General features: G+C 46.5%; 50 protein-coding genes and 1 riboswitch (2 of these 51 cut by a window edge). Of the genes, 8 read left to right on the forward strand and 42 right to left on the reverse strand.

The features are described 5' to 3' along the window. The 3 genes in view from OCV77_RS01230 to pseG are tightly spaced (at most 48 nt apart) and all read left to right on the forward strand, a layout consistent with a single transcriptional unit that may run on beyond the window. Nucleotides 1–727: the 3' portion of a type III PLP-dependent enzyme domain-containing protein gene (locus OCV77_RS01230; RefSeq protein WP_262572575.1), read on the forward strand. It extends 476 nt beyond the left edge of the window; 727 of the gene's 1,203 nt are visible here — the last part of the coding sequence; its start codon lies beyond the left edge, outside the window; its stop codon occupies nucleotides 725–727. Nucleotides 728–775: 48 nt separating this feature from the next. Further along, the gene (gene pseI, locus OCV77_RS01235) at nucleotides 776–1,828 is read left to right on the forward strand and encodes a pseudaminic acid synthase (RefSeq protein WP_262572577.1); all 1,053 of its coding nucleotides are present in this window, start codon (nucleotides 776–778) and stop codon (nucleotides 1,826–1,828) included. Further along, the gene (pseG, locus tag OCV77_RS01240; RefSeq protein WP_262572579.1) at nucleotides 1,810–2,961 is read left to right on the forward strand and encodes a UDP-2,4-diacetamido-2,4,6-trideoxy-beta-L-altropyranose hydrolase; all 1,152 of its coding nucleotides are present in this window, start codon (nucleotides 1,810–1,812) and stop codon (nucleotides 2,959–2,961) included. The genes pseI and pseG overlap by 19 nt, the downstream gene beginning before the upstream one ends. Here the strand turns inward: pseG and OCV77_RS01245 are convergent. Together OCV77_RS01245 and pap are read right to left on the reverse strand one after the other, a co-directional pair. Beyond that, nucleotides 2,923–4,194 carry an ATP-grasp domain-containing protein gene (locus OCV77_RS01245; protein ID WP_262572581.1) on the reverse strand — a complete coding sequence of 424 codons (1,272 nt, stop codon included), beginning with the start codon at nucleotides 4,192–4,194 and terminating at the stop codon, nucleotides 2,923–2,925. The two genes, pseG and OCV77_RS01245, sit on opposite strands and share 39 nt — an antisense overlap. Nucleotides 4,195–4,207: 13 nt before the next feature. After that, complete coding sequence (pap, locus tag OCV77_RS01250) at nucleotides 4,208–5,677, reverse strand: polyphosphate:AMP phosphotransferase (protein WP_262572582.1); 1,470 nt, start codon at nucleotides 5,675–5,677, stop codon at nucleotides 4,208–4,210. 334 nt (nucleotides 5,678–6,011) lie between these two features. On the opposite strand from pap, the gene OCV77_RS01255 reads away from it, so the two are divergent. After that, entirely contained in the window at nucleotides 6,012–7,049 is a 1,038-nt protein-coding gene (locus tag OCV77_RS01255; protein ID WP_262572583.1) for an Rpn family recombination-promoting nuclease/putative transposase, read from the forward strand. Nucleotides 7,050–7,108: 59 nt separating this feature from the next. Here the strand turns inward: OCV77_RS01255 and OCV77_RS01260 are convergent, their stop codons facing one another. The 5 genes from OCV77_RS01260 to OCV77_RS01280 are packed head-to-tail and all read right to left on the reverse strand — an operon-like array spanning nucleotide 7,109 to nucleotide 12,517. Next, a complete protein-coding gene (locus OCV77_RS01260) occupies nucleotides 7,109–8,227 on the reverse strand; it encodes a heparan-alpha-glucosaminide N-acetyltransferase domain-containing protein (protein ID WP_262572584.1) in 1,119 nt (372 codons plus the stop codon). A gap of 18 nt (nucleotides 8,228–8,245) precedes the next feature. After that, nucleotides 8,246–9,430 carry an aminotransferase class I/II-fold pyridoxal phosphate-dependent enzyme gene (locus OCV77_RS01265; RefSeq protein ID WP_118797232.1) on the reverse strand — a complete coding sequence of 395 codons (1,185 nt, stop codon included), beginning with the start codon at nucleotides 9,428–9,430 and terminating at the stop codon, nucleotides 8,246–8,248. After that, nucleotides 9,427–9,909 (reverse strand): Lrp/AsnC family transcriptional regulator, encoded by a 483-nt coding sequence (locus OCV77_RS01270; protein WP_262572586.1) that lies wholly within the window; start codon nucleotides 9,907–9,909, stop codon nucleotides 9,427–9,429. The genes OCV77_RS01265 and OCV77_RS01270 overlap by 4 nt, the downstream gene beginning before the upstream one ends. A 17-nt stretch (nucleotides 9,910–9,926) precedes the next feature. Beyond that, nucleotides 9,927–10,958, reverse strand: a complete 1,032-nt coding sequence (locus tag OCV77_RS01275; protein ID WP_262572588.1) for an AIR synthase-related protein — start codon at nucleotides 10,956–10,958, stop codon at nucleotides 9,927–9,929. A gap of 32 nt (nucleotides 10,959–10,990) precedes the next feature. Beyond that, nucleotides 10,991–12,517 (reverse strand): VanW family protein, encoded by a 1,527-nt coding sequence (locus OCV77_RS01280; protein ID WP_262572590.1) that lies wholly within the window; start codon nucleotides 12,515–12,517, stop codon nucleotides 10,991–10,993. A gap of 177 nt (nucleotides 12,518–12,694) precedes the next feature. Between OCV77_RS01280 and OCV77_RS01285 the strand changes: the two genes are divergently transcribed. Then, on the forward strand, nucleotides 12,695–13,318 hold the full coding sequence (locus tag OCV77_RS01285; RefSeq protein WP_262572591.1) for a hypothetical protein: 624 nt from the start codon (nucleotides 12,695–12,697) through the stop codon (nucleotides 13,316–13,318). Here OCV77_RS01285 and OCV77_RS01290 read toward each other — a convergent pair. The 18 genes from OCV77_RS01290 to OCV77_RS01375 form a co-directional block, all read right to left on the reverse strand. Continuing rightward, nucleotides 13,284–13,991, reverse strand: a complete 708-nt coding sequence (locus tag OCV77_RS01290) for a 3'-5' exonuclease (protein ID WP_262572592.1) — start codon at nucleotides 13,989–13,991, stop codon at nucleotides 13,284–13,286. The two genes, OCV77_RS01285 and OCV77_RS01290, sit on opposite strands and share 35 nt — an antisense overlap. 1 nt (nucleotide 13,992) lies before the next feature. Then, the gene (gene nth / locus OCV77_RS01295) at nucleotides 13,993–14,661 is read right to left on the reverse strand and encodes an endonuclease III (RefSeq protein ID WP_118797226.1); all 669 of its coding nucleotides are present in this window, start codon (nucleotides 14,659–14,661) and stop codon (nucleotides 13,993–13,995) included. A gap of 79 nt (nucleotides 14,662–14,740) precedes the next feature. After that, entirely contained in the window at nucleotides 14,741–15,910 is a 1,170-nt protein-coding gene (gene dnaJ, locus OCV77_RS01300) for a molecular chaperone DnaJ (protein WP_118797225.1), read from the reverse strand. Nucleotides 15,911–16,003: 93 nt separating this feature from the next. Beyond that, on the reverse strand, nucleotides 16,004–17,890 hold the full coding sequence (gene dnaK, locus OCV77_RS01305) for a molecular chaperone DnaK (RefSeq protein WP_262572595.1): 1,887 nt from the start codon (nucleotides 17,888–17,890) through the stop codon (nucleotides 16,004–16,006). A gap of 71 nt (nucleotides 17,891–17,961) precedes the next feature. Continuing rightward, entirely contained in the window at nucleotides 17,962–18,582 is a 621-nt protein-coding gene (gene grpE, locus OCV77_RS01310; RefSeq protein WP_262572597.1) for a nucleotide exchange factor GrpE, read from the reverse strand. A 20-nt stretch (nucleotides 18,583–18,602) separates the two neighbouring features. Then, entirely contained in the window at nucleotides 18,603–19,643 is a 1,041-nt protein-coding gene (gene hrcA, locus OCV77_RS01315) for a heat-inducible transcriptional repressor HrcA (RefSeq protein WP_331488682.1), read from the reverse strand. A 247-nt stretch (nucleotides 19,644–19,890) separates the two neighbouring features. Beyond that, nucleotides 19,891–20,349: a DUF6465 family protein gene (locus tag OCV77_RS01320; RefSeq protein WP_262572598.1), complete on the reverse strand. Its 459-nt coding sequence runs from the start codon at nucleotides 20,347–20,349 to the stop codon at nucleotides 19,891–19,893. Nucleotides 20,350–20,499: 150 nt separating this feature from the next. After that, a complete protein-coding gene (locus OCV77_RS01325; RefSeq protein ID WP_262572601.1) occupies nucleotides 20,500–21,411 on the reverse strand; it encodes an undecaprenyl-diphosphate phosphatase in 912 nt (303 codons plus the stop codon). Then, nucleotides 21,405–22,265 (reverse strand): patatin-like phospholipase family protein, encoded by an 861-nt coding sequence (locus tag OCV77_RS01330; protein ID WP_262572604.1) that lies wholly within the window; start codon nucleotides 22,263–22,265, stop codon nucleotides 21,405–21,407. Before OCV77_RS01330 ends, OCV77_RS01325 begins: the two co-directional genes overlap by 7 nt. Before the next feature lie 50 nt (nucleotides 22,266–22,315). Next, nucleotides 22,316–23,500 (reverse strand): pyridoxal phosphate-dependent aminotransferase, encoded by a 1,185-nt coding sequence (locus tag OCV77_RS01335; RefSeq protein ID WP_262572607.1) that lies wholly within the window; start codon nucleotides 23,498–23,500, stop codon nucleotides 22,316–22,318. 21 nt (nucleotides 23,501–23,521) lie between these two features. Further along, the gene (locus tag OCV77_RS01340) at nucleotides 23,522–25,828 is read right to left on the reverse strand and encodes a GH1 family beta-glucosidase (RefSeq protein WP_262572609.1); all 2,307 of its coding nucleotides are present in this window, start codon (nucleotides 25,826–25,828) and stop codon (nucleotides 23,522–23,524) included. 32 nt (nucleotides 25,829–25,860) lie between these two features. Further along, a complete protein-coding gene (locus OCV77_RS01345) occupies nucleotides 25,861–26,985 on the reverse strand; it encodes an SGNH/GDSL hydrolase family protein (RefSeq protein ID WP_262572611.1) in 1,125 nt (374 codons plus the stop codon). Between the two features lie 105 nt (nucleotides 26,986–27,090). After that, nucleotides 27,091–28,113, reverse strand: coding sequence for a glycoside hydrolase family 130 protein (locus OCV77_RS01350; RefSeq protein WP_262572613.1), 1,023 nt, complete (start codon nucleotides 28,111–28,113; stop codon nucleotides 27,091–27,093). 33 nt (nucleotides 28,114–28,146) lie between these two features. Then, nucleotides 28,147–29,319 (reverse strand): glycoside hydrolase family 130 protein, encoded by a 1,173-nt coding sequence (locus tag OCV77_RS01355; RefSeq protein ID WP_262572616.1) that lies wholly within the window; start codon nucleotides 29,317–29,319, stop codon nucleotides 28,147–28,149. Nucleotides 29,320–29,336: 17 nt separating this feature from the next. Beyond that, nucleotides 29,337–30,518, reverse strand: coding sequence for an AGE family epimerase/isomerase (locus OCV77_RS01360; protein WP_262572618.1), 1,182 nt, complete (start codon nucleotides 30,516–30,518; stop codon nucleotides 29,337–29,339). Between the two features lie 44 nt (nucleotides 30,519–30,562). Then, complete coding sequence (locus OCV77_RS01365) at nucleotides 30,563–31,408, reverse strand: carbohydrate ABC transporter permease (protein WP_118797214.1); 846 nt, start codon at nucleotides 31,406–31,408, stop codon at nucleotides 30,563–30,565. Nucleotides 31,409–31,410: 2 nt separating this feature from the next. Further along, nucleotides 31,411–32,409: a carbohydrate ABC transporter permease gene (locus OCV77_RS01370; protein ID WP_262572761.1), complete on the reverse strand. Its 999-nt coding sequence runs from the start codon at nucleotides 32,407–32,409 to the stop codon at nucleotides 31,411–31,413. Between the two features lie 112 nt (nucleotides 32,410–32,521). Further along, nucleotides 32,522–33,970: an ABC transporter substrate-binding protein gene (locus OCV77_RS01375; RefSeq protein ID WP_262572620.1), complete on the reverse strand. Its 1,449-nt coding sequence runs from the start codon at nucleotides 33,968–33,970 to the stop codon at nucleotides 32,522–32,524. Between the two features lie 425 nt (nucleotides 33,971–34,395). Between OCV77_RS01375 and OCV77_RS01380 the strand changes: the two genes are divergently transcribed. Next, on the forward strand, nucleotides 34,396–35,241 hold the full coding sequence (locus OCV77_RS01380) for a helix-turn-helix domain-containing protein (protein WP_262572622.1): 846 nt from the start codon (nucleotides 34,396–34,398) through the stop codon (nucleotides 35,239–35,241). Here OCV77_RS01380 and OCV77_RS01385 read toward each other — a convergent pair. From OCV77_RS01385 to OCV77_RS01450, 14 genes are all read right to left on the reverse strand, one after another. Further along, entirely contained in the window at nucleotides 35,238–36,260 is a 1,023-nt protein-coding gene (locus OCV77_RS01385; protein ID WP_262572623.1) for a substrate-binding domain-containing protein, read from the reverse strand. The two genes, OCV77_RS01380 and OCV77_RS01385, sit on opposite strands and share 4 nt — an antisense overlap. A gap of 45 nt (nucleotides 36,261–36,305) precedes the next feature. Then, nucleotides 36,306–38,477 carry a glycoside hydrolase family 36 protein gene (locus tag OCV77_RS01390; RefSeq protein WP_262572624.1) on the reverse strand — a complete coding sequence of 724 codons (2,172 nt, stop codon included), beginning with the start codon at nucleotides 38,475–38,477 and terminating at the stop codon, nucleotides 36,306–36,308. A 32-nt stretch (nucleotides 38,478–38,509) separates the two neighbouring features. Next, complete coding sequence (locus tag OCV77_RS01395) at nucleotides 38,510–40,699, reverse strand: alpha-galactosidase (RefSeq protein WP_262572626.1); 2,190 nt, start codon at nucleotides 40,697–40,699, stop codon at nucleotides 38,510–38,512. 203 nt (nucleotides 40,700–40,902) lie between these two features. Beyond that, nucleotides 40,903–41,529, reverse strand: a complete 627-nt coding sequence (locus OCV77_RS01400; protein ID WP_262572628.1) for an NUDIX hydrolase — start codon at nucleotides 41,527–41,529, stop codon at nucleotides 40,903–40,905. Nucleotides 41,530–41,567: 38 nt separating this feature from the next. Further along, nucleotides 41,568–42,950, reverse strand: a complete 1,383-nt coding sequence (locus tag OCV77_RS01405) for a hypothetical protein (protein WP_262572629.1) — start codon at nucleotides 42,948–42,950, stop codon at nucleotides 41,568–41,570. Between the two features lie 18 nt (nucleotides 42,951–42,968). Next, nucleotides 42,969–44,471: a glycerol kinase GlpK gene (glpK, locus tag OCV77_RS01410; protein ID WP_262572630.1), complete on the reverse strand. Its 1,503-nt coding sequence runs from the start codon at nucleotides 44,469–44,471 to the stop codon at nucleotides 42,969–42,971. Between the two features lie 16 nt (nucleotides 44,472–44,487). Beyond that, nucleotides 44,488–45,900 carry an FAD-dependent oxidoreductase gene (locus tag OCV77_RS01415; protein WP_262572632.1) on the reverse strand — a complete coding sequence of 471 codons (1,413 nt, stop codon included), beginning with the start codon at nucleotides 45,898–45,900 and terminating at the stop codon, nucleotides 44,488–44,490. Beyond that, a complete protein-coding gene (locus OCV77_RS01420) occupies nucleotides 45,897–47,369 on the reverse strand; it encodes an NAD(P)/FAD-dependent oxidoreductase (protein WP_262572634.1) in 1,473 nt (490 codons plus the stop codon). The genes OCV77_RS01415 and OCV77_RS01420 overlap by 4 nt, the downstream gene beginning before the upstream one ends. Nucleotides 47,370–47,400: 31 nt before the next feature. Then, on the reverse strand, nucleotides 47,401–48,579 hold the full coding sequence (locus OCV77_RS01425; RefSeq protein ID WP_262572636.1) for a phosphoribosylaminoimidazolecarboxamide formyltransferase: 1,179 nt from the start codon (nucleotides 48,577–48,579) through the stop codon (nucleotides 47,401–47,403). A gap of 26 nt (nucleotides 48,580–48,605) precedes the next feature. Continuing rightward, complete coding sequence (locus tag OCV77_RS01430) at nucleotides 48,606–49,319, reverse strand: IMP cyclohydrolase (protein WP_262572638.1); 714 nt, start codon at nucleotides 49,317–49,319, stop codon at nucleotides 48,606–48,608. A gap of 90 nt (nucleotides 49,320–49,409) precedes the next feature. After that, nucleotides 49,410–49,512: riboswitch (ZMP/ZTP riboswitch) on the reverse strand. A 50-nt stretch (nucleotides 49,513–49,562) separates the two neighbouring features. After that, nucleotides 49,563–50,435: a methionyl aminopeptidase gene (locus OCV77_RS01435; RefSeq protein WP_262572640.1), complete on the reverse strand. Its 873-nt coding sequence runs from the start codon at nucleotides 50,433–50,435 to the stop codon at nucleotides 49,563–49,565. Between the two features lie 31 nt (nucleotides 50,436–50,466). Further along, nucleotides 50,467–51,156, reverse strand: a complete 690-nt coding sequence (rpe, locus tag OCV77_RS01440) for a ribulose-phosphate 3-epimerase (protein ID WP_331488684.1) — start codon at nucleotides 51,154–51,156, stop codon at nucleotides 50,467–50,469. Nucleotides 51,157–51,186: 30 nt separating this feature from the next. Further along, on the reverse strand, nucleotides 51,187–52,128 hold the full coding sequence (locus OCV77_RS01445) for a transketolase family protein (RefSeq protein ID WP_118797199.1): 942 nt from the start codon (nucleotides 52,126–52,128) through the stop codon (nucleotides 51,187–51,189). Further along, a complete protein-coding gene (locus OCV77_RS01450; protein WP_118797198.1) occupies nucleotides 52,128–52,970 on the reverse strand; it encodes a transketolase in 843 nt (280 codons plus the stop codon). Before OCV77_RS01450 ends, OCV77_RS01445 begins: the two co-directional genes overlap by 1 nt. A 176-nt stretch (nucleotides 52,971–53,146) precedes the next feature. Between OCV77_RS01450 and OCV77_RS01455 the strand changes: the two genes are divergently transcribed. After that, entirely contained in the window at nucleotides 53,147–54,970 is a 1,824-nt protein-coding gene (locus OCV77_RS01455) for a DUF885 domain-containing protein (protein ID WP_262572646.1), read from the forward strand. Nucleotides 54,971–55,031: 61 nt separating this feature from the next. Here the strand turns inward: OCV77_RS01455 and OCV77_RS01460 are convergent, their stop codons facing one another. Next, entirely contained in the window at nucleotides 55,032–55,517 is a 486-nt protein-coding gene (locus tag OCV77_RS01460) for a restriction endonuclease (RefSeq protein WP_262572648.1), read from the reverse strand. 75 nt (nucleotides 55,518–55,592) lie between these two features. On the opposite strand from OCV77_RS01460, the gene OCV77_RS01465 reads away from it, so the two are divergent. Continuing rightward, on the forward strand, nucleotides 55,593–56,540 hold the full coding sequence (locus OCV77_RS01465; protein WP_262572649.1) for an AEC family transporter: 948 nt from the start codon (nucleotides 55,593–55,595) through the stop codon (nucleotides 56,538–56,540). 35 nt (nucleotides 56,541–56,575) lie between these two features. Here the strand turns inward: OCV77_RS01465 and OCV77_RS01470 are convergent, their stop codons facing one another. Together OCV77_RS01470 and OCV77_RS01475 are read right to left on the reverse strand one after the other, a co-directional pair. Then, nucleotides 56,576–56,917: a nucleotidyltransferase domain-containing protein gene (locus OCV77_RS01470; RefSeq protein ID WP_118797193.1), complete on the reverse strand. Its 342-nt coding sequence runs from the start codon at nucleotides 56,915–56,917 to the stop codon at nucleotides 56,576–56,578. A 287-nt stretch (nucleotides 56,918–57,204) separates the two neighbouring features. Next, a protein-coding gene (locus OCV77_RS01475) for a spore maturation protein (protein ID WP_118797192.1) crosses the window boundary here: on the reverse strand, nucleotides 57,205–57,671 show its 3' portion. The gene runs 67 nt beyond the window's last position; only the last 467 of its 534 coding nucleotides appear in the window; its start codon lies off the right edge, out of view — the gene reads right to left on this strand; its stop codon occupies nucleotides 57,205–57,207.

A 57,671-nucleotide genomic window follows, 5' to 3' on the forward strand; every position in this document is an offset into this window, starting at 1 on the left:
TGAAAACGGAGTTCTCGCTGATGCCATCAAAAGGCTTGACGTTCTCCCCAATGTCACGATCGCAGGACTTCATCTTCATTCTTCCACGAAATCAAGATCTGTAGAGGTATATGGTACGCTTGCTGCCATGGCCTGCAGACTGGCAAAGGAGTTTTCTCTTTCCCTTTCCTATGTGGATATGGGCGGCGGCTACTTTGGCGGAAGGGATGACAGACCCGGATATCCCCAGTACATGCAGGAAATCTGCCGGGTGCTTTCTTCCTGCTTTGACAGAGAAAAAACAACCCTGATCGTGGAGCCCGGTGTATCCCTGATCTCCCGTGCTACCACCTTTGAGACAGAAATACTGGATGTGAAGCAGATCCGCGGCATCACGTATCTTGTGACGGACGGCAGCCGGGTAAACTTAAATCCACAGGTAACACGACATGTATATCCTCACCATATCGTATATAAGCAGCGGATCTGCCGGGAAGCGCTTCCTGTGCAGTGGGTCTGCGGCTCTACCTGTATGGAATATGACCGTTTATTTGAGCTGACAGATGCACCGGCGCTTCTTCCGGGCGACCGGATCATTTATGATACTGCCGGCGGCTATACGATCTGTCTGACTCCACTGTTCATCCACTATTTTCCGGCTGTCTATATCGAAAAAACAGACGGGGAGATTTTTACCGCAAGGGAGCCATGGGGAAATGATGAATATCTCCAGAAATACCACTGGTAATACTTACTTTATTACAGCTGACAAAGATCATTCCGGAAAGGATTTTTTATGAATAAAAGCTTTCAGATTGGAACACGAAGGGTTGGAGAAGGTGCCCCGGTTTTTATCGTAGCCGAGCTTTCCGCCAACCACAACCAGAATTATAACCGGGCGCTTGAGATCGTCCATGCCGCCAAGGAAGCCGGTGCAGATGCGGTCAAGCTGCAGACCTATACAGCAGATACCATCACTCTTGACTGTGATGATGACTGCTTCCAGATCAAGGAAGGAACCATCTGGGACGGTACGACACTTTACAAACTCTATCAGCAGGCCTACACCCCCTGGGAATGGCAGCCAAAGCTGATGGAGGAAGCAAACCGCCTCGGTATGGAATGCTTTTCTTCTCCCTTTGATCTGACATCCGTGGATTTTCTGGAAGAAATGCACGTTCCTGCCTATAAGATCGCTTCCTACGAGATCAATGACATTCCCATGATCCGTAAGATCGCCCGGTTGAAAAAGCCCATTATATTTGCTACCGGCATTGCTTATCCGGAGGATATTGAGCGGGCACTTTCTGTCTGCAGGGAAGAAGGAAATGAGGATGTGATCCTGCTAAAATGCGTTTCCTCCTATCCAACTCCCTATGAAGCAGTAAATCTGCGGGTAATTCCTACCCTGCAGAAAACCTATGACTGTCTGACCGGCATTTCCGATCACACTATGGGCACTATCGTTTCTGCCGGAGCGGTTCCCCTTGGTGCCAAAATGGTCGAAAAGCATCTGACCTTAAAGAGAAGTGACGGCGGTCCCGACAGTGCTTTTTCCATGGAGCCTGCCGAGTTCAAACAGATGGTGGACGAGATCCGTATTCTGGAAAAGGCTCTTGGAAGCAGTGAATATGTCCTTACCGATACCCAGAAGCTGGAGCATGGCGGATCCCGTTCCCTCTTCGTGGTAAAGGATATTGCCGCAGGCGAAGCACTGACCAGTGAAAATATCCGCTCGATCCGGCCAGGCTGCGGACTTCACACGATGTACTATGAAGAAGTCCTTGGCAGAAAGGCAAAGCACTTTTTAAAGAAAGGAACCCCTCTTGCATGGGATCTCATCGACTGATCTATTTTCGAACAGATGGAAATTTACAGATTGCTACCGGACATCTGATGCGGTGTCTGTCCATAGCACAGGCATGTCAGGTTCTTTCTCTGCCTGTCTGTTTTCTGGTTTCCGATGAGGACAGTGCTTCTCTTTTAAAGCAGTTTGATCCTGCAGGCACTTTTCCTGTAAGGATCCTTTCTTCTGCTGTGTACAATGACATGGAAAAAGAACTGACGGAGCTTCTTTCCCTTCTTTCCGAGGCTCCTTCTTTACTTTTTGTCGATTCCTATTTTGTAACAGAGCCTTATCTGCAGGCCGTTTCCGGCATCTGCCCCGTAGCTTACCTGGATGATCTGCAGCTCTTTGATTATCCTGTAGATCTGGTCATTAATTATGATATCATCCCGGAAGATATGCTTCCTTCCTATCAGGCTGCCTACAAAAGAGCTGGTCAGACGCTGCTTGGTGCTTCCTATACACCACTGCGCAGACAGTTCCAGATGGAGGTTCCAGCTGTCCGGCCTTCGGTAAAGGATATTCTGATCACCACCGGCGGCAGTGATCCTTATCACTTCTGCCTGAATCTGCTCTCCTGTTTTCAGGAAAGACTTTCTGCCCTGATAGCAGAGCCGGATTTCCACCTTCATGTTCTGATCGGCAGCCTGAACGAGGATAAAAGGCTTCTAAAGGAGCTCGCAGAAGAGCTTCCCTTCCTGAAACTTCACGAAAATGTTACCGATATGGCTGCACTGATGGCTTCCTGTGATCTGGCCATTTCCGCTGCCGGAACAACACTTTATGAGCTGTGTGCCGTTGGCATACCTGCTGTCAACTACTCCTTTGCCGATAATCAGCTTCCCTCTTCCCTCGCCTTTGCAAACGTTGGAGCAGTTCCCTATGCAGGGGATCTCCGTATGGACACAGAATCCTGTTCTATTGTGCCTTCTCCGGATTCAAAAGGCACAGGCAGTGCATACGGACTTCCGGGTGTTCTTTCTGCTGTCTGCCATTTTGTAACAGATATGTCCGGCAATATGGCAAAAAGAAAGTCTGCACAGCAAAGCATGCACAGACTTATCGACGGCAAGGGTTCCTGCCGTATCGCAAGAGCCTTAGAAGAATGCGCTTTTCACAATTTCCGCAGCCCGTAGGAATTTCTCCTCCTGCATTCCCTCTTCTGTCTCTTTCCATATATTTTCCTTTACAGCTCCACCCCTGTTTTCCAGGATAAAATAACCACGTCCCATGACAGAATGGCCATCAGATACCGGCTGCAGCACATCTCCCTTATGGATATGGCAGACATATTCCTTCAGCAGAATATCCGCATCTTCCTGCTGCAGGATCTGTTCCATTTCTGTTCTGTCAGGAATCCGGTCCACCTTTCCTTCCATATCAAAATAATGGATCATCATGGCCTTTGTCTCTTTTGGGGCAAAGGAATAGGATCTTCCCATACGATACCGGATATATTCCTCTGCTTCATCGATCCCCGTACAGAGTGGGGTGAACAGATTGTGAAGATTATGTCCTGATGGCCGTGCCGAAAGCTCGATGACAAAGGGTCCGTTTTCTCCCTGTATCAGATCGGCATGCAGAAGGCATTCATCAAGCCCCATGGCTTCAATCACTGCTTCCATATATTCCCTTGCCTGTCCGTAAAAAGGATCCTCCGGCAGAATGGAAAAATAAGCAACTGCCTGTCTTGCAGGAAACGGAGTATTTTTCTTTTTACGGAGCAGGATCAGATGGAACTTTCCTCCGATCACAGCACCATCAATGCCATACTCTTCCCCTGCTATACATTCTTCCAGAATGTAATCTTCTTCTCCAATTTCAGAAAGTCCTCTCTCCAGATCTTCCTTTGAAAAAAGCATATGGATCCCCCGACTGCCGGAACCAAATCTTGGCTTTAAAATAGCAGGGAATGTCAACTTATCTTCCGGTATTTCCTCTCTGAAAGCCACACTTCCCGTATCCCGCTTCTCTTTAATCTTGCTGGCAGGGTAGCAATGGCAGTTTCTCAGGCCTTTTTGCACCAGTGTTTCATGAAACAGCCATTTGTCTGTACATTTCTCTGCCATTTCCCTGCTGATCCCAGGGAGCTGCAGCGTATCATTTACCATTCCAATAGTAGTCAGATATCTGCCGATCGGTACCGTCAGTACAAAATCCGGATCTTCTTTTCTTACCGCTTCTATAGTCACCCTTTCGTCTGAAATATCCACAACCAGCGCCTTATCTGCCGCCGCTAATCCACTGGCAGCCGGATTTCCGTCCAGTGCTGTCACAAAAAGTCCATTTTCATGAGCCTTTTCTATGGTATGCAGTGCTTCCTCGCTGGCTCCGATGATAATAGCCTTTTTCTGTGTTCCACCGTTCATTAGGAAAGCTCCTTTATTTCAATACTTTTTCCAATTCTTCAATAACAATCTTAAGTGCTTTGATCCTGGCATACTTCTTGTCCACAGACTCCAGAATATGCCAGGGTGCATAGGTAGTGCTGGTTTTTTGCAGCATCTCATTTACTGCCACCTCATAAGCATCCCATTTTTCACGGTTCCTCCAGTCTTCCTCTGTGATCTTCCACTGCTTGCCCGGTGTATTCTGCCTCTCTTCAAAGCGTGCAAGCTGGGTATCCTTGTCTATCTGTACCCAGAATTTGATGATAACCGTGCCAAAATCGTGCAGCTCCTTTTCAAACTCGTTCATTTCATTATAGGCACGTTTCCAGTCGTTTTCGCTGCAGAAGCCTTCCAGTCTCTCCACCATCACTCTTCCATACCAGCTTCTGTCAAATATGGCAATATGTCCTGTCTTTGGAAGCCTTGTCCAGAACCTCCAGAGATAATGTCTGGCCTTTTCATGCGGCTCCGGACTGGCAATAGGATGTACTTCAAAGCCTCTTGGATCCAGTGCCTGTGTGATCCGTTTGATATTACCACCTTTTCCGGCTGCATCCCAGCCCTCATATACGATAACTACAGGTACCTTTTTACGGTACAGTCTGTTATGAAGCTCCTTGAGCTGTGCCTGCAGGCGATCCAGCTCTTCTTTATATTTTTCATCCGTCAGTTCCTTATTCAAAGGAATTTCTGAAAGCTTTGGCAGCTTCTTCAGCGGAAAGGTATTCTGCAGGAGCGGCACTGCCAGCCTTGCATTCTGCATGGCAATTTCAATTCCCTGTGTCAGCGTTTCAAGTGCCTGCAGTTCTGCCCACCTCTTTGATTTACAGTCCAGAAGATACCAGGGGTCTGAGGGCGAATTGGTATCCTCCATATAGCGGTCAAATACAGAAAGACATTTCTCATAATGTTTGTTCTGCCATTTATCTTTATCACTGATCCTCCAGCTGGTATCTATATCAGAGCAAAGCTCTTCTATGCGTTTCTTCTGTTCCTTTTTGCTGATATGGCAGAAAAATTTCATAACCAGATAACCATTGTCTGTCAGCTGACGTTCAAAACGTCTGATACTGTCAATTTTCATCTGGTACTGTTTTTCATTCAGCTCTCCGTTCAGAACGCCTTCTGTAATCTCGTCCATCCAGCCTGAATCCAGAAATGCAAATTTACCAGCCTCCGGTATCTTCTCAAAGTACCGGCACAAAAACGGTTTTCTTTTTTCTTCCTCTGTAGGAACTGTCATGGATGCTACCTTAAAGAAACGGGGATCAATGTTTGTGATCAGTTCTCCGATCAGGCTGCCCTTTCCTGCCGTTCCCCAGCCTTCCACCAGAACAAGTACGGGTGTCTTATGTTCTTTTAGCCGGAGCTGCTGTGCCTGCAGCTTCTCTCTGGCTGCCTTCAGCCTTATCTTAAGTTCTTCTTCCTCCGGTCTCTCCGGAAACTGTACATCCTTCAGCATAAAATCCCTCCCGTTTTTCTTTCAGTTTATCATATTTTCTGACAGATTCCCATAGGGAATATCAGTGGAACAGATTTTTCTTGCATTGTCTGTATATCTGTGTTACACTCGTTTCATTCCTACCCGTTTCCGGGAGTTCAGGAAGATCATGTTGATTCTTTTATTTTTATCTTTTGGCATTTCGCCGGATGTTTTCAGAACAGGTCTGCATGATGTAACTATTCACTTTTTCATTTTTAGATGGTATGTCAGTCTTTTACTGCGGCACATCCTGCCAAATGCCGCAATCAAAATACTCACATCTATTCTATCTTTATTCAAAGGAGGTCTATCTATGGCCACTAATCTACTAAAATCTTATTTTCCTATGATCCAGAGCCGGGAGGAAATCCTTGCCAGGATCTATTCTAACCCAAAGCTACAGCAGCTTTTTGAAAGCTGGACTGTCCTGCAGCAGAAAGAATTCCTCGATTTCTGCTCTGGTGCCAAAGGCATCAAGGTTCTGTATGACTCCTTCTTCAAAGAGGTCATGAACCCTGAATATGACCCTGCCAGGCTGGAATCCTTCCTGACCACCCTGCTAAACCGTAAGGTCAGGATCAAAGAGGTACTTCCCAATGATTCCACCAGGCTTTCTGACGAAAGCTCCCTGCTGATCACAGACATTATCGTTGAACTGGAGGACGGCACCCTTGCCAACATTGAAGTCCAGAAGATCGGTTATGCTTTCCCCGGGGCAAGGTGTGCCTGCTATTCCTCGGACATGCTCCTACGTCAGTATAAACGGGCAAGGCAGCGCTCCATAGATCCAGTTACCGGCAAGGACACCTTCTCCTACCGCTGCATCAGCAAGGTCTATCTTATCGTTCTGTATGAAAATAGTCCGTCTGAATTAAAGCAGTGCCCTGACCACTGGATCCACCGTTCCAAAACTATTTTTGACACCGGACTTTCCATGGATCTTTTACAGGATTATATCTTTATCAGTCTTGACATTTTTCGTTCAAAAATGCACAATAAAAAGGTAACCACACTGTTGGAAGCATGGATGACTTTTTTCTCTACGGATGACCCGGAAGAGATTATCAAGCTTATCACAGACTTCCCACAGTTTAAACCGATGTACGAGACACTATACCAGATGTGTCAGAATGTGGAGAATGTTATGGGTTTTTTTTCTGAGGAATTACGGGAAATGGACAGGAATACTGTCAGATATATGATCGACGAACTGCAGAAGGAAGTGGACTCACAGAAAGCTCTGCTTCAGAAGAAGGATGCTGCTCTCGCAGAGAACGCTACTGCTCTTGCAGAGAAAGACGCTCTCATCGCTTCCCTGCAGGCTGAATTAGCCAATGTCAGATCAAAATAGCACCGTGAAAAAGCTGCCACATCAGTCTATCTGATTATGGCAGCCCTTTTGGACATAAATTATTTTCTGTTTTTAATCTTATCTTCAATGATAATGTACCCATGTACAAGCAGATCTGTTATGACCAGAACTGCCACTGACCATATCAGGCATTCCTTTACACTGAATTCATAGAAAGCAGCAAATCCGGCAATCGCAAAATATACCCCTATATGTACGGCATACATCTTGGAAATCTGTTTGGAATAATAGCACAATTTGTTATATCCAAATTTCCATTTTTCCACGACCGGCATGATAAAGAACGAAAGTGCAAATACAAACATTATCGTGCAGAAGCTGCCTATAACCTTCATAAGCCCTGGTGTTCTGTATTGCTCAAGCATATAATTAAAAAACTCTTCTATACCCGGGTGCATTATGATACAGCCTGCAAACCATACTGCCGCTGTCACTCCACATATTATCCCGCTCTTTTTATAAAAATTTCCCTTTTCGTTTTCAGGTATTCTCCGGATTACCTTTCCAAAAACATATCCCAGGAATACATAACTCAGATACGGGAAAAAGCAGAAGCTCGTTTCTCCTTTGCCGCCAAAGGTCATGTCCAGGATCCAGTTCAGTGCTGCATTATCAGTAACAAGCTGTTTCGTAAATGGTGACACGATTCCCACAATTACAGCACTGATGATATATCCGCTCAGCTTGACACCTAATTTTCTGTATAACGCAAGTACAAGATAACACATACCGGATATAAAGAAAATATTGACAAAGGTGAGCACAGCGTACAGGTTTTCATGGTATATTTCCCTGCTGCCTGCCACCTCTCCCGTGATCAGATTTCTGATGAAGAAGCTGACCACTATTGCTGCCGCATAGCATAAATTACTCAGTCCCTGATACAGCAGCAGCTTTACGCCATTTTTAACCATATCCCCGGGCTCAGAATGCCTTGTGAAAACACTTCCAAATCCCATTGTAAACAGATACAGACAGGCACCTGTCGGCATAAACAGCGCAAACATGATCTCATATACATTTGATGTTGCTGCTTCCATGCCTGCCAGCGTCTGAAAAGAATGTATAAATACGATCATGATCATCAGGAAGCCCTTTACCAGATCAAGCTCCCTCTGCCGCCCTACATTTACCTCTTTATCCCTCAATGAAAACATATTTATTGCCTCTCTGCTCTAATCCCTTTTCTCTTTTGACTCCTCTCGGAGCTTTCCTACGAAGTGAGCGATCTTTCCCATTGCGGTCTTCAGGCTGTCCAGTGAATAAGCATAGGAAATTCTGAGAAATCCCTCTCCACAGCCGCCAAATGCAGTTCCTGGCACTACAGCTACTTTTTCTTCCATAAGAAGCCTTGTTGCAAACTCATCGCTGGTCATGCCAAACTCCTTAATACAGGGAAATACATAAAAGGCTCCATAGGGTTCAAAGCACTGCAGCCCCATCTCATGAAAAGCATTCATCAGAAATCTTCTTCTCTGATTATAGGCCTCCCGCATCTGTGCAACATCTTCATCTCCATTCCGGAGTGCTTCTACCGCCGCATACTGACTTGTAGTAGGCGCACACATGATCGCAAACTGATGGATCTTTACCATCTGCTCCATAATCTGTGCTGGTGCACAGGCATAACCAAGCCTCCAGCCTGTCATCGCATATGCCTTGGAGAATCCATTGATATATACGGTTCTTTCTCTCATTCCCGGCAGACTGATGATAGAAACATGCTTTTCCTTGTAACTGAGCTCTGCATAGATCTCATCTGTGATCACAAAGATATCCTTTTCCCGGATAATTTCCGCAATCTCCTCCAGATCCTTCTTTTCCATGATCGCACCTGTCGGATTATTGGGAAATGGCAGGATCAGTATCTTCGTCTTGTCTGTGATCGCATCCCGCAGCTCCTGTGCTGTCAGGCGGAATTCATTTTCTTCCTTCAGTTCAATGATCACCGGCACTGCATCTGCAAGAACCGCACAGGGTTCATAGGATACATAGCTGGGCTGCGGGATCAGTACTTCCTCTCCCGGATTGATCATTGCCCTGAGTGCCAGATCGATCGCTTCAGAACCACCAACCGTTACCAGGACCTCATGCATTTCATCATAATGGACTCCCTGGCTTCTCTCTACATAATTGCTGATTTCCTTGCGCAGCTCCTTCAGGCCTGCATTGGAGGTATAAAAGGTTCTTCCCTTTTCCAGGGAGTAAATGCCCTCATCTCTGATATGCCATGGTGTATCGAAGTCGGGTTCTCCAACACCAAGGGAAATAGCGTCCTCCATTTCATTTACAATATCAAAAAATTTACGGATACCGGAGGGCTTGATATCCACAATTTTATCTGCTAACGGATTTCTCATGGTGTAACCTTCTCTCTTGTATCTTCATATTTTTTGGTAAGGATCGTTCCATGATCCTTGTATTTTTTCAGTATAAAATGGGTTGCTGTACTTAAAACCCCCTCTATGGTAGCCAGCTTTTCATTCACAAAGCTGGAAACGGATTTCAGTGTCTTGCCATCTACGGTAACAAGCAGATCATATCCGCCTGAGATCAGGTATACACTGTTTACGTCCGGATATTTGTAGATCCTCTCTGCTATATTGTCATATCCCTTTCCTCTCTGGGGTGTGATCCGTACTTCGATCAGTGCAGTCACCTTCTCAATAGAGGTTTTCTCCCAGTCGATCATGGTATGATAGCCACAGATGATCCCTTCTTCTTCCATTGCCTTCAGCTCATTGACTACATCAATTTCTTCCGCCCCCAGAATCACTGCCAGCTCCTTAATATCAATACGGCTGTTTTTTTCAATAATTGCTAAAATCTGCTCTCTCACTTTCAGAGTCCTCCTTGTTAAGCTATTACTTTTCCGATTTCATCCGGCCTTGCCGGTTCCAGAAAACGGATTTCTTCTCCGTTATGCAGTACTTTATCATTGTTATCCGTAGTTCTACCGATGACAGCTGCGGGAATCCCTGCCTCCTGCAACGCCTTCACCATACCATCTCCATCCTCTGCTACGATCAGAAGGCTTCCCCCAGATAACAGACCATAGGGATTCAGATCAAAAAACTCACAGATTTCTATAGTTTCCTGCTTAACCGGTATCTTTTTTAAGTCTATGGAAAGTCCAACGCCAAGCCTTCCAGCCAGTTCATACAGGCCGCCAAATACACCACCATTTCTCATATCGTGCATTGCTGTGGCGCCGGACTTAAGGGCGGTAGCAGCCTCCGGTAAGACCGGCAGATATTTTTCAAAGCCCTTCGCCGCTGTTGTAATAGAAAACGGGTATCTTTCCAGAAGCTCTGCTTCCCTCTCCTGTGCCAGTACCGCGGTTCCTTCCAGTCCCATCCACTTGGTCATCACGACCGCCTGTCCTGCTGCAGGTAATCCCCTTGATACTCTTTCTGCAGCCTCCAGCCGGTATCCAAAAGCCGTTACTGAGATCACTGGATACTTTACTGCACCTGTCACCTCGGTATGTCCACCGGCAATCTGCACCTTACATATACCGGCAGCTTCTTCTGTCAGCTGCATGATCCTCTTTAATTCTGATTCCTCTGTCCCCTCCGGCAGTGTCAGTGCCATCTGCATGGCAAAGGGGATTCCTCCTCCGGCTGCGACCGCATTTACCGCCGCATAAACAGCGTAACAGCCTGCTCGTATCACGGGAAGACTTACTGTCTGTGTGGCTGCACAGAATACTTTGTCCTGACAGTCAGGCACCTGTCCGCCAGTACCCCTTCCCTGCCTGTCAGGATATGTGAAAAAGGCACAGTCCACCCCTGGTGCTGCACCTTTTACTACTTCTTCTCTTTTTGTTTTACAATATTTCAAAACAGAACGCTTTAATATGCTTTCTGAAATCTTCCCTGTCTTCATAGCTGCCTCACTTTATCCCGAGGCTGCCGGACTTACTCCGCCGGAACCTCTGCCACTGGTGCTTCTGCTGCAGGAGCCGCTGCTCCCTCTCCTGCCGCTTCTGCAGGAGCCGCCGCTGCCTTAAGCGCCGCCGCTACACCCTTCACATGATCGATACTGCCTGTGGCAATCGCCGCCATGATTTCATTATATGCATTCGGATCCGCTGTTGCAACACCAACCGTTGCTGACCGTGGTGCCATCTTATAAGTACTGGAATTTACCATTTCCCTGCTGGTCTCTGTTCCGTTTTCGTAAACAACCTTCCAGAGGTTGGCTTTATACCCAATATGTGCTGACTGTACAGAAACCGTGCCAACCGGTGAGCCTCCATCCGGATAGATCACCTCTGTGTCCGGATAAGTCTTGCTGACTACTTCACTTTCGTAAACCACCTTATGACCACTGTCCCTTGTTTCATGTCCGTAAATCGTGAACCCGATCATCTTGTCTTCTGTGGTATAGCCTTCAATATAAATGGGCGCATCAGTATTGTTCACAAAACGGAAGTCCTTTCCTGCTGACTCAGAGATTGCTGCATCCGCAGAAGGATCCACGTAAGTTACGATCATGGAATGATTATGGCGCTCTGTTACCTCCAGCTCAGAAAGAAGCACTGCATTATAAAGGGTCGTAGATACCTGACAGATACCACCGCCAAGACTGTCTACCACCTGTCCATTCAGGTAAGAGCCTGCCATATAATAACCGTTTGCCGTAGAAAAGGGCGCTACTGCTTCATAAGTAGAAAATTCTTCTCCCGGATACAACGTAGTTCCATTGATCAGACTGGCCCCATTGCGTACATTCGCACTTCTGGATGCTCCGGAGGTTTTAAAGCTGGTCTGGAAGCTGCCAAGAACATCCTTTACTTTTGAAAGCTCCTCTGCAGATCCCTTAGGCTCCTCCACTTCCACTACAAGATCAATACTGGTTTCCTCTCCATTCCAGGTTCCATCTGTGAAAAAACTGCATAGCTGCTGAAAGGAAGCATCTTCATCCACAACCATGCCAGTCTGCCCCTGATGGATCACAAACTCTCCATTTTCTATGGACAGGGTTGCATTCTCTGCTTCTATATTATAGACAGCACACTGATCCTCCAGTACATGACGGATCAGATCCTGGTCTACTCCAAAAGAAAGTGGCAGAATCCTTCTCTCCGACTGCAGATCCTTTTTGACCTTATATCTTTCAATAATATTTCCTTTTCTTCCAATGGATGCCGCCTCTTCAATGACCTCCGGATTGCTCCAGTAAAACCCAATATCCCCCGGTGTAATAGTTACTGAATTATCATTCACCATATTCAGGGTAATATTTTTCTGCAAAAGACCCTCAACATAATCCTCTGCCACAGCCTCGGCCTCTTCCTCCGTTTTTCCGGAAAGATCCATATTCTGAAGATATATGCCGGGCAGGATAGTAGTTCCTTCCCTGGCTTCTGCATTTATTCCAAATATGCCCGTAAGAATCAGCATCCCACACAGGCTGAGTATATTCCTCACAAATTTTTTCATAACGGCTCCTCGTGTTGCGTTACTGAATTAAATATGCTAAAGTGGGAACTACCATAGCGACTATCAGCAAGATAATAATAATGGATGAAATAATACGCTTATTTTTACTGTTATTAAAATTAAACATGATATGCCTCTTCCAAAAAAATCATAGTCTCTGTTGAAAGGATATTATATATGAAGTTCCCCTTTTTTGCAAGTTTTATCGTTTTCTGTCTATGGCTCACCTATGAGATACACAAAAGCAGACGAAAGGAAGAGCAGTCTGCAGATGCCTTCTGGGAGAGAGAGTCAGAGGCCAACCGGACAAGACGAAAGCCCCTTGATGATCTTTCCTACATTACCATTCCCTTTGATACCCTTCCCATGGATACCATGAAGGATGACCCTGAAATAGCAGATTGCCATGACACCCTGCATAGCTTATCGGAAGGACCTATTGTAAACCTTACAGGTATCAGCAACACCGACCTGAAGCTTATGTATGGTGCCCCCAATATCGGTCTTCTCACACAGTATGACCAGCGCTATACCGTCCTTGCCAGAACCCTGCAAAAGCTTGCAGCACTTTTATACCAGGGAGGCTGTATCAAAGATGCCGAAGCGATCCTTACCTTTGCCGTTTCCACCAGAACCGATGTCAGTGCTTCCTACCGTCTTCTTGCCAGCATTTATAAGGAGCTCGGCACCCCTGAAAAGATCAATGACCTGATCCCGGTTGCTGAAGGTCTGAATTCGCCCATGGCTCCCCATATCGTTTCTTACCTTAAGGATGCGGCAGACGGCCATATGCCAGAATGATCTTGTCCGTGATCCGGCTTGCTTCATTTCTGGTCAGCCTTTCCACATCATAGTCTGGTATTATTTTATGCCACTCAAGCAGACAATATAACCTTTCTTTCTGTTTTTTGGAGGCCGGTGATTCTTTTTTCACATGAAAGACCAGCCCTGACGGCCGATATGCCTCTTCATCCGGGAAATCCTGTACCAGTCTTTCATAAAGCATGGCTGCTGAAAGGGCATCACTGCCCGCCCTGTGGGAGGTTGTCTCAATTCCATAGTAACAGCACAGATCTGACAGCCTTCTGCTTGGAAGCTGCGGCAGGAACTTTCTTGCCAGCTTCAGCGTATCAATCCCTTTCTTATCGAAGGGAATTCCCTGATTCACCGCCGCCTTTTTCAGAAAAGAATAATCAAACAGGATCTGATGTCCCACAAGTACATCGTCCATCAAAAAATCCATTAGCGCTGGAAGCACCTCTTCTATCACAGGTGCGCTCATGAGTTCTTCATTCCGGATTCCTGTCAGTCCCTCTGTAAAATTACTGATCTGACAGCCCGGGTTCACAAGACTTTCCCATCTGGCCGCTTCCTTTCCATTCCGGATCCTTACCGCACCGATCTCTATGATCTTGTCTGTCTTTGGATTTAAACCTGTCGTTTCCAGGTCCAGCGCTGTAAAATCCTGCAGCATCCTACTTTTCCTTCCTCTTTTCTGCCTTTTTCTGCTCCTTCTCATAAGAGGGACACAGATCCTTCAGGAAACACTCCTCACATTTGGGCGTAGGTGCCTTACAGATTGTCCTTCCAAGACGGATGATATGGATATTCCATAGAATCCAGTGATCCTCCGGCAGCTTTTTCATCAGATCCAGCTCCACCTTCACGGGATCTGTTTCCTTCGTAATACCAAGCTTTCCAGAGATTCGCTTCACGTGAGTATCCACAACAATACTGGGAATATGGTATATATTTCCCCGGATCACATTGGCCGTCTTTCGTCCTACTCCTGCGAGCGCTGTCAGAGCTTCGATATCCTGAGGCACCTCACCGCCATATTTCTCCGACAGCGCCTGACAGCAGGCAATGATATTCTTCGCCTTATTATGGTAAAAGCCCGTGGAATGAATATCCCTTTCCAGCTCTTTCAGATCTGCATTCGCAAAGGCATCCACGGACGGGTACTTTTTAAACAGATCCTCTGTCACGATATTTACTCTCGCATCTGTACACTGAGCACTCAGCATGGTTGCGATCAGAAGCTGCCATGCATTTTCATGGTTCAGATAACATTTATAATCCGTTCCATATTCCTCATCCAGTCTGTCCAAAATCTTCTGTACCTTTTCACTTGTCCGTGCCATTTTGTATTTCCTCTTTCTTACATTTAGTGCGAAAAAGCGTATTGGTACTCCAATACGCTTTTTATTTTCACAAATTTATCTATTTCCAGAACTTTTTCTTCTTGGTATCCTTAGAATCTGCTGTCTTGTCTGTCTGTGCCTTCTGCGCAGCATTCAGGCTGTCGCCTGTCAGTGCATCAAACTGCCTCAGGAGCTCCTTCGCCTCATGGGACAGCTTCTCCGGTGTCTGGACCACCAGTGTTACATAATGATCTCCCCTGACCTCTTTGTTCCGGAGAGTCGGAACCCCCTTTCCCTTCAGACGGACTCTGGTATCTGTCTGGGTTCCGGGCTTCACTTCGTAAATCACTTTACCATCCACAGTATCTACGACTACCTCACCGCCAAGTGCTGCGACCGCATAAGATACAGGAACATTGGAATAAATATCATAATCCTGTCTCTGGAAAATGGGATGACGTCCTACAATCACTTCTACCAGCAGATCACCTCTTGGTCCGCCGTTAGTACCCGGTTCACCCTTCTCCCTGATCCGGACGCTCTGTCCGTTATCAATACCTGCAGGAATGGAAACCTGGATCTTCTTTCTGCTGGCAATATATCCACTCCCGTGACAATCCGGACATTTCTCCTTGATCACCTTACCGGTTCCATTACAATCCGGGCAGGTCTGGACATTTCTGACTGTTCCAAAGAAGGACTGCTGGGTAAAGACCACCTGTCCCTTGCCACCACACTTCTGACAGGTTTCCGGTGTGGTTCCCGCCTTGGCTCCGCTGCCATGGCATGTCTTGCACTCATCCTTCAGTGTCAATTCTATTTCCTTATCCACGCCAAAAACAGCTTCTTCAAAGGTGATCCGCACACTGGTACGGATATTGGCACCCTTCATGGGACCATTATTTCCTCTGGCGCTTCTGCGTCCTCCAAAGAAATCCCCAAAGATGTCACCGAAAATATCACCAAAATCTGCAGAATTAAAATCAAAGCCGCCAAAGCCACCGCCACCGGCTCCTCCATCAAAGGCTGCATGACCAAACTGATCGTATTGTCTTCTCTTTTCAGGATCACTCAGCACTGCATAGGCTTCGGACGCCTCTTTAAATTTCTTCTCCGCTTCTGCATCACCCGGGTTCATATCTGGATGATATTTCTTAGCAAGTACTCTGTATGCTTTTTTTAATGCTGCATCATCAGCATTCTTATCTACACCAAGGACTTCGTAATAATCCCTTTTCTGTTCTGCCATCTAATCAATCCTCAAACACTTCTATAGCGAGGTATATATTACTATATACCCCGCCATTCATTTCTGATCATTTCAGATAGAATCTAATCTATCTTACACCTCTCTGTAGTCACCGTCAACTACATCATCTGCAGGTCCTGCACCTGCCCCGGCATCAGCTGCACCCTGGCCGCCCATGCCACTCATATCAGGTCCTGCCTGACCGCCCTGTGCCTGCTGCATGTTCTCATACATCTTTGTGAACAGCTGCTGTGCACTGGTTGTCAGCTTTTCCTTGGCTGCCTTCAGCTCATCAATGTCATTGTCACTCATTTCCTGATCCTTGGTTCTCTCGAGGATATCCTTGACCGCTTTAAGATCTGCCTCAACAGAAGCCTTCTCAGAAGCATCGATCTTGTCTCCCACCTCGCTGAGAGCCTTTTCTGTCTGGAATACGAAGGAATCTGCCTCGTTACGTGTATCAATGGCTTCCTTTCTCTTCTTATCCTGTGCTTCAAACTCAGCGGCTTCCTTAACAGCCTTATCAATTTCAGCATCTGACATGTTGGAGCCTGCTGTAATGGTAATGTGCTGTTCCTTACCTGTACCAAGATCCTTTGCAGATACATTTACAATACCGTTTGCATCGATATCAAAGGTAACCTCGATCTGCGGAACACCTCTCATTGCCGGAGGGATACCATCCAGTCTGAACTGTCCAAGAGACTTGTTATCTCTTGCAAACTGTCTTTCACCCTGTACAACGTTGATATCAACGGCTGTCTGGTTATCTGCTGCGGTAGAGAAGATCTGGCTCTTCTTGGTAGGAATTGTTGTATTTCTCTCAATCAGCCTTGTTGCGATACCACCCATGGTCTCAATGGAAAGAGAAAGGGGTGTTACATCCAGAAGCAGGATCTCACCTGCACCGGCATCGCCTGCCAGCTTACCGCCCTGGATAGAAGCACCAAGTGCTACACACTCATCAGGGTTCAGGCTCTTGCTGGGTTCTTTGCCTGTTAACTGTCTTACCTTATCCTGTACAGCAGGAATACGTGTGGAACCGCCTACCAGTAATACCTGACCTAAATCTGCATTGGTAATTCCAGCATCCTTCATAGCGTTCTGAACAGGGATTGCTGTTCTCTCTACAAGCTCATGTGTCAGTTCATCAAACTTAGCTCTTGTAAGGTTCATATCAAAGTGCTTCGGTCCTTCAGCAGTTGCTGTGATGAAAGGCAGGTTGATATTGGTTGTTGTTGCGGAAGACAGCTCCTTCTTTGCCTTCTCTGCAGCTTCCTTTAATCTCTGAAGTGCCATCTTGTCATTTGACAGATCCACACCCTCTGCTTTCTTGAACTCATCGATCATCCACTGTGTCAGTCTGTTATCAAAGTCATCACCGCCAAGGTGTGTATCACCGTTTGTAGCAAGAACTTCGATGACACCGTCACCGATCTCAATGATGGAAACATCGAAGGTACCACCACCAAGGTCATAAACCATGATCTTCTGCTCTTTTTCATTATCAAGTCCATAAGCCAGTGCTGCTGCTGTAGGCTCGTTGATGATACGCTTTACATCAAGGCCAGCGATCTTACCTGCATCCTTGGTTGCCTGACGCTGTGCGTCATTGAAGTACGCGGGAACAGTGATAACTGCCTCTGTTACCTTCTCACCAAGGTAGCTCTCAGCATCTGCTTTCAGCTTCTGAAGGATCATAGCTGAAATCTGCTGAGGAGAATACTTCTTACCATTAATTGTACGTCCTCTGTCAGTACCCATATCTCTCTTAATAGAAGAAATGGTGTTCTCTGCATTAGTAACTGCCTGACGCTTTGCAGGCTCACCGATCAGTCTCTCTCCTGTCTTTGTGAATGCTACGACAGAGGGAGTTGTTCTTGCGCCTTCTGCGTTGGCGATAACGGTGGGCTTACCACCTTCCATAACTGCTACGCAGCTGTTTGTTGTACCTAAGTCAATACCAATGATCTTACTCATAATTCTCTCCTCCTGAAAGTTTAATCTCTTTTATTGTTCTGTTACATTGAAAAATAACTGTGATTCCTTTATTAAACAACTACTGCTACCATACTGTGCCTTACTACAGCATCTCTGTAAGTATAGCCCTTTAAAAGCTCCTGAGCAATCACACCGGACTCATACTCATCGCTTTCTACCTGCATCACTGCATTGTGCAGCGCCGGGTCAAATTCCTCTCCCACTGCCGGTATGACCTTTACCTCCATCTTGTCAAGCTCTGTCATGAGCTGTCTGTAGATCATCTCCATACCTTCTGCAAAAGGAGTACCCTTCTCCTCTTCCGGGATCGTGGCCAGACCTCTTTCGAAGTTATCTACCACGGGAAGGATCTTCTCGATCACACTTTTCGCACCGGTTTCAAACATTGCTGTCTTTTCCTTGTCGGTACGCTTACGGAAGTTATCAAATTCAGCCATCTGGCGTCTGACCTTATCCTCCAGCTCTTCGATCTTCTCCTTCATGGCATCCTGCTTCTTGTCTGCCTTCTGTTTCTTCTTGAAAGCCTTCTTATCTTCTTTGGCTTCCTCTTCCTGCACTTTTTCTGTCTCTTCAGAAGCTTCTTCCACTTCTGCTTCCTCTGCGGGTGTCTCCGGTTCCTCTTCCGGTGTTTCTATTTCAATTTCTTTCTTAATATCCTTTTCATCTGCCATCTGCTTCATTCCTCTCCTTGCTATGTCTTTTTATTGTAAAGCTCATCAAGCTGATGCGTAATGGTCTTCAGAGTTCCAATTACCTTATCGTAGTCCATACGCTTTGGTCCGATAATTCCTATCGTACCTCTCATGCCTTCTCCCAGTTCATAGGTGGCAGTTACCACACTGCAGTCCTGCATGGACTGGATCTGAGTCTCGTTTCCGATATAAACCTGAATGCCTGTTTCATTATTATCAGAAAGGCTGTCCTGTACAAGCTCCGTCAGCTTATCCTTCTCTTCGAAGGTATTGATCAGCTCACTCGCCTTCTGCTGGTCTGCCAATTCAGGATACCTGAAAATATTATTGGCTCCGCTTGTATAGATCTCAAGATCCTCTTCCTCTTTAATCCCTTCTGCAAGCGCATCTACCACGTCTCCAACGATGGTACTGTGTATGCCTGCCTGCTGCTTCATCCTTGTGATCATAGGAAGATTGATCTCCTCCGGTGCCAGCCCGCTTAAATGTGTATTCAGCAGGATGTTCAGCTTCAGAAGTGTTTCATCATCCAGCTCCTCTGCTACGGGAAGGATATTGTTCTTGATCATATTCCCTTCCATAACGATCACAGCAAGCAGCTGATTCTTATCTACTCTGGAAAGCTGCAGGAATTTGATCTTGTTCTTATGAACTGCCGGTGCCGAGATCATGGAGGCATAGTTGGTATTCACCGCCAGAAGCTTTGCTACCTGCTTCAGCAGATTATCCATCTTATCTTCCTTCTCCAGAATGAGCTCCTTCAGTTCTTCCAGTTCCTTATCCTTCTTCTCCATCATAGTATCCACATATAAGCGGTATCCCTTGTCAGAAGGAATTCTTCCTGCGGAGGTATGGGGCTGCAAAATATAGCCCATCTCTTCCAGATCAGCCATCTCGTTCCGTATCGTTGCCGAACTAAGATTCAGATCTGTATATTTGGAAATGGTCCTGCTTCCCACCGGTTCCCCGGTTTCCAGGTAATTACGGATAATAGCCTGCATGATCTTAATCTTTCTGTCATCCAGCTGCATATCCGTCATCCCCTTTCCAACTCTTTCTTTTATGGTTGTTAGCACTCAACTCATTAGAGTGCTAATATCTACATAACATAAACTATCACTTACTATGGGTATTGTCAACAGCTATAACGAAAATATTTATTAAAAAATTCTAAAGATTATAAAGAAAAACCCTGCAGGAAAATCCTGCAGGATTTCTAATTTTTCTCATATATTCCGACCTTTAAGATCAGTCGCCGGATCTTCTTTCGCTGTACGATATCTTACTTTAGATAAAGAAGCTTCCTGTAATACTGCCGTTTACAACGAAGTATGTAGTATTCTCTTCAGGCTTTACATAAAGCTCTACATTCCTGATATCTTCTTCTCTTCCATTCATGTCATATTTCCATACATCCCTGAAGATCTTCATCAGATCATCCGGTGTATAGGACTTGCCGCTGAACTGGAAGTTTACGGTTTCTTCTACTTTAGCCGCCTTCTTAACAGGTGCTTTCTTCTCTTCCTTAGCTGCAGGTGCTGCTGCCTTCTTTACTTCAGCTTTCTTAGCAGGTGCCTTCTTGGCAGGCGCTTTCTTTTCTGCCTTGGCTGCCGGCGCTGCCTTCTTTGCTTCAGCTTCCTTAACAGGTGCTGCTGCCTTGACCTCAGGCTTCTTCTCTTCTGCTGCCTTGACTGCTGGTGCTGCCTTGGCGACTACCTTTGCTGTTGTCTTCTTAACTTCTTCCATAACAATGACTCCTTTCACACAAGAGCAGATCTCTCATGTCAATCAGCCGGTGAAAGCAGATACGCTGACACACGTAAGGGTTCTCACCTGCATGAATTAGTATCTATATCATGATGAAAGTGTACTCCATAATTGAAATCCTGTCAACTTTCAGGCAGATAAGCCAAAATACAGAAGTACCAGGATGCCTAAAGCAATACGATACCAGCCAAAAACCTTAAAGTCATGCTTCTTGATATAGCCCATCAGAAACCGCAGTACAAACACAGAGACAATAAACGATACCACCGTGCCGGTGAGCAGGCATGCCATTTCCATACCACTGAAGTCAAAGCCAAATTTTACTACCTTCAGAAGGCTTGCACCAAACATGACCGGGATCGCCAGGAAAAAGGTAAACTCTGCCGCTACCGTTCTGGAAATACCGATCATGATCGCACCAAGGATAGTAGCTCCGGATCTGGATGTGCCTGGAAGCGCTGCTGCCACAAGCTGACACAGACCAATGATCAGTGCATCCCTGTAGGTTAGCTGGGTTAGCTTTGTTGTCACCGGTGTCCGGTTCTTATTCCAGTTCTCGATCACGATAAACAGAATACCTACAAGGACCAGCATCACAGCGACCACGATCACCTGTACAGTCACACCGCTTTCTCCGATCTCCTTTTCAAAAGCAGCACTGACCATATCATCAAAAAGAAGTCCGTAGATCACTGCCGGGATACAGGCCACTACGATCTTGACCCACATCCAGAAGGCATCCATGCTCAGCGCCACATTTCCCACTGCCGGATCCTTGGCGCTCTTCACGATGCCACCCTTTCTGGAGCGGAGATTCTTTTTGCTGTAGAAAGGCCAGATCTTATTCCAGAACAGAACCACAACTGCCAGAATGGCTCCAAGCTGGATGACCACATCAAACATCTGGAAAAATCCATCACTGGTCTCCTGAAACGGGATCAGCCTTTCTACCAGGATCAGGTGTCCGGTACTGCTGATCGGCAGCCATTCCGTGATGCCTTCCACGATTCCGTAGACGATTGCCTTTATGATCTCTAACATTTTGTTTCTCCCTTCAGATATTCCATCAGTCTGTCATAATTTTTTTCTGCATCTGCATAGCCGGTCTCATACAGCTTCTGCAGTTTTCCTCTGTCCTTCTCAATCCTTCCCACACCACTTGGAAGCTGTGGTCTTAAAACAAAGGCCCTGCCTTCCTTTTCCTGTTCCTCCAGATAATCCAGTGTGGCGTTGTAGGTAAGATATCTGTTTTTCATGAGTTCATAAAGCTTTGGATATTTCCGGTACTTCATTTTAACCAGTCCTGCCACCTTGGTCGGCTTTCTGCGGTACCCTGCTTCCTTTGTCAGGATCACCACATTTTTCTGATTGCCATCCTCTATGGATCTCCGGATCGGGATAGCATCAGAAATTCCGCCATCCAGATATTTTCTGCCGTTCCAGCTGATGATATTGGCTACAAGAGGCAGTGAGGCCGATGCCCTGACCACTTCAATATCCTTCTTCATATCTTTAATAGGAATATATTCGGCAAGTCCTGTTTCTATGTTCGTAACTACACTGTAAAAGGTGCCCGGATACCGGTTAAAAGTATCATAATCGTACAGATTCAGTTCATCCGGAATCCTGTGATAGCACATCTCTGCCCCGAACAGATCCCCCGTTTTCAGCAGACTGTATACACTGCAGTAATTCTTATCATCCAGATAATCCACATTCACATGATAAGCCCTGCCCCGCTGCTTTGACAGAAAGCTGCACAGGGAACAGGCTCCTGCAGACACGCCGTAGCAGGAAGAAAATTCCAGCCCTTTATCCAGGAAAAAGTCCAGTACGCCGGATGAATACACACCCTTCATACCACCGCCTTCCAAAACAAGTCCTGCCTGGTACATACACTCACTCCTTTTCTGCTGCCCGTGGCAGTCTTTAAAGCTATCCGCACCTAATAATTCTCTTTCACGAATCTGCGGAGGGCTTCCAGGGATCTTTCCACCTTCTCCGTATCAATACAGTACGCCATACGGAAATATCCTTTAACCCCAAAGCTGTCAGAGGGAACCAGAATCAGGTCATACTGCAGCGCTTTCTTACAGAATGCTACTGCATCCTCTTCCAGTGCCTTTGGGAAAATGTAGAAGGTGCCTCCCGGTCTGACACAGGAAAAGCCAAGATCTGTCAGTGCCTGATAAAGCAGCTTCATATTGGTCTCATATACCTTCATATCCGCTGTTTCATCTACTACCTTTGCTACCGCAAGCTGGATACTGGAGGACGGGCAGTTATGTCCGATCCCTCTTGAGATCTGTCCCATCATGGGTACCAGAAGCTCTGCGTCTTTGCATGCCGGATTCACTGCCACATATCCGATACGCTCACCGGGAAGGGACAGGGACTTGGAATAGGAATAGCAGGACAGAGTATTTGCATAAAACCTTGAAACATAAGGAAGCTCTGCCCCGTCAAAAACGATCTCCCTGTAAGGTTCATCGGAAATGATAAAGATCTCGTGTCCATATTCCTGCTGCTTTTCCGTCAGAAGCTTTGCCAGCTTTTCCAGTGTTTCTGCGCTGTAAACAGCTCCGGACGGATTGTTCGGGGTATTGATGAGCACTGCTGCCGTATTTTCGTTCAGCATTTCAGTAAGCTTCTCAAAATTGATCTGGAAGCTCTCCGTATCAGCAGGAACCACCTTTAAAACAGCTCCTGTCAGATTGACATAGGGACCATATTCCGGGAAATAGGGTGCAAAGGTCAGTACCTCATCCCCCGGCTTTGTCACACAGCGCAGGGCATGTGCCAGAGCGCCTGCAGCACCGGATGTTGGGAAAATATATTCCGGTGTATAGTTCATGCCAAATCTCCGGTTCAGGGACGCAGCCACGCTTTCCTTGAATACGGGAAGTCCAAGACTTGGACTGTAGCCGTGCAGCTCCATGGAAGTCTTTGTCTTAAGGAGCTCTTCCATCTCTTTTGTATAATCGTCCGGCACCGGTACAGACGGATTTCCCAGACTATAATCGAATACATTTTCATATCCGATCTCTTTTCCTCTCGCTGCGGCGAATTCGGAAAACTCCCTGATTACAGATCTTCCTCCAAGCATGTTTTTGTACTGTTCATTGATCATAGTTAGTCTTTCCTGCTTTCTTTATTTTACAGAAGATGCGATCAGTGTCATATCTCCCTGCAGTTCCACCTTGCCAAAGCCTGAAGGAAGGATAAAGTGATCTCCCTTTCTGATCATCTGTCCATTAACAAGACCTTCTCCCTCTATCACGCTCATGATCAGGAAAGGATGCTCCTGCTCAAAGGAAACCGGCTCTGTTACGGTTAATTTGTATACCTTGTAATAATCACAGGCGATCAGCTCATTCATAGTGTTTGCCGGCAGATCTGCTGCATGACTTACACTGTCCTCTGCAGAAGGTGCCGGTACAGTGATCACATCGATACTCTGCTGTACGTGAAGCTCACGGGGCTTTCCATTGGAAAGTCTGTCATAGTCATACACACGATAGGTAATATCGCTGTTCTGCTGAGTTTCCAGAATCATCAGGCCGCCCTTGATCGCGTGGACAGTTCCGGGATTGATCTGAATAAAGTCCCCCTTCTTCACCGGTACTTCACGGATCAGCTCTGACCATCTCTTCTGATCGATCATTTCCTTCAGCTCTTCTCTGCTGCCTGCATTGTGGCCAACCACCAGTGTCGCATCCTCAGGGCAGTCCAGAATATACCAGCACTCTGTCTTTCCAAGAGATCCGTTCTCATGTACCTTGGCATAGGCATCATCAGGATGTACCTGGATACTTAAATCTGCCTTAGCATCAATGATCTTGATCAGCAGAGGGAACCGGTCAAGAGGAAGGTTTCCAAACAGCTCCGGCTCCTCTTTGAACAGCTCGGAAAGCTTTCTGCCTGCATATTCCCCTTCTCTTACGGTGCAGTCTCCGTTTGGATGTGCGCTGACTGCCCAGCACTCACCTGTCTTGTCACTGGGGATCTCATAGCCAAACTTCTCGGCAAGCTGATTGCCGCCCCAGATCATTTCCTTAAACACAGGATTCAAAAACAAAATCGGCCTTGTCTTCTTGTTCACAGTTAACTCCCTTCCATTGGATTCTATGATTTTCTGATACCAGAATGCAGAATCCTTCACAATCCTTTTCTGTGTCTTAAAATCTACATATACAATACCAAAACGCTCGGTATATCCCTTGTCCCATTCAAAATTATCAAGGAAGGTCCACAGGAAATAGCCCCGCACATCAGCACCGTCATCATTTGCTCTCTGCAGTGCAGAAATATACAGATCCAGAAAATTCTGTCTGTTGGGATCATGTACACGGCCATCCAGTGACACATCATCATGACAGGACATGCCGTTCTCTGTAATGTAAAGAGGTAAATGATACCGCTCATACAGGAACTTCACGCCATAGTAGAAGCACTCCGGTGTAACCGGCCAGCCTGCTGCTGTCTTGGCAGCACCTGCTTCCCTGTCCACATACTCCGGCTCTCCGTCCTCGCCCTGTCTCATCATATATCCGTTATAAATGTTTTGTCCCATAAAATCAAGGGGCTGGGAAATAAGTTTCATATCCTCATCTGTAATTTCCGGCAGATACTCAGCAAATTTCTTAAGTCCCTCTTCCGGATATTTTCCAAGAAATACCGGATCATTGAACCATGCCACATTCCAGGTCCAGTTGTCCATGGGCTGGTGGAAGCCAAACAGCGTCTTTCTTGCAGCCTCGATATCCTCCGGGGAATCGGTAGCAGGATATGCCATGCCACAGGTCGGCGCATAGCCTACCTTGATCGGTCTGCTGGCATATTTCCGGAGATTGATAACTGCCTGGCCATGGGCACGGAGTGCATTGTGGGCGATCTTAAATACATCCTTATAAGGAAGCTTTAGCCCCGGCGCATGCACTCCCGACAGATGTCCAAGTCCCACAAAGCATTCCGGCTCATTTAAGGTAATGAAATATTCGCAGATATCAGAGAAATTCTCTGCCACTACCTTCGCATATTCTCCGAACCACTGTATCACATCCTCATTCAGCCAGCCGCCCTTGTCCTGCAGCGCCTGCGGAAATTCCCAGTGATACATGGTGATATATGGCTCGATCCCGTTCTCCTTCATGGAAAGGATCATGTCCCGGTACATGGCAATGGCCTTTTCATTCACCTTTCCCGTACCTTCCGGCAGGATCCTCGCCCAGCTCATGGAAAAGCGGTACGCTTTGATCCCAAGCAGCTTCATCAGCTTATAATCCTCTTTATATCTGTGCATGTGGTCACAGGCGGTATACGCATCCTTTCCATCCAGGATCCTTCCCTCTTCGGCAAAGGTATCCCAGATGTTCTTACCGCATCCATCCTCCGGATCTCTTCCCTCTACCTGATAGGCGCTGCTGGCAACGCCCCACACAAAATCATCACGAAACATAGTTTTATCTCCTTTTATTCCGAATTTCCCTGTCAGCAGGATCCAATGACGGATACCAGGTAAAACGGAACTGCATCCTGCTCTGTTGCTTCCACGATCTCGATCTCTACCTTATGTATACCGGGTTCCATATGTCTTGTCACCGTATCAATATACAGACAGTCTCCCCATGTCTCCTTAAAGTTTCCATCTAATACCATAGCCGTATCTTCTCTGCCATCTACTGTAACCTTTGCAATGGGAGTTGGCTGCTTGACACTCTTACGGTACTGTACCGCAATGCCGGTTCCTTCGATCTCAAAGGTAATCTTATCGCCCACATAGCTTCCTGTCCATCCTCTTCTGAAGATCTCAAGAATATTGTCCTGAGGCTCTAGATCAGCCACAAATCCTGCAAGAACAGGCTCTGAATTATGATTCTGATATCTCACAGAATGCTCATAGGCATTTTCTGTGATCGGTGCAGGAAGTGTCCCTTCTGCAAAGGCAGCTTCTTCCTCGTTGTTTCTGTCCTCATATATCTTCTCAAGGAAGGTAGTGATCACTTTGGCTACCAGTGCATGGCCTGCGTCATTGGGATGAAGGTCATCCGGTGTGATCTCTCTGTTTTTGATCCTTCCGGACTCGATCTCCGGCCAGATTGTTTCCTTCATGCTGACCATGGGAAGTGCATAAGCCTTTGCTACCTTCAGATGCATTTCCTCTGCATTCAGTCCGTCGTCATACCTGACATTGTTCATCAGCATAACAGCCGGTCTGCAGGCATCTGACAGTGTGGTTCTTACAAGACCCTCATACGTTTCCTCAAAGAATTCCGTATTTTCATCATTCACCGCAAACTCGATCAGCACGAAATCCGGCTGATAGGAAAGCAGATGCTCCTTTACTCTGGAAACGCCAAACTGGGATGTGGTTCCGCCAATTCCCGCATTGACAAAGGTGATCTCTGACTCCGGGAATTTCTTTTTCCACCACTCATATACCAGATAGGCATAACAGGTCTGCGGTGTGGAAGAAAGACTTCCCTGAGTAATGGAACCGCCAAGAAAACCTGTGGTAATGTCCTCTCCTCTCTCTGCCTTTTTCATACATTCCTTGATTTTTTTCCAGTTTCCTCTGTTGATCATTCCCTGATCAAACTTAACCTGATATTCCATAATCGTTTTGCTCCTTTTCGCTTTTTTATAATCATGAAATATTAAGAAAGGGCCTGCTGACGAATCTAACAAGCCCTTTTTAAAACTATTTCACTGTTCCTTTTCTTATCTGATACCGATCTCTGTATCAGCCTCTGTTACTACACTGTGCTCTTTGATATATGCTACGATCTCATCAAATTTGGTAAATGCAAGACCTACATAGCTGTCTGCACATCCGTAGTAAATAGCGATCTTTCCGCTTTCAGGATCATGAATGGTAGCGCAGGGGAAGCATACGTTGGGAACGAATCCTCTCTCCTCATACCACTCTTCGGGTGTCAGCAGGAAGGTCTCACATCTGTACTTCACGATAGAAGGATTCTCAAGATCCAGGATCGCACCTCCGATGGAATATACGAAGCCGTTGCAGGTTCCGCTTACACCGTGATAGAACAGCAGCCATCCTTCACTTGTCTCGATAGGAGCTGCACCTCCGCCGATCTTAACGGACTCCCACCATTCGCTGCCTTTGCCCATAACGTGTCTGTGTTTTCCCCAGTAAACAAGGTCAGGGCTCTCGCTGACAAAGATATCACCGAAGGGTGTATGACCGCTGTCAGAAGGGCGGCTCAACAGCATGTAGTTTCCATGAATTTTTCTGGGGAACAGAACTGCGTTTCTGTTGTAAGGAATAAAAGGGTTCTCAAGCCTTGTAAAGGTCTTGAAATCAGTTGTCTTTGCCATACCGATGGATGCACCATAAAAGTCCTGGCACCAGATGATATAATAGGTATCTTCTACCTTTACCAGTCTGGGGTCATAAGCATACTTCGGCATGAAAGGCTTTCCTTCTTCATCCACGAAAGGAATCTTCTCCTTATCAAAATCCCAGTGGATCGCATCCTTGCTTCTTCCCATATAGATATAAGGGATGCCGTTTGTCTGCTCGCCACGGAATACGCCGATAAACTCATCACCATAAGGCATTACGGCACTGTTGAAAATTCTGGCAACGCCTTCTACAGGATTACGTCCGATGATCGGGTTCTCTGTATATCTCCAGATAGGCGCTCCGGTCAGTCCTTCCGGCTTCTCCTGCCAGGGAACATTCTTTACCGGAGGGGCAATCATTTTAATTTCGCTCATATTATCTCCTTTACGCCTCAAAGGCTTTTTGTCTTATTTGGAAAGAAATTCCAGGTTCTTTTTGATCAGTTCACATCTCTGTGCTACGCACTCTACGCTTCTGCCGGGATCCTTCGGTGTATTGAATACATAATCGATCAGCTTGTCAACAGTTGTAGTTGCAACATGCATTCTTGTATCACTGGATGCGTAGTAAATAAATACCTCGCCCTTTTCATTTGCGATCGCACCGTTGGTAAATACAACGTTGGATACGTCACCGACTCTCTCGCCGCCCCTTGGTCCGATCAGCAGGCCTGAAGGCTCTGCGATCACTCTGGAAGGATCATTTAAGTCAGTTGCGAATGCGTAAATTACATATCTGAGTCCGGCTGCTGTATTTCTTACACCGTGTGCAATATGAATCCAGCCCTTTTCTGTCTTGATCGGCACTGCACCGGCACCGTTCTTGGCCTCAGTAATGGTATGATACTTACGAAGGCTTGTCATCTTCTCTTCGTCGATAACAGCATGGGTAATATCATCACAGAGTCCGAATCCGATACCGCCGCCTGATCCTGTCTCGATGAAGTCATCCATCGGTCTTGTATAGAAAGCATACTTGCCATTTACAAATTCAGGATGCAGTACTACGTTTCTCTGCTGAGGGGAGTTTAAGGTTACCAGGTTAGGCAGTCTCTCCCATGTCTTCAGATCCTTTGTCCTTACAATACCTGCTGCAGCAACTGCTGCAGAAAGATCATTGACTGTGGTATCCTTGCTCTCTGAACAGAATACGCCATAGATGTAACCATCCTCATGCTTGGTGAGACGCATATCATATACGTTTGTCTCTTCCTTGCAGGTATCCGGAAGCAGGATCGGGTAATCCCAGAAACGGAATCCATCGATTCCATTGTCACTTTCTGCTACGCCAAAGAAGGACTTTCTGTCATCTCCTTCAATTCTGGCTACCAGATAATACTTTCCATTCAGTTCGATCGCACCGGAATTCATAACTGCATTGATTCCCAGTCTCTTCATAAAATACGGATTGGTTTCCGGGTTTAAATCATACTGCCAGGTAAGCGGAATATGCTCTCTGGTCAGTACCGGATTCACATAGCGGTCATATATCCCGTTGTAAAAATCAGGATCTACTTCATTTTTCCTGTTAATAAGTGCTTCGTATTTCTTTAATTCTTCTTCATACTTCTGATGTAACATGCTCACTTTCTCCTTTCTCAGATCTCTTTTCCTTCTAATCTTCTGATTACCTCAAAGCACATTCTTCCATTGTGATACGGGCATTTCCAGGGTTCTACGATAGGTCTTCCCTCGTAAGGCTTTCCGCTTGGGTCTACCTCCCAGAACCACTCAGATCCCTGTCTCTTGTCCATCACATGATCCTTGATGAACTGCCATTCAGACTTTGCTGCATCCAGATACTCTGTCCTGGAAGGATCCTTCTGCCAGCCATTCAGGAAACCGATCACGGTCTCTGCCTGCACCCACCAGATACGATGTACATTTACAACACCTTTCTCACATTCATTTGCAAGGGAATGTCCGTCAAAGGCTACCTTATAGATCTCTGCTGTCAGATCCTTGGTAATAGGTGTCATTTTCTCTTCATATTTCTTCTCACCAAGAACTTCAACTCCACGATCCATCAGCCATGCCGTCTCGATATCATGACCATAGGAATGCAGATCCAGAATGGTGTTCATGTTCCTGTCAAAGAATACTTCCTGTCTGTGGAGCTTTGGATTATATACCTTATCAGCAAAGGTATCCATGATCCACTCAAGTCTTTCCTTTACCTCGGGGAGCTTTGCTACCCGGTAAAGCTCTGTATAGGCTTCAAATACATGAAGCAGGGTATTCATGGTCTTCTCAGCGATAACACCGTTTTCAGAAAGCTTGTCATTTTCCACTTCATGGAATTCCTTGTCAAAAGCTTCCTTATAACCGATCTCATCAGTGCACTTCGTCTCAATGATATGGAACAGCTCCTTTGCCATGGCAAGAGCTTCCTCATCATGGGTTGCCTCATAATAAGAGGAAAGTGCATAAATAGAGAATGCCTGATTGTAGGTATGCTTGGTTGTATCCTCCGGTGTGCCGTCATACTTCATGGACCAGAAAATACCGCCGTTTTCCTTATCCATGCAGTGTTCCTTCATGAAGGCAAATCCATGCTTTGCTTCCTCAAGAAGACTCTCATCCTTAAGAAGCGTGTAGGCATTGGCGAAGAACCATGTGATTCTGCTGTTTAAAATACAGCCCTTCACTGCCCTTTTATCCACCTTCAGGTCATAATCCATATAACCATAATAACCGCCAAATTCATCATCCCTCAGATTTTTCCAGAAAGGGATGATATCATTCAGCAAATGTGCTTTTACTTCTTCTAACATCATCATTTTGTTCCTTCTCCTTTACCATTTTGTGGAACTGATTCTGTCTCTTAGCCCTTGACTGCACCTGCAGTCAGTCCGCTGTATATCTGTTTCTGGCAGGTAATAAATACCAGGAGTGCCGGAAGCAGGGAAATGATAACACCCGCGCAGATCAGGTTGTACTTGCTTCCCTGGGGTCCTACGAAGGTATACAGGGAGGTAGCCACGGTTGGCAGCAGCTTCTTGTCCTGCAGGTAAAGATTGGCATTGTAATATTCATTATAAGTGCCAACACCCTTCAGAATACAGGAGGTTACAATTGCAGGCTTTAAAAGAGGAAGCAGTATCCTGTAGAAAATCGTGAAGTAGGATGCTCCGTCCATAATTCCTGATTCATCCAGTGAATAATCAATATTTTCAAAAAACTGGATGTAAATATAAATGGAAATAACATCAGTACCACACATCATAATGATATAACCAAGCAGGGAATTAATAAAGCCTAATTTCGTCATTATTTCATAAACCGAGATCTGCATCGCAACACCGGGAAGCAGTGTGGCAAACAGGAACAGATTACGGATCAGGTTATTGCCCGGAAACTTGAAACGGTTCAGCACATAAGCAAGCTGTGTACCCACCAGCGTAGACACTATCAGCACACAGACCAGGATAATAGTAGAATTGATAAATGCCTTACCCATATGTGCATTTTCGAATGCATAAACGAAATTCTTAAAATAGAGCCAGCTTTCCGGCATGGTCATAACATTGGTACTCTGGTACTCTGCATCTGTCTTAAAAGCAGTGACAACACAGGATATGATCGGCAGTATCGCAACAAAGGAAAAGAATACCAGTGATAAATACTTTAATGCTGTCAGAACATGAAGTATAATTTTGCGAAAGCTCATGCTTATCTACCTGCCTTTCTAGCTGCAGCCCTTGCCAGCTTCTTTTCTCTTCTTACCGCTGCATTGATATCCTCGTCCTCTGCATTCTTAAATACATACTTAAAGAACAGCTTCTGCAGGATCGTTGCTACGAAAATGATCAATAGCAGGATGATCGCCATGGCAGATGCCAGACCTACCTTCTGCTGGGTATGTGCGATCTCGTGCATGACCACAAAATAGGTTCCCGTTCCGTTGGCACCGTCTGTGATAACATAAGGCGGCTCAAATGCACTTAAGGATCCGGTAATGGACAGGATCACATTTAAGGTAATGATCGTCTTGATACTTGGTAAGATAATATAAATGAACTGTTGGAATTTATTTGCACCGTCCAGCATTGCCGCTTCATAAAGCTCAGAATCCACAGACATGATCGCACCGATAAAGAGCACCATGTTCTGTCCGAAATAACGCCATACAGAAGTAGCCACCAGAGAAATATTATTGATACTCTGGTCTTTTAACCAATACGGAAGATTGTCAAGCTGAAAGCCACACCACTGAAGCACAGTATCGAACACAAAGCCCCTGGTGTAGAAAAACTTAAAAATAAAGCCTACTGCAATACCATTGATCAAATAAGGGAAAAACATGAATCCCTTGAAGATATTCCCGCCCTTTACCTTAAAACTGAGTACGGTAGCCAGATAAAGGGAAAGTGCCAGCTGCACGATTGAACCGGCCATATAATAAAGGCTCAGCTTTAACGCTCCGAAACAATCGTCTCTCTCAAACACTTTAATATAATTCTTTAATCCTACAAATTTTCTTTCACCTACATACTTCATCTTATAAAAGCTGAAGCCAAACATTTCTGCAAAAGGCAGGTAGGTAAAGGTAAACAGAAGAACAAGAGGAATGACCATAAATGCGATCATAACAAAAACCTTCTGTCCATCTCTGCTTCTTGCCCATTCTAAAAAGGTTCTTTTCTTTAAAGGGGCAACCGTCTTTGACATTGCCATATAATTTTCCTCCCGACGATAATGCACGTCCTCTGACGCATTTAGAGCCAGGGAGAAACTCCCTCCCCGGCTCACAATATCACTTAATTTCTTTCAGGATTTCTGATTAGTATAAAACTTCGATCTCCAGTTCATCCTGCGCATCATTCCATGCAGTTGTCCAGTCAGCCATGATATCGTCAAGAGACTTGCTGCCGGTTGCTGCTGCTTCTACAATGCTCTGAACCTTAGCGTTACCACCTGCATTGAAGGACAGCTCGGATTCAGCATTCATTTCATTTAAGAAATCCTCTTCACCTGCAATAGCAGCTTCATCAGAAAGCATCTCGCAGCCATCAAATGCAGAGTACATATCGGGGTTCTCGCCACCGATCACTGTTGAGTAGCAGCCTTCCCTTACAGACCATCCGGATTCCTCAAGCATCCACTTGATGAATACGAGAGAAGCGGTCTTGTTCTCATCGGAAGAGTTGATATTTACTGCGTAATTATAATCACCGCCAGCAAGTGCGTACTGTGTTCCTCCAACAGTCATAGGGAAGGGCATGTAACCGATGTCATCACCGTGATCACCAGCTTCAACCATCTGTGAATATGCCCATGAGCCAAGAACCATAGCACCGATCTCACCATTGTTGATCATACCCTTGCAGCCTTCCCAGTCAGTTGTTGTATAGTCATCTTCGATCAGGCCATTAGCAACTGCATCATAGAGAATTCTGTACAGGTTGTAGATACCGGTATCATCACCGGGATCATCAAAGGGATTTGCTGTATGAACAAACTTCTGGTTCATATATGTAGCATCTCCGTTAGAAACAACACCAACGTAAGCGTCCCATGCACCCATGGTCCATCCTGCTGCATAGTTGGTATACAGCGGAATAGCATCTGTATTGTCTTTGATCAGCTGAAGGTCTTCAAGGAACTCTGTAGGAGTTGTAGGAAGCTCTGTAATGCCAGCTGCTTCAAATACTGCCTTATTGTAAACAACACCCTGTGCATTTCCCCATACAGGAATACCATAGGAAATTCCATCGTATGACCATGAATCAACAAAGTTCAGGGACTTGCTCATTTCTTCTGTTGAACCAAGAGGCATGAAGTAGGAAGAAAGATCCTTCTTATCAACTGCAGGGATCCACATAACATCACCCCAGTTACCCTGGGACAGACGAAGAAGTGCATCCTCAGCATAATCTGTAACACCCTCAGTCTTAACTTCAATGTTAGGGAACTTCTCATTAAACTTAGCGATCATCTCTGCCATGGAACCATCTTCCTCACGGTCAGTTCTGCAGTGAAGGAACTTGATGGAAGCGGTCAGATCTGTGTAATCATCAAGATTGATGTCCAGATATCCGGGAACGCCATCTGTTGTTGCGTCTGCACTTTCTGTGCTTTCTTCTGTAGTATCAGCAGCTTCTGTCGTTTCTTCGGCAGCTTCTGTTGTGTCAGCAGTATCAGTTGATGTGTCTGCTGTGCTTCCGCAGCCGATCATGGAAACAGTCATGGCTGCTGCAAGTCCGAGTGCTAATGCTTTTCTCAGCTTCATAATAAAATATCCTCCTTTTTTATAAACCTTTTCTTATAAGTTATTCAGATTTAACATTTAACTTAATTTTGTAGGTTAATTTTAATTATATTTAATTTAACTTTTTAATCATCACTCATTGTTGTTTTTTATATTATATTATTGCATACATTGTTCATTTCTTCTTTTTTACCAAATTTAACCTAGTATTTTTATCTATTTTCACGAAAACATTTTCGTTGAAGTGGATTTATTATTGCTTAAATTTTATTTATTAGCCTATTTTTTAGGTAAATTTATGTTAACTTAATTGTCTTGTTTTCAGACTCATTGCGTGTGATTGTTATTTGCAGCTTTTCTGAAAATATAATACAATGAAATTACCTCAGCTACACTCAGGATCATGCAAAGAAAAGCCGGCACAGGCTTCAGAAAGGAACAGAACCATGGAAATGATAACCTCCGTTTTTAAAGATGCCATAGCTGCCGCCGCTTCCACTGTCGAAATGCAGAATCCTTTCCTGCATGTTCTGTCTAGCGGCAGCTGTCAGGCCAACGCTCCCTGGTTCTATGAAGCAGCCCCTCTTTCCTGTTATCTTCTGCTCTATACCAGTAATGGCTGTGGCAAGCTCCTGTTTGGCAGCCAGGTATTTACCCTGGCTGAAAACACAATGGTCTTCTGCAGCTGTGAAAAACGTTTCCGTCTGGATGCTGCCCTGTCTCCCTGGGCATTTTCCCTGTATCTGATCTCCGGCTCTTCCCTGAAAAGCTACGCAGGACTGCTGTCAAAGGATCAGGAGCCTGTTGTCATGGATGTACCTCCCTTTTCAGACACTGCCCTGCATCTGCAGAAGCTTCCATCAGCTATTTCCTCTGACCAGAGTTCTCTGCTTTCCCATGCTTTGCTGACAGATATTCTAGTCGCAGGTATTATTAGACATGCCAATCAGGATCCCCAGCCTCTGCTGCCTTCCTATCTTGCGGAAGCCAGGATACTGTTTGATCATCATTTTGAGGAGAATTATTCCCTCGATGAGCTTGCCATGCGCTTTCATGTAAGTAAATACCGCTTTTGCCGTGAATTTGGTACTGCCTTTGGCGAGACTCCCCTCCAGTATCTGAATCAGAAACGAATAAAGGTGGCAAAGCATCTGCTGCTCACCACCTCTTTAAAAATCCACGAAGTTGGAAGTGCTGTCGGTATTGACAACACAAACCACTTTATTTCTCTTTTCAAAAAATATACTGGTCTGACTCCTCTTGTTTATCGTCAGACCGGTATGATACCTTAAATTCTTTTGACACTGCTTTTGACCACCATATGTCCGTCTACTACAGTGATCCCCTGCTTATAGCTTTCCCCGTTCATCTTTTTGATCAGGGTATTGATCGCTTTTCTTGCCATCTCCTTGATATCTACTTCATAGGACGTGATCTCCACATTGCAGATCCCTGGATGGATAAAATTATCAAATCCCGCAACGGAAATATCCTCCGGTACCCGGTAGCCTTTTTTCTCAAGCACATTGATCAGAATCCCCGCTGTCAGATCGCAGTTGCAGACAAATGCTGTCGGCATCTGCTCTGGAAGTCTGAACTCAAAATCATCACCTCTCTGTCCATCAGAAAGATTCCTGTCCTCGATCACCCAGTCCTCTCTCACCTGCTGTCCATGCTCAAGAAGTGCTTTTGCATAACCAAAATAGCGGTCTGTGATGCTTCCCGTATAAAGAAGCGTTCCCACATAGGCAATATCCTTATGCCCCATCTCAAACAGATAATCCGTCACCTTGTACATTCCGTAAAAATTATCTGTCACCACGCAGTCACAGTCATGTTCCTTATCATAAAAATCCAGAAAAAGCATAGGAACCTGTGCGTCACGGATCAACATATTCAGATAATCCTCTTTCAGAAGACCAATGATGATCACTCCCTGCACTTTGTTCTCCTGAAGAAGCCTTGGGAGCTCCCTGTGCTCCTGTTCTGCCTCCGCACTGAGTACCTCCAGCATGGTAAAGCACTCTTTACTGATTGCTTTGGTCGCTACTGCGCGGTACATTTTCCAGTAAAAGGATTCATACTGGTCAAGATATCTGTCAGAAATAATGATTCCGATATTGTAGCTTTTGCGTTCCTTCATTCTTCTTGCTTCTGACGGAGACTGATATCCCATTTCCTCTGCCAGCTGCTTGATCTTATCTCTCATCTCTTCGCTGACGCCTTTCTGATCAGAAAGCGCCTTGGAGACGGTTACTGTACTTACATTTAAAATCTTTGCTATATCGGCAAGTCTTACTGCCTTCGCCATGTTCCCCTCCACATATATGTAAGACTTTCCGGATTCTTACACGTTTTATTCGGCCGTTACTTCAAATATCCTGGCCATTACTTTCTTCTTAAAGTCAACTGCCAGAACCTTTCTGTCGGCTTCATAAGTATACTCCACATTTTCTTTCATGGCTTCCTGTGGATAAGCCAGCTTTACACTGAGCTTCTTTTCGCCTTCAAACAGATGTGTCAGAGGAATTCTTACCATGGTTCTGTCATCCTCTTCGTCCTTATCTCTTCTGAATACAGCAAGGTAAGCCTTGTTCTCTGTCTTCAGTGCACCGCACAGGAAAGTAGCTCTTGTATCAGCAAGACCGATCGGCCAGTCAGGAAGTGCTTTTTTAATATCACTGCGGATTTCCTTGTAATAGGAAATTCCTTCCTTCACCAGTTCCACTCTCTCCGGAGAAAGCTCCGCCAGATGGCCGCTCTGGTGGATACGCAGAAGCATGGCATTGACCATGTTGAAAATGGTTTCTTCTTTGTCGCCATTTCTCTGCGGATAAGACCATACCGCCGCCTGCTCCGGTGTCAGACCAGCCGGTGCATTGACTGCAATGGAAGCATAGTTCTGATAGTCCTCCTGATCGCTTGTGGACTGGATGCTGTATCTGGACAGCAGCGCATAGTCAATACGCAGACCACCGCTGGAACAGTTTTCAATCACGAGATCAGGGTATTTCTTAAATACACTGTCAAGCCAGGCAAGATATGCTCTTTCATGGGCAAGGAGTCCTGCTCCCACACTATCCGCGTCAAGCTCTGTACCAATACCGGGCTCGATATTGTAATCCATTTTAATATACCCCACTCCGTACTCATTGACAACCCTGTCTATTACTTCATTGACATGATCAATGACAGCAGGGTTACGGAAATCGAGCTGATACCTGCTTCTGTCAAAGACTCTCTTTCCATGACGGATGAAAAACCAGTCATCGGGAGCATTCTTTGCCTTCTCGCAGTTGATACCCATAACCTCCAGCTCAAGCCAGACACCGGGAACCATTCCCTTGCCGCGGATATAATCAGTTACTTCTTTGATTCCGCCCGGGAAACGTTCTCTGGATTCCTGCCATTCGCCAACGCTGTCCCACCAGAGTCCCGGTGCATACCAGCCGGCATCAATAACATAATACTCACAACCAGCCTCTGCTGCCGCATCAATCAGAGGCAGCTCCTTTTCTGTGGTCGGATCTCCGAAAAGGCAGTTCATATAATCATTAAAGATAACAGGCAGATTCTCATCATCCTTATTTACTCTGCGGATCATACGGCGATACTTCGTAAGCTGCCCAATGGCGTTCGCAAAATCAGCATCTGATACACCAACTGCCACCGGCACGGTCGTAAAGCTTTCACCGGGCTTTAAATTCTGGAACCAGTGGGACTGTACCTCGGTCGGACCGCTCAGCGCCAGATAAAAATGATCATTCTGATCACTGATCTCTGCATGCCAGGAACCATTATGCTCGATCTGCCAGTAAATGGCAGTATCTGCTTCCTCATTGGACAGATAGCCCATTGGAAGATATTCCTTAGTCGACCAGTTTCCTGTATTGGTCAGTTCGATCGTCTTTGACGTCCTCTGATATACCGTAGGCTGAGTCTGTGGAAGCCCCAGTGCCGGGAAGCTGTAGGTATGGAAATTCATTTCCTTCTGCCAGCCGTTATGTGCAAAGGTGAGCTGCATCTTGTCATCGGAGCTCATCTCTCCCTCTTTTTCGATGCCAAGATAATAGAAAGACGAAATGTACTCCAGCGTCTGCACCTCAGTTCCTTCATTGGTCACCTCACTCTGCATCCTGATCGTAGTGGTTCCCTGATAAAACTGCCAGGTTGTCACTACCCTGGCTCCGGTTTCCTCATCCTTCTGGATAAATGTCAGCACTCTTCCTGTCTCGTTGCGCTCATCTTTCATATCCACGAAAGTGAGCATATAACCAGGTGCTGTTACGATATGCTTGTTGCCATGCTTTTCATAAGGTCTGTTATAGCCTGAGAAGTTGACCTGTACCAGCTGGAAACCCTCCCGCAAAAATGTTTCATTCTCTGTCAGTTTCTTTTCTTCCTGTTCAGAAAGAGGCTTTGCTGAAAAATGAAATAACTTCAGCTGATTTTCCTTTGTCACTCCAAATACCAGATAGATCCCGTCTTCCTCTATCCTGATCCACTGATTGATATATTCTGATGCCATCTTTTATCTGTTCCTTTCCGTTTGTTCTATGTTTACACCTCTGTCAGGTGAATTAATTTTCCTTTAAAGTCACCAAAGGGATTCTGCACCAGAAGTCCGGCATTCATCAGCTGTTCTCCTGACCATGTCCCATCTTCTCCTTCAATCGCATAGTACTTCTCTGCTGCCAGTCCCTTCAGATAGATCCTTCTGCTGTGATAGTTGGGACGATTCAGTACCTGTACATAGGTATACAGCGCTTCTTTCTTATCCTTGCTGACAACGCCATAGCAGTCAAAATAATGATTCTCCGCATAGGAAGCGATCCTGTAATAATCTCCTTCCCTTACCAGATCATTATATTTATGATACATGGCAACCTGTGCGGGGATCTGCTCCCTGTCGCTCTCCGGGATTTTCGTTACATCCAGCTCATAGCCAAAGGTTCCTGCCAGTGCCACATACCCTCTTGTTTCAAAAGGAGTCACTCTGCCTACTGTATGGTTCGGGCAGTCAGAAACATGTGCTCCCATTGTGGACAATGGATAGATCAGTGCCGTACCTTCCTGGATCTTCAGTCTTTCAATCGCATCGGTATCATCAGAACACCAGATCTGCGGGCTGTAATACAGCATACCCGGATCAAATCTTGCACCGCCGCCGGAGCAGTTCTCCAGAAGAAGGTGTGGGAACTCTGTCATCATTCTCTCCTGCATTTCATAAACAGCCAGTACATAACGGTGATACAGCTCACCCATCTGATCTGCTGGAAGCTCAAGGGAACCGATGTCTGAAAGCTGTCTGTTCATATCCCACTTTACATATTCAATATTGGCGCTGCGAAGGATCTTCGCTACGCACTCATAAGCATAATCTCTGACTTCCTTTCTGGTCAGATCCAGCACATACTGATTTCTGCAGAGGCTGGGCTCCCTGCCTGGGATCGCAATGGCATAATCAGGATGTGCGCGATAAAGGTCAGAATCCGGGGAAATCATTTCAGGCTCAAACCAGATACCGAACTTCATGCCAAGCTTATTGACCTCGTCAACCAGATATTCCAGTCCGCCCTTCAGCTTCTCTTCATTGACAAACCAGTCGCCAAGCGCTCTGTTGTCATCACAGCGGTTTCCAAACCATCCATCATCCATAACAAGCATCTCAATGCCAAGGGCTGACGCCTGCTTTGCAATAGCGATCAGCTTGTCTGTATCAAAATCAAAATAAGTAGCTTCCCAGTTGTTGATCAGAATAGGTCTCTTCTGATTCTTGTACTCACTGCGGATCAGATGATTTCTGTAGAAATCATGGAAGATCCTCGTCATCTGTCCAAGTCCCTGCGCAGAATAGACGAGCACGGTCTCCGGTGCCTGGAAGGATTCTCCCTCTTTCAGCTTCCAGGTAAAATCTTCCGGATGGATTCCCATGGTCATACGTACCTGATCAAACTGATCAGACTGTACCTGTGCCTTGAAATTGCCGGAATATACAAAATGCATGGCATATACTTCACCATTTTCCTGATCGGCATTCTTCGTCTTCAGTGCCAGGAACGGATGATCCTGATGGCTGGACTCTCCACGTATGGACTCCACACTGTATTTGCCATGACTTACCGGTACTGTCTCTATCTGTCTCTCTCTTGCCCAGGAACCATGCAGGGAAATCGCTTCAAAATCTTTATTATCCATATCAAGGCAGGCAGAATATACCTTGGTCAGATAAAGATCTTCCTTACCTGTGTTCACTACCTTTACACTTCTTGTGATTACATCTGCTTCATCAAAAATACCATACTGCAGAATCACCTGAAGTCCTGTTACCTTATCCTCGCAAAGGATCTTAAGAGTCTCACACTCTCCTGCTTTTCCAAAGGATGCCGGCAGACCTTCAAGTCCATCTTTTCCCTCCGTGATCTTATGTGACACGTAAGAAAGGGCAAGTCCCACATTTCCTTTCTCTGTGCGGATATTGATGCAGCTTTCTCTGTAATCACCAAGTCCGTGTGCCGGATATTCCATCGGGAAGCTGTCAAGGAAGGATACCCTGTCCCTGTTATTCCTTGAAGGGACAAAAGGGTTCTCATGGATACGGAGCAGACCGTCTAAATGGACTTCCTTCAGCTTCTTTCCGTAATAAACATGTCCTAAAAACTGCTCGTCATCTACTACTGCAATAACATAAGTTGTATTTCTCGTATCAAGCTTAAATATCTTTTCTTCTTCCAAAAAAACTGCTGCCATAAAACCTCCAAATTTCATTTTACGCAAAAACCATTTAACTAAATTATAAGGTAATTTTTAGTAATGTCAATCAGATCAATGTCTTTTCAATGTTAATTTTCCCACTTTTAAGACATTTTAAGGCAGGCTGCAAAAACGTCATTTTTCGCCAGCAGAGCAGAAAAATTGCTGTTTACAACAAAAATGCCGCAGGCGATACGTTATCATCCTGTGACATTTTTCAGGAAAGCAAAAGGATCTTCTTCCCACTGCTGTAAAAACATGATCAGCAGAAAGGCTGCCCTGAGGGAAACCTTCTCTTCCCTCAGGATCCGCACAGCTTCTTTCTTATCAACTGTCAGCACTTCTATCGTTTCCGTACTTTCTGCAAAAGCCGTGGAAATGCCCCCATCTGCATAGCCAAATACAGATGTACTTGTTTCATCCGTAAGTCCGGCTCCAAGAAAATACGGTTTTGTAAATCCGGGATCGACACCTTCTGCCGGTATAAAGCTAAGCCCTGTTTCCTCTTTCATTTCTCTTGCAGCCGCTTCCCCTGGTGTTTCCCCTGGATCGATCAGACCTGCCGGAAGTTCATATAGATAATCATTCAGTGGATACCGGTACTGTCTGATCATTACAAGCCTTGACGGATCCTCCTTCAGAAGTGCATAGATCACAATTCCGTTTTTCGGAACCTCTCCTGTCTTTAGCGGAAGCTGATCCTCCGGGTTCCTGGATGCGAAATAATAGGAAAAAGGCTGTCCCTTCTGGTCAAGTGCATCCATTTCATATAAATTCAGGAATCTGTTATCTGTCAGCTTCCTGACAGCCGTAAATTTCTCTTTCATAGCATTCTCCCCTCGCCCCAGGAAATGCAGACATCCTGTCAGCTCTCCAGATACCGCAGATATTCTGCCAGTTCTGTAGGAACACCTCCTGTTGTTTCCATCTTTTTGCAAAGAAGTGTAATCTTATGAACCTCTTTGGAATGAATGATCGTATATTTTTCAATTGGCTCTTTAAAAAGAGGATTCACTGCCACCTTATTCCTGACAGCTGCACTGAATGGACAATATACCGCAAGGATCTGACGTACTACTTTATTCAATCTCGGTGAGCCGGTACTCTCATACCGGAGCCACAGTACATAATCACTTACAAACATCTGCCGGTAATTATTTCTGGCACGCCCCATCTGCATTTTGATCTTTTCCTTCGTATCACTGGACAGATCCCGGTTCCTTTTAAAGAACTGCACATAATCACAGTATTCACTGGTAAGGGAAGGTTCTGAAAGGTCATTCCATCTTCCTCCCTGAATACGCTTGCACATTTCCCACCTGAAATCACCCGCAAGTTCCATAAATGTCTTTTCCAGATCTTCCACATGGAACATAGAACACATCAGACGCCCCGGTGTATCTCTCTTTCTTCCCTCGATCTCCTGCCACATAACACCACGGCTTCCTACATTGGGAAGAAGGATCACATCCGGCAGCACCTCTGTTTTGATCATAAGACCATTCAGTCCACGATCCGGGTTGCTGTAAAGTGTGTCCCTGTAAAACACGCCGAAATCAATACTTCTTATCTTATCGAGTACTGCTTTTACCTTTTCAGCTGTCACCAGGCTGCTGCTTAAGCTCTTCAATACCGTATGCTTCGAAAATACAGGACAGAAGGTAGTCGGCTGTCCGAAGGTGATCTTATTCACTGATATGAACATATTTCTGATCTCAAAATTCACACGGGACAGATTGTTTTTCAGAAGTGCTTCTTCCTCCTCCGGAGAAATCCGTCTCATCCTTTTCTCTTCTCTTAAATATTCCCGGTAATCCATATCCAGCTCATTCCGGCTTGGCTCCTTCTTGCCGGCATAAACCGCTACCAGCCACTGAAACAGAGAATATACGCCCTCTCCCGGATTCGTCGGAAGCTGTTCTACAAGCTGATAAAGATAAACTGCATTTTCCATCCCTGCCAGCTCTTCATCCACATATCCGAATTCCAGGAACATCCGGATCACGACAGGAAGCTTTCCTGTCTTTACGAAAGTCCCAAACACCTTTTCGTACAGCTTGTAAAACAATCCCGTCAGTTCATGCCGCAGTATCCTGGCAGCATCATCACTGCTGCTCTTCTGTGAAAGTCTCTTATAGCTGATAAGGCTTTTGGCAAATGCCTCCTCCAGCTTTTTATCACAGTCTGCATATGCCAGTATCTTCTGTAGTGAGTCTTTTAGTTCTTCCTTAATTTCCTGTATTTCCAAAAAATGATCCCTCCCTGATTATCTGGATTCCTCCGCTGCAAAGGCAAGGGCACACCGGACTGCCCTTTTCCACCCTTTCAGAAGTTTTTCTCTGTCAGCTTCTGTCATTTCGCTGCCGAACTCTCTGGAAAGCCTCCAGTTTTCGCTGATCTCCTCCCGGCTCTTATAATAGCCTGTGGCAAGGCCAGCAAGATATGCCGCACCAAGTGCTGTAGTTTCGATGCACTCAGGTCTGTAAACCTTGCCGCCAAGAATATCTGCCTGAAACTGCATCAGAAAATCATTGGCACTGGCACCACCGTCTACCTTAAGTCCTTTAATATTTACCTGAGCATCCTCCTCCATCGCCCGGAGCACATCCACAGTCTGGTAGGCAATGGATTCCAGCGCCGCACGGATAAAGTGCTCCTTTTCACAGCCCCTGGTAATGCCAACGATCGTTCCTCTGGCATAGGGATCCCAGTAGGGCGCTCCCATCCCCGCAAAGGCAGGAACAATATAAACACCGGTGGTATCCGGTACTCTTTCTGCATATTCACTGGTCTGGGATGCACTTTTCACCATACGCATGCCATCCCTCAGCCACTGGATCGCAGCGCCCGCCACAAACACACTGCCTTCAAGGGCATATTCCACTTTTTCTGTGCAGCTTGCTGCTATGGTTGTCAGAAGCCCATGCCCGGAAGCGATCGCCTGTTCTCCCGTATTCATCAGAAGAAAGCAGCCTGTTCCGTAGGTATTCTTCACCTGTCCTGCTTCAAAGCAGCACTGACCGAATAATGCAGCCTGCTGATCTCCTGCAATTCCGCCAACCGGGATCTCACTGCCGGTCACGGATGCGTCCGTATACCCATAGATATAGCTGGAGGGCTTCACCTCCGGAAGCATACATTTCGGTATCTTCAATAAGGAAAGCAGCTCCTGATCCCAGCACAGCTTATGTATATCAAAGATCATGGTTCTTGATGCGTTGGTGTAATCGGTCACATGCACCTTACCCTTGGTCAGATTGTAGATCAACCAGGAATCCACCGTTCCAAAAAGAAGCTCTCCCTTTTCGGCTCTTTCTCTTGCACCAGGTACATTGTCCAGGATCCAGGCAATCTTCGTGCCGCTGAAATAAGCATCCGGTACAAGACCTGTGCGTTCCCTGATCATCTCTCCATAGCCTGCCGCCACCAGTTCATCGATCTTTGGTGCTGTCCTCCGGCACTGCCAGACAATAGCATTGTAAACCGGCTCTCCCGTCTCCTTATCCCAGACGATCGTCGTTTCTCTCTGGTTGGTGATACCAATTCCGCAGATATCCTCCCCATCTGCCCCTGCCATCGCCATGGCTTCTGTCAGGACAGCGAGCTGCGAAGACCAGATTTCTACCGGATTATGCTCTACCCAGCCGGGCTTTGGATAAATCTGGGTAAACTCCTTCTGCGCCATGCTGCAGATGTTTCCCCCCTTGTCGAACAGGATACATCTTGAGCTGGTTGTACCCTGATCCAGTGCCATGATATATTTCCCCATAAGCATACCCTCTCTTTTATCTGTCTATGACGGTCGCGGTCGCTACAATATCTACTCCCGTACCTGCAGCATTCCTGATCAGAACCTCTCCGAGCCTCACAGGTGCTGTAATCGTAGTATTTCTTATGATCTCCATGCAGTCTTCGATCTTATCTTTAGGGATTTCACCCCTGGTCTTCACCGGCACCACCGGGTCATAGCCCTTCTCTACCCGGATCATGCTGGTCAGGCCTCTCTTCGGTGCTGTCATTTCATTTCTGGCGTAGTTTTCACCGATCCTGCAGCTGTTTCCTGTAATGACAAGATTGCCGTCTTCCTCCTTGTCTACTGTGATCATGCATCCTTTCGGACAGCCGATACAGATCAGTGTCTTACTGGCATCTCTTCCCTCCGGGATCACACTCTTCGACTTCTCAGGGATCTTCGGCCGGACTGCCCCGCCAAAGCCCTCCGGCTTATTCCGGATATATTCTGCCGCATGAAATCCTGCCTGCTCTGCCTCTTTGGATACGTTATCCACCAGATCATGCACATGCAGTACATTGCCGCAGGCAAAAATACCCTCTGCTGTCGTCATCAGACTGGCATTGACCACAGGTCCCTTTGTCACAGGATCCATTTCCGCCCCTGCTCCCTCTGACAGCTCATTCTCAGGGATCAGACCGCAGGAAAGAAGGACAGTATCACAGGAAACATATTCTTCACTGCCCGGAATGGGCTTTAAATTTTCATCTACTTTGGATACCGTAACACCGGTCACTCTTTCTTTTCCATGGATCTTTGTTACTGTATGGCTGAGCTTTAACGGAATGCCAAAGTCGTCCAGACACTGCACAATATTTCTCCTAAGTCCTCCGGAATACGGCATGATCTCTGCGACCAGCTTTACCCTGGCACCCTGCAGATGCATTCTTCTCGCCATGATAAGGCCAATATCACCCGATCCCAGGATCACGACTTCCCTGCCCGGGAGTCTGCCTTCCCGGTTCACAAAGCGCTGCGCTGTTCCTGCGGAATAAATGCCGGAAGGACGGTAACCCGGTATGTTCATGGCACCCCTCGGTCTCTCGCGGCAGCCCATGGCAAGTACCACAGCCTTCGCTTCCAGTGTAAACAGTCCCTGTGTGCTGTTCATGGCAGTTACCCGGCAAGGATCTCCGCCCTGCACATTCACTACCATGGTATCAAGCAGGTAAGGGATCCTTCTTTCATATACCATCTCTTCATACCGCGCCGCATACTCCGGTCCTGTCAGCTCTTCTAAAAAGGTATGAAGTCCAAATCCATTGTGGATGCACTGATTCAGAATACCACCAAGCTCCCTGTCTCTCTCCAGGATCAGGATATCCGTAATGCCCTTGTCATATGCGGCAACAGCAGCAGCCATACCTGCCGGGCCGCCCCCGATGATCAGTAAATCCTTCTTCATCTGCAGCCTCCCTTTCCGGCATCTGTGCCTTTCTCTGTCTCTTCATCCGGAAGCAGATAGGAAGAGCCTGCCTCATTCTTCAGGATCTCGCTGACAGGCACCTGAAGCTCTCTTGCCAGGATCTCTATGGTCTTTGGCAGACAGAAGCCTGCCTGGCACCTTCCCATGCCTGCCCTTGTTCTTCTCTTGATGCCATCTGTGGTGGTAGCGCCAAGAGGTCTGTGGATTGCATCCAGGATCTCACCCTCTGTCACCATTTCACAGCGGCAGATCACATTGGCATAAGCCGGATTCTGACGGATCAGCTTCTCTTTCCTTGATTCATCTGCCAGTGCCATACTGGGAATTCCCTTTCTGGTACTGATAAAATGCTCCTTTTTCTCCGGATGCAGCTTATCCTTCACAAGTGCTGCCACATATTCGCCGACTGCCGGTGCACAGGTAAGCCCCGGTGATTCCATACCAGCCACATCAAAGAAGCCTTCTGCTCCCTTCACTTCACCGATGATAAAGTCACCCCGATCCCCATGGGCACGAAGTCCTGCAAAGGATGTGATCACAGCTCCTGCCGGGATCTTTTTCACACTTAAGGATGCCTTCTGCATGATATCAGAAAGTCCTTCCGCTGTCGTGTCCGTTCCGTCCTTATCAGGAATATCCTCTGCAGTAGGACCGATCAGAAGATTGCCGTGTACTGTAGGGGTTACGAGAACACCCTTGCCAAGCACTGTAGGGAGCTGGAACAGCGTATGGGATACCAGATTTCCTACCTTCTTATCGAAAAGCTGGTATTCACCCTTTCTCGGTGTGATCGTAAGTCTGTCCTCTTCGTAGCAGACCATATTATGAATCCTGTCAGCATATACACCGGCGGCATTGATAACTGTCTTTGTCTCAAAACCGCCCTTTGTGGTGCTGACAAGGTAACCATTTTCTGTCTTTTTGATTCCTGTTACTTCTGCTCCGAAATGGAACTCTGCACCGTTCACCGCCGCATTCTCCGCCAGCGCAATAGTAAGGCCAAAGGGACAGATGATCGCACCTGTAGGCGCATACAGCGCTGCCACGGCACCCTCTCCCACCTCCGGTTCCAGCTTCCGGAGCTCTTCCTGATTCAGAATGGAGATCTCACGCACCCCGTTCTTTTCTCCACGCTCTTTCAGCTCCTCCAGCTTATCCATATCCTTTTCATCAAAGCAAAGAACAAGCGATCCGTTTTTCTTATAAGGAAAATCCAGCTCCTTGGAGAGCTTTTCCATCATTTCGCTTCCCTTAAGGTTAAGCCTTGCCATCAGTGTTCCCGGCTTAGCATCAAAGCCGGCATGGGCGATACCACTGTTCGCCTTGGAAGTACCTTCGCATACATCTGTACTCTTTTCCAGCACTGCGATCTGCAGCCTTTCTCTGGAAAGCTCTCTTGCAATGGCGCAGCCGCTGACGCCCGCACCGATAATTACTACATCAAGCATAAGGAAACCCCTTTCCCAATACATTTTATTTTTAATGGTGGAACAGGCGGATACCGGTAAATGCCATCACCATATCATACTTGTCGCAGCATTCGATCAATGCATCATCCCTGACGGAGCCGCCAGGCTGTACAATGTATTTCACGCCGCTCTTATGGGCACGCTCCACATTGTCAGAGAAAGGAAAGAATGCATCTGAGCCAACCGTTACACCGGTGAGACTGTCAAGCCATGCTCTCTTTTCCTCTCTGGTAAACTCTTCAGGCTTCTCCTTGAATACACGCTGCCATGCTCCCTCTGCAAGGACATCCATACATTCATCACCCATGTAAACATCAATCGCATTATCTCTGTCTGCCCTGCCAAGACCGTCCACAAACTTAAGGTTCATAACCTGGGGCGACTGACGCAGGAACCAGTTGTCTGCCTTCTGGCCTGCCAGCCTGGTACAATGGATCCTGGACTGCTGTCCCGCACCGATGCCAATGGCCTGTCCGTCCTTTACATAGCATACAGAATTGGACTGTGTATATTTCAGTGTGATCAGGGCAATCTTCATATCGATCACTGCCTGCTCAGGAAGCTCTTTATTCTTCGTTACGATATTGGAGAACAGCTCTTCATTGATCACCAGTTCATTTCTTCCCTGTTCAAAGGTGATGCCATATACCTGTTTGCGTTCGATTGGTGCAGGCACATAGGATTCATCGATCTGGATCACATTGTAAGCACCCTTTTTCTTGGCCTTTAACAGCTCCAGTGCTTCCTCTGTATATCCCGGTGCGATCACACCGTCTGATACCTCTCTCTTGATCAGCCTTGCCGTGTCCACATCACAGACATCTGACAGTGCGATGAAATCACCAAAGGAGCTCATACGGTCTGCACCTCTTGCTCTCGCATATGCACAGGCAAGGGGAGAAAGCTCTCCAAGGTCATCCACCCAGTAGATCTTTGCAAGAGTGTCTGACAGCGGAAGTCCTACTGCTGCCCCTGCAGGAGATACATGCTTAAAGGAAGTAGCTGCCGGAAGTCCTGTGGCTGCCTTCAGTTCCTTTACAAGCTGCCAGCCGTTAAAGGCATCCAGAAAGTTGATGTAGCCGGGTCTGCCGTTTAAAACGGTAACCGGAAGCTCACTGCCATCCTCCATGAAGATACGGGACGGCTTCTGATTCGGGTTGCATCCATATTTTAACTGAATTTCTTTCATCGTATTTCTCCCTTCGTAAGACAGCTCTATTTATTTTTGTTCATGATTCTGGTGGTATATCTGCCGGTTTCAATCTCGATATAACGGACAAACAGGGATACCTTGTTGTCCTCATTCAGGCTCTCCCATAGCATATCCGTGAAAGCATCCATATCATCCGGGATTGCTACCAGCTTTGGTTCTCCTTCAAAGCTGGGAAGGGGATTGCCGTCATGCATATAGGTATGGATAAAATGTCCCTCTCCTGCTGCCGGATTCTCATAGGCAAAGGTATATCTGTTACAGCTGTCCGGATTACCGTTGTTGCTCTTCAAAATGGACATCGCATAGTTGTAGCCGCCGTTCTCAATGTGAATGATGCCGGAAATACGAGGGGTATAATTAGGACCGTCCGGCTCGAATTCCCTGCTCCTTAAGGACTGCTCAAAGGTAAGCTGCTTATCCATTCCTTCATAAATGGTATCTGTCTGGTCTCCGTTTGTTACGATCGTCTTATTCCCGAGTACTCTGACTGGCGCATAGATGATCAGACTGGGATCCTCCAGCTTGGATGGGTCAAATGCCTGTGTACGGATGCCTTCTCCGTCCTCAACAAAAACCCTGTTCCTGCTGTTGGTGCTTCTTCCCATGATAAAATAGGCTGTGACTGCATATCTGCCGTTGGCTGATTTCCCGATCACGATGCCTCTGCCGGGATATGCATTGTTCTGTAATTCTTCCTTCAGTGACAGTTGTTTCATGGTTATCCTCCTTGTTTTGAGTTTCAAATGGTCTGCATGATCATTTTCACATGCATGGTAATGAAAGAACCGCCTGAGCGGCACTTCAAAAGTGTTCGCCCAGGCGGTCGGCATTTTATTTATTACCACGCTTCCCGTGAGTACTCTCACAACAGTTTTTGACTCCTGTCTTCCGCCAGTTGCGCAGTCCGTTACTATATTTATAGTATCACGTTTTCACAGGGGTTGGCAAGCGGATTTCAATTAATAGGTTAGTACTTCATGCCCAGTTTCTGTAACAGCAACCGTAATCTCCCACTGGGCTGACGGCTTGCCGTCTTCTGTATAGACAGTCCAGCCATCTTCATCATCTACACAAACCTCACAGGTTCCCATATTGACCATAGGCTCAATGGTAAATACCATACCGGGAACCATCAGCATTTCTGTACCCTTCCTGGTAACATAGCTGACAAAGGGCTCCTCATGGAATTCAAGTCCAACGCCATGTCCACCGATGTCTACCACCACGCTGTAGCCATTTGCCTTCGCATGGTCATTGATCACCTGAGCCATGTCTCCAAGGAAGTTCCAGGGCTTTACCTGTTCAAGGCCAAGCTCCACGCACTCCTTCGTTACCTGCACCAGCTTTTTCTTTTCCTCACTGACCTCTCCAATGCAGAACATTCTGGAGGAATCGGAGAAGTAACCTTTATATATGGTAGAAACATCTACGTTGACGATCTCCCCCTCCTTCAGGATCCTATCAGGGGAGGGGATTCCGTGACATACCACTTCATCAATAGATGTGCAGACACTCTTCGGAAAGCCTTCATAATTCAAAGGTGCGGGAATACCGCCCATCCTTGTTGTCACATCATAGACCAGTCTGTCGATCTCTTCTGTGCTGACACCCGGCTTTATCATCTTCGCCACTTCATCCAGTACTGCAATATTGATCACACTGCTGTCACGGATTCCCTGGATCTGTTCCGGTGTTTTCAGGATATCGTGTGTCGGGACGATATGCCCCTGCAATGCGTAATGATGGATCTTTTCATCGAGTGCCATGTGACAGTTCTTGTACTTCTTACCGCTGCCGCACCAGCACATGTCATTTCTTCCCAGTTTTTCCATATATCCTCGGTTCCAGACCTTCTAACAGGCCTTATTCAGTAACCGGCTTTCCGGCCTCTTCTTCACATTCATGGAATGCCTCCATGAAGTGTGCGATATTCTCACTGATGCTTCTCTTCTTGAATACTGCTGATCCTGCTACACAGATATCAGCTCCTGCCCTCAGAACTTCCCGTACATTTTTCTTGCCGATACCGCCATCTACCTCTATTTTCACCGGAAGGCAGTGGCTGTTAATATATTTACGAAGCTCTGCAATACGCCCATAGGCCTCATCCATAAAGGCCTGTCCGCCAAATCCCGGCTCTACACTCATAATGAGGACAGTATCCAGCTTTGGCAGATAAGGATACACCTCTTCCAGTGGCGTGGAGGGTTTTATGGAAAGTCCCGCCTTTAGTCCCAGGGAATGGATCCTGTCAATGACCTCATCCACATGGTCTGCCGCCTCTAAATGGAATGTGATGCCGTCCGCACCACATTCCGCAAAGTCTTTAATATAACGAATAGGATCTGTAATCATCAGATGTACATCAAAAAACTGGGTGGTTGCACTTCTGATCGAAGCAATCAGCGGCATACCAAAGGAAATACTAGGTACAAACATACCGTCCATAACATCAATATGCAGATAATTCACACCTGCTTTCTGTATCTCCCTGATCTGTTCTCCCAGTATTGTAAAATCCGCTGCAAGCAGGGATGGTGCCAAAATGTACATAATTATTCTATCTCCAGATTCTTTATCCCTTTATTTCAGAAAATCACTGATCTGCCCATAAATGCCCTTGCCATCCAGCTTGTACTTCTCAAGCAGTGCAGAAGCAGATCCTGACTCACCAAAGCAATCCTGCATACCAATCTTCATTACCGGTACCGGATAGCTCTTGCAGAGTGCATCACAGACAGCGCTGCCAAGTCCGCCGATCACAGAATGCTCTTCCGCAGTCACAACCTTGCCGGTCTTCTTCGCAGACCTGATGATCAGTTCCTCGTCAAGAGGCTTGATCGTGCAGATATTGATGACCTCTGCGCTGATGCCATCAGCTGCCAGCATCTCTGCTGCTTCCAGTGCATTACCTACACAGATACCAGTGGCAACGATGGTCAGGTCACTTCCTTCTCTGACTACGGTTCCCTTGCCGATCTCGAATTTGTAATCAGGCCTGTCATTGATCACCGGACATGCTGCACGTCCAAAGCGGAGATAAACAGGACCTTCATGCTCAACAGCTGCCCTTACTGCTGCCTTGGCTTCAATATCATCTGCCGGGCACATAACTACCATTCCGGGAATGGTTCTCATCAGGGCGATATCCTCATTACACTGATGGGTTGCACCATCCTCTCCTACGGTGATCCCTGCATGGGTTGCACCGATCTTTACATTCAGATGAGGATAGCCGATAGAATTTCTTACCTGCTCAAAGGCTCTGCCTGCCGCAAACATAGCAAAGCTGCTGGCGAAGGGAATCTTACCCATGGTAGCCAGTCCCGCTGCAATTCCCATCATATTACATTCTGCAATACCACAATCAATATGCCTGTCCGGATACGCTTTCTTAAATACGCCTGTCTTGGTCGCTGCTGCAAGATCTGCGTCAAGCACAACAAGTTCCGGATATTCTGCTCCCAGCTCTACCAGCGCATTGCCGTAGCTTTCTCTGGTCGCGATCTTCTTTACCTCTGCCATTATGCTTCCTCCTTCTTCAGCTCTTCGCTGATCTTCTCAAGATCTGCCATTGCGATAGCATACTCTTCATCGTTAGGCGCCTTGCCATGCCAGCCTGCCTGTCCTTCCATGAAGGAAACACCCTTGCCCTTGATGCTGTGAGCAATGATTGCTGTTGGCATACCCTTGGTCTCTCTTGCTTCCTTGAAGGCCGCGCGAAGGGCATCAAAATCGTGGGCATCCACATTGATCACATGGAAGTTGAAAGCCTTGAACTTTTCATCGATTGGATAAGGAGAGCATACCTGATCTACTGCTCCGTCGATCTGCAGTCCGTTATTATCTACGATCACTACCAGGTTGTCCAGCTTACGGAATCCGGCAAACATGGATGCCTCCCATACCTGTCCCTCCTGGATCTCACCATCTCCAAGGAGTGTATATACTCTGACATCACTCTGATCCAGCTTGGCACCAAGTGCCATTCCTGTTGCTGCGGAAATACCCTGCCCAAGAGATCCGCTTGACATATCCACACCGGGAATATGCTGCATACAGGGATGTCCCTGCAGATAGGAACCCAGCTTTCTCAGGGTCTTGAGATCCTCAACCGGGAAATATCCTCTGTGCGCCAGTGCAGAGTAAAGTCCGGGGGCTGTATGTCCCTTGGACAGTACAAACCGGTCTCTGTCTGCTTTCCCCGGATCAGCAGGATCAATATTCATTTCTTCAAAATACAGATACGTAAAAATATCTGCTGCAGACAGGGATCCACCAGGATGACCTGCCTTTGCGCTGTGGACAGCCGTTACGATGCCCTTACGCACTTCATTGGCCATTTTCTTTAGCTCCAGATTATTCATGCTTACCTCCGTTTACCCGAAAAAACATTTTTTTAACCTTTTTTATTCTATCATATTGCCATACTTCCGTCTACGTTAATTGTTGCTCTGATTTTCCCATTAACAGGGCATTTTTACAGCATTTTCCCTTACCGCACCGCATATAATGGATAGAAGTCCTCTTTAGGGAGTTTTCCTTGAAATATCATTTCTTCCGTCAAAAAAAATATCTTGTTCCCGTTATGCTCCTCCTGCTCGTACTCCTTGCCGGCAGCTTTTTGGTTTTCCGCAGTGATTCCCTTCTTTTCCGTCTGTATTCATCAAAGCTGTTTCATACGGAGCTGTCCGGCAACACTCTTACTCTTCATTACCTGATCGCTGATCCTTCCACCTATGGTTTTAATGAAGATCCCGTTCTTCCTGTTTACACCGGTGCAGAAGAAGACCGGGAAAAGGAGACTACCTCCCTGAAAAATGCACTGTCCGTGCTTTCCAGGATCTCAACGGACCACCTCTCTTCCGAGGATGCCTATACCTGTCTGCTGACAGAACGCTATCTGCAGTCCCAGCTGAAAGCCACCGCCTTCCCTTATTATCCGGAGCCCTTTTCCCCTGGAAGCGGGATCCAGAACAGCTTTCCTTCCCTTCTTGCCGACTATGCCTTCCGCAGCAGAAAGGATGTGGAGGATTATCTTTCCCTGCTGGAACAGTCCGGTGATTACCTTGACGGTCTCCTTCTCTATGAAAAGGAGAAAGCAGAAGCCGGTCTGTTCATGTCACATGCAGCCGCAGATAAGGTCATAAAGCAGTGCAGTACCATTCTTCCGGAAGATGCCCTCGATGGCTCTCATTTTCTTCAGAAGACATTTGAAGAAAAGGTTTCCCTTCTCGTAAAAGATGGCAGTATAAGTGAAGAAGACGGGAAAGTGTTCTGTGCCAGAAATGACAGCCTGCTCCAGTCCGTCCTTGCCCCCGCCTACGTGAAAATGGCTGACACCTTTACTTCCTTCCGGAAATATGGCCACACACCAGCCGGACTGTCCAGCCTTCCTGACGGAAAAGCTTACTATGAGTATCTTCTTTCTGCCACTACAGGCAGTAACCGTCCCATATCCGAAACCAAGCTTCTTCTCTACGAAGACTATGAGAATAATTATAATGCCCTGATTTCACTCCTTACAAAATATCCTGAGATCGGTGACAGTGAGCTGACTGCTTCCCTGGATCTTTCCCTGTCCTCCGCCTCCGGTGCCCTAAAGCAGCTCCATGAACGGATCCAGAAGGATTTTCCTGTCCCCTGTGCTTCCGATCCACTCTCTCCTGTATCTGTCGTACTGAAAACGGTTCCTTCCTCCATGGAGGAATACACCAGCCCTGCCTACTACCTGATCTCCCCGATTGATGACTGGAGCACTCAGACGATCTGTCTGAACAGAAGCAATTTCCATGATAACCTGTCCCTTTACACCACCCTGGCCCATGAAGGCTATCCCGGGCATCTCTACCAGACTATTTACAGCAGACAGTATCTTGGAAAAATGGAAACACCGGCTCTCCGGTATCTTCTCCACTACGGCGGCTACACCGAGGGCTGGGCCTACTATGCGGAAAATCTCTCTTATGACTATGCCAGGGAAATGGCTGTGCACAATCCCCATGCTGCCGCTTACTACGAGGCCTGCCGGTTAAACCGTAATCTCCACCTCGGACTCTACTCGCTTCTTGATATCGCTATCCATTACGATGGAGCTTCGAAAGAGCAGGTTGCCGGGATCCTTAAGACCATCGGCATCACTGATCCTTCTTCTGTAGATTCCGTTTATGCTTATCTGACAGAGGAGCCCTGCAGCTATCCCAAATACTATGTGGGCTATCTGGAAATCCTGAAGCTGAAGGAAGAAGCCATGGTGCTGTGGGAAAAGGACTTCTCCCTGTACCGGTTCCACCAGTTCCTGTTGGAAAAGGGGCCTGCAGACTTCCAGTCACTGAGGGAGATGCTGCCCCTGTATGCTGCCTCCTGACTTTTGCAAAAAAGTCACCACGCCGCATATGACTGCAGCTGCACGGTGCAGGCTGCCGGACTCAGTTTTCCTCCAGCATACCTTCGATATAACCGCCATCCCACAGCAGGATCTTCAGCTTCTTCGCCGCCTCTACCGCCGGTGTCGTGAAGTACTGATTGGTCATGACTGCCCCGACCATCCGGTCATAATAATCTCTTCCCGCATAGGCCTCCTGGATGGCCTTGACCCCTACCGGTGCCGTATAACGCTTGCACTGGATCGCATAGGTCACCCCATCCTTCTGCGCCAGAATATCAATGCCATAATCTCCGCTCCCCTTCGTCACCTCAACCTCGGTAAAGCCCCTGTCAGCCAGAAGGTCTGCGCAGAAATATTCAAATTCATGTCCCTCCATGTCCTCAAAGACATCCGGGGACTTTTTCTTTCTTTTCACAAAAAACACCAGAAGCACGATCAGCAATATGATCCCGGCTCCGGCACCCGCTATCCACAGCATTCCATTTATTGTCGCCATGTTGTCCACATCCTTTCCTCCAATTGACAAAACAGCCAAACCGCCTTACAATCGTTTCAGCTTCGACAATACAGCTGCGCAAAGAAGCAATATAAAGGAGTACTTATGGAAAATCTGATATTCAGTCTGAATGCAACTATCCCTATTTTTCTGCTTATGGTCTTTGGCTACATCCTGCAGCAGATCCACTTTCTGGATGCCTCCTTCGTAAAGACCTTAAACTCCTTCAACTTCAAGGTGACGCTTCCCTTCCTGCTCTTCCGCGATATCGCTTCCTCGGATTTCTCTGAGGTCTGGGATACCCGTTATGTCCTGTTCTGCTTCTTCACCACCTTATTCTGTATTGCCTTTACCTGGATTATAACAGCTTGCCTGTCCCGTAGAAAGGACTTGGTTGGAGAATTTGTACAGGCTTCCTACCGGAGCAGTGCCGCTGTCCTTGGAATCGCCTTTATCCAGAATATCTACGGAGATGCCAAAATGGCTCCACTTATGATCATCGGCACGGTGCCTCTTTATAATGTAGCTGCAGTTATCATTCTTTCCCTGACTGCAGAAGGAAATGGCGGCTTATCCCCTGCCGCCCTGAAGAAGTCACTGAAGGGCATCCTGACAAATCCCATTATCCTCGGCATTGCCGCCGGCATGATCTTTTCCCTGCTTCCCATCTCCATGCCAGTGATCGCAGAAAAGACCGTAAATAATATCGCTGTTCTGGCAACACCGCTTGCCCTGATCGGCCTTGGTGCCGGCTTTGAGGGCAAAAAAGCGCTGGCTGAAATTAAGCCAACGCTGATCTGTTCTGCTATGAAATTATTACTCTGGCCGATCATCTTTCTTCCGATCGCCGCCTATATGGGCTTCACCAGTGAAAAGCTTGTGGGTATCCTTGTGATGCTCGGCTCCCCCACTACCGTAAGCTGCTACATCATGTCCAAAAATATGGGACATGAGGGAGTCCTGACCTCCAGTGTAGTGGTCACCACAACCTTTTTCAGCTCCGTGACCCTGACACTGTTTCTGTATCTCATCAAGAGTTTGGGGCTGATCTGATCCGATATTTTACCAGATCTTTTCTGGTTCCATTATCATGCTGCTCCAAACAATACCACTCCTTCCCTTTTCACATTGGAGTAAAAAGGATAATTCTGTATCCACTTCAGAAAGTGACCTTCATTCTTTACGATAGGCTTTATATCCAGATCATTATCCATGTTAAAGTCAAAAGTCAGATCAGAAAGTTTTCTCTGATATTCCTTGATTTCCATATCTGTAAGATCTACCAGTATCATCACATCCACATCAGAATCTTCCCGGTAATCTCCCCTTGCATAGGAGCCATATAAAATAACCTGACGCAGACTGCCGCCAAAAAGGTTTTTCACTTCTCCAATATAGCGTTCCAACAGATTGCTCATAACATCGGGCATAACAGAGTCTCCTTTCTGCTTTTACTACTTTATGTTTTATTAAATTTCGGATCCATGTGCATTTATCTATGATTTTTAATGTTGTCTAGGTGCAAATAACTTTCCATTTTACTTAATAATTGGTGTAAATTATGATACAATACATATATTATATGATATCCGCTTGATGTAAAAAAAGGCCGGGGCACGCTTAACTCTCTTGAAAAATTTTCAAGCCATAATAAGTTTGAATACGCTATTAAGGTTTCAAAAAACAATTACGGTTATAATCCCGAACAAAGCCTTTATCATCCACTGATTACCCCTGCGATCACCACACTGGCTATGATCCCGGAAATCGTGGCAAGCAGTGCTCCCGGCAGCGTATATCTGGTCTTCGTGACCTTCGCCGCCAGGAAATAAACGCTCATTGTATAAAAAATCGTTTCCGTACAGCTCATCATGATCGAAGTGACAAGCCCGATATAGGAATCTGTCCCGTAATTCTTGAAAATATCCAGCACCAGCCCGGTAGCGGCCGAAGAAGAAAACATCCTGATAAAGGAAAGCGGCAGGAGCTGTGCCGGAAAGTGCAGATATTCTGAGACCGGCAGGAACAGCTCCTCCAGGAAATCAAGAAAGCCGGAAGATCGGAGTACTCCCACTGCGATCATCAGTGCCACCAGTGTCGGCATGATCCCCACCACAGTTTTCAGCCCTTCCTTCGCCCCTTTTACAAAATCCTCATATATCTTACAGTGACTGGCAAGTCCGT

Source organism: Suilimivivens aceti (assembly GCF_025567405.1).
In the GTDB taxonomy this organism is placed as follows: domain Bacteria; phylum Bacillota; class Clostridia; order Lachnospirales; family Lachnospiraceae; genus Suilimivivens; species Suilimivivens aceti.

Bases quoted from the DNA above. Each gene is read 5' to 3' on its own strand.
- OCV77_RS01335 (WP_262572607.1), bottom strand. From the start codon at position 23,500: ATGATCAATGAACAGTACAAAAACATGCTTGGAGGAAGATCTGTAATC.
- OCV77_RS01385 (WP_262572623.1), bottom strand. From the start codon at position 36,260: ATGGCGAAGGCAGTAAGACTTGCCGATATAGCAAAGATTTTAAATGTA.
- OCV77_RS01340 (WP_262572609.1), bottom strand. From the start codon at position 25,828: ATGTTTCGTGATGATTTTGTGTGGGGCGTTGCCAGCAGCGCCTATCAG.
- grpE (WP_262572597.1), bottom strand. From the start codon at position 18,582: ATGGCAGATGAAAAGGATATTAAGAAAGAAATTGAAATAGAAACACCG.
- dnaK (WP_262572595.1), bottom strand. From the start codon at position 17,890: ATGAGTAAGATCATTGGTATTGACTTAGGTACAACAAACAGCTGCGTA.
- OCV77_RS01290 (WP_262572592.1), bottom strand. From the start codon at position 13,991: ATGCTGCAGGATTTTACAGCGCTGGACCTGGAAACGACAGGTTTAAAT.
- OCV77_RS01375 (WP_262572620.1), bottom strand. From the start codon at position 33,970: ATGAAGCTGAGAAAAGCATTAGCACTCGGACTTGCAGCAGCCATGACT.
- OCV77_RS01435 (WP_262572640.1), bottom strand. From the start codon at position 50,435: ATGGAAAAACTGGGAAGAAATGACATGTGCTGGTGCGGCAGCGGTAAG.
- OCV77_RS01430 (WP_262572638.1), bottom strand. From the start codon at position 49,319: ATGAAACAACTGTCACTGAAGGAAGAATTACAGAACAATGCATATCCC.
- OCV77_RS01285 (WP_262572591.1), top strand. From the start codon at position 12,695: ATGAAGTTCCCCTTTTTTGCAAGTTTTATCGTTTTCTGTCTATGGCTC.
- OCV77_RS01360 (WP_262572618.1), bottom strand. From the start codon at position 30,518: ATGATGATGTTAGAAGAAGTAAAAGCACATTTGCTGAATGATATCATC.
- OCV77_RS01280 (WP_262572590.1), bottom strand. From the start codon at position 12,517: ATGAAAAAATTTGTGAGGAATATACTCAGCCTGTGTGGGATGCTGATT.
- OCV77_RS01425 (WP_262572636.1), bottom strand. From the start codon at position 48,579: ATGAAAGAAATTCAGTTAAAATATGGATGCAACCCGAATCAGAAGCCG.
- OCV77_RS01260 (WP_262572584.1), bottom strand. From the start codon at position 8,227: ATGTTTTCATTGAGGGATAAAGAGGTAAATGTAGGGCGGCAGAGGGAG.
- OCV77_RS01320 (WP_262572598.1), bottom strand. From the start codon at position 20,349: ATGGAAGAAGTTAAGAAGACAACAGCAAAGGTAGTCGCCAAGGCAGCA.
- pseG (WP_262572579.1), top strand. From the start codon at position 1,810: ATGGGATCTCATCGACTGATCTATTTTCGAACAGATGGAAATTTACAG.
- OCV77_RS01395 (WP_262572626.1), bottom strand. From the start codon at position 40,699: ATGGCAGCAGTTTTTTTGGAAGAAGAAAAGATATTTAAGCTTGATACG.
- hrcA (WP_331488682.1), bottom strand. From the start codon at position 19,643: ATGACGGATATGCAGCTGGATGACAGAAAGATTAAGATCATGCAGGCT.
- OCV77_RS01415 (WP_262572632.1), bottom strand. From the start codon at position 45,900: ATGAAGAAGGATTTACTGATCATCGGGGGCGGCCCGGCAGGTATGGCT.
- dnaJ (WP_118797225.1), bottom strand. From the start codon at position 15,910: ATGGCAGAACAGAAAAGGGATTATTACGAAGTCCTTGGTGTAGATAAG.
- OCV77_RS01465 (WP_262572649.1), top strand. From the start codon at position 55,593: ATGGAAAATCTGATATTCAGTCTGAATGCAACTATCCCTATTTTTCTG.
- OCV77_RS01275 (WP_262572588.1), bottom strand. From the start codon at position 10,958: ATGAAGACAGGGAAGATTTCAGAAAGCATATTAAAGCGTTCTGTTTTG.
- OCV77_RS01390 (WP_262572624.1), bottom strand. From the start codon at position 38,477: ATGGCATCAGAATATATCAATCAGTGGATCAGGATAGAGGAAGACGGG.
- OCV77_RS01350 (WP_262572613.1), bottom strand. From the start codon at position 28,113: ATGAGCGAAATTAAAATGATTGCCCCTCCGGTAAAGAATGTTCCCTGG.
- OCV77_RS01330 (WP_262572604.1), bottom strand. From the start codon at position 22,265: ATGTACCAGGCAGGACTTGTTTTGGAAGGCGGTGGTATGAAGGGTGTG.
- OCV77_RS01255 (WP_262572583.1), top strand. From the start codon at position 6,012: ATGGCCACTAATCTACTAAAATCTTATTTTCCTATGATCCAGAGCCGG.
- OCV77_RS01265 (WP_118797232.1), bottom strand. From the start codon at position 9,430: ATGAGAAATCCGTTAGCAGATAAAATTGTGGATATCAAGCCCTCCGGT.
- nth (WP_118797226.1), bottom strand. From the start codon at position 14,661: ATGGCACGGACAAGTGAAAAGGTACAGAAGATTTTGGACAGACTGGAT.
- OCV77_RS01245 (WP_262572581.1), bottom strand. From the start codon at position 4,194: ATGAACGGTGGAACACAGAAAAAGGCTATTATCATCGGAGCCAGCGAG.
- pap (WP_262572582.1), bottom strand. From the start codon at position 5,677: ATGCTGAAGGATGTACAGTTTCCGGAGAGACCGGAGGAAGAAGAACTT.
- OCV77_RS01445 (WP_118797199.1), bottom strand. From the start codon at position 52,128: ATGGCAGAGGTAAAGAAGATCGCGACCAGAGAAAGCTACGGCAATGCG.
- OCV77_RS01400 (WP_262572628.1), bottom strand. From the start codon at position 41,529: ATGAAAGAGAAATTTACGGCTGTCAGGAAGCTGACAGATAACAGATTC.
- OCV77_RS01365 (WP_118797214.1), bottom strand. From the start codon at position 31,408: ATGAGCTTTCGCAAAATTATACTTCATGTTCTGACAGCATTAAAGTAT.
- OCV77_RS01345 (WP_262572611.1), bottom strand. From the start codon at position 26,985: ATGGAATATCAGGTTAAGTTTGATCAGGGAATGATCAACAGAGGAAAC.
- OCV77_RS01325 (WP_262572601.1), bottom strand. From the start codon at position 21,411: ATGTTAGAGATCATAAAGGCAATCGTCTACGGAATCGTGGAAGGCATC.
- OCV77_RS01355 (WP_262572616.1), bottom strand. From the start codon at position 29,319: ATGTTACATCAGAAGTATGAAGAAGAATTAAAGAAATACGAAGCACTT.
- pseI (WP_262572577.1), top strand. From the start codon at position 776: ATGAATAAAAGCTTTCAGATTGGAACACGAAGGGTTGGAGAAGGTGCC.
- OCV77_RS01420 (WP_262572634.1), bottom strand. From the start codon at position 47,369: ATGCTTGATGTAGTAATTATCGGTGCGGGCGTCAGCGGCTGCGCCATT.
- OCV77_RS01470 (WP_118797193.1), bottom strand. From the start codon at position 56,917: ATGCCCGATGTTATGAGCAATCTGTTGGAACGCTATATTGGAGAAGTG.
- rpe (WP_331488684.1), bottom strand. From the start codon at position 51,156: ATGTACATTTTGGCACCATCCCTGCTTGCAGCGGATTTTACAATACTG.
- glpK (WP_262572630.1), bottom strand. From the start codon at position 44,471: ATGGGGAAATATATCATGGCACTGGATCAGGGTACAACCAGCTCAAGA.
- OCV77_RS01370 (WP_262572761.1), bottom strand. From the start codon at position 32,409: ATGTCAAAGACGGTTGCCCCTTTAAAGAAAAGAACCTTTTTAGAATGG.
- OCV77_RS01450 (WP_118797198.1), bottom strand. From the start codon at position 52,970: ATGAATAATCTGGAGCTAAAGAAAATGGCCAATGAAGTGCGTAAGGGC.
- OCV77_RS01380 (WP_262572622.1), top strand. From the start codon at position 34,396: ATGGAAATGATAACCTCCGTTTTTAAAGATGCCATAGCTGCCGCCGCT.